The organism is Novosphingobium sp. CCH12-A3 (assembly GCF_001556015.1).
Taxonomy (GTDB): Bacteria; Pseudomonadota; Alphaproteobacteria; order Sphingomonadales; family Sphingomonadaceae; genus Novosphingobium; species Novosphingobium subterraneum.
This window is the reverse complement of sequence record NZ_LSIA01000105.1, coordinates 1-46,526: the sequence shown is the minus strand read 5'-3', so window position 1 is coordinate 46,526 and position 46,526 is coordinate 1. Positions and strand designations below refer to the sequence as shown.

Sequence of the window (46,526 nt, the reverse complement as noted above, 5' to 3'; positions counted from 1 at the left end):
TGACAGACCCGGTCTACCCGGCACCGAAACGAACTTCGCTTTGTTCACGGACGACCAGCTTGGCACCACGCTGGTGGCCGAGGGACGCAGCTTGGTCGTGGTCGGCCGGGTGCGCTGGGCCTGGGCCGGGGGCTCGTGGAACGAATGGCTGGCCATGGCCGAAAGTGGCGCGCAGTTCTGGCTGGCCGAGGCAGCTGGCATGTTCATGCTGACTGCCGAGTGGCCACAACTGCTCGACCGCGCGGACGTCCGCGCCTTTGCGGAAGGCGGCACCATAGCGCCGGGAGACGTGATCGAGGTCGATGGACGCCAGTTGTTTGCAAGTGACATCAAGCAGGTCGAATGCCTTGGCAGCGAGGGTGATCTGCCTATCCCCACGCAGATCGGCACGAAGATGACCAGCGTGGACTTCCGCTCCGCCAGCGGCGAAGTCCTTTCCCTTCAGCGCGATGAGCGCGCGACAACGGCGTGGTATGGCGATAGCTGGGACCTGATCAGCCTCAAGCCCGGAAACCTGCGTCAGATCGAGGGCTGGACTGTACCAGGAGAACTGCGGTGACTGCTGGCTCTGCAGGCGCCAAAGCGGTCACCGGCCCGGCCTGCGGCGGGACGATCGAAGTGCGGGCGGCGGGATTTACGGTCAACCTTGCCTGCCAGCATTGCGGATCGCTGCTCGATGTATCGCGGCCGGAAGTGGCGCTGATCCGCAAGTACAAGCGCGCCAATGAGAATTTTGCCTTGGAACTGGGCAAGCGCGGCACGCTGTTCGGGCAGGAATGGGAGGTCGTCGGCGCGCTGCGCCGCAAGGACCAGATCACCATCTGGCAGGAGTTCCTGCTGTTCAACCCGTACCTCGGCTATCGCTGGCTGGTGGCCTGCGATGGCGAATGGCAATTCGGCACCATGCTGGCGGATCGGCCTCAAGGCCCCCGTGACAGGGTCTACTGGCGGAGTACGCCATTCACGCGCATGGGCCGGGACCAGACGACCTCGACTACCGCGGTGGCGGGGGAATTCTACTGGCGCGTGAAGGCAGGCGATACGGCAACCGCCACGCTGTTCCAGTCGGGCCAGACCATGCTCTCGCGTGAGGTTTCGGAAGGTGAGGAGAACTGGACACAGCTTGTGCCGGTGCCCGAAGCCGATGTCGAAGCCGCCTTCGGCCTCAGGCGTCGCAGTCTGCCGAGGCGCAAGGCAGCGAGAGGGCCGATGCTGTTCCGGCCCGCGATCGGCATGGAGCAGGACGACCTTGGCAACATGTTCAAGCTCGCACTGGCTTTCTCGATCATCGCCGCGATCGCCATGGCTGTACTCGCCGGGCCGAGCACCAGGACAAGTGCGATGGTTCAGGTTCCGGTCGGCGGGCAGATCGCCCCGGTCAAGGTCGGCACGATCACTGTGCGCAGGCCATGGCAGTTCGTTACCATCGAAGCGGACACCAACCAGTTCGAAAACCGCTGGGTCGATCTCGAATACAACCTGGTCGATCGTTCAAGCGAGCAGTCGATCGATGCGTTCGGTCTGGTCGAGCACTATGCGGGCACCGATTCCGATGGTGCGTGGAGCGAAGGCAGCCATCATGGCGACACCATGTTTGGCCACGTGCCGCGCGGCACCTACGACGTCTACGTCAGCGGTTCTGCGCATGGCTGGCCGGTCGACCCTGGAATCAACGACGCCTGGGGCTCGGTCGAGACGATCAATGTCTGGGTGGAAGCAGAGACCGGCGCAATGTCGTGGGGAATGTGGTGGACATTGGTCATTGTCCTGTTCGCCTGGCCAGTCACCATCCTGTGGTGGAGGTTCCGCGACAAATGACCAGACGCCTGATCCTGTTCGCGCTGTGGAGCCTTGCGCTGCTGGCAGCGGCGCTGTTCGCCGCCTTCAACGCCTATTCGTTCTACAGCGACGAGGAAGACCGCCCCGTCGCATCGGGCCACACCGGCCCATCGCACAAATGATCACCGGATCCTGAAAGGAGCCTGCCATGCTCACCGCAAACGTCTTCCTTGCCACGATGCTCTATGCCGGACTGGGGATCGTCATCTTCATCGTCAGTTTCGTATTGGTCGACAAGCTGACCCCGGGCGAGTTGTGGCGCGAGATCATCGAGCGCAAGAACCTGGCCGTGGCCCTGCTGGCCGGAGCCGTGGCCATCGGCATATCCAATATCATCGCCGCCGCCGTGCATGGATGAAGCACCGCTTGCCGCCAGCAACGCCAGGCGGGATGCAGCGCCGGCTTCGCTTGCGGTCATCCTGCTGGTTTCGGTCCTCGTCGTTGCCACCTGCGGCCTGATCTACGAACTGCTGGCGGGCACTCTGGCAAGCTATCTGCTCGGCGACAGCGTTACCCAGTTCTCCACCGTCATCGGGACGTACCTGTTTGCCATGGGCGTCGGCAGCTGGCTTTCGCGCCATGTGCGTTCGGGCGAGATGGCGGTGTTCGTCCGGGTGGAAATCCTCATTGCAGCGCTGGGGGGATGGTCTGCGGCCGGTCTGTTCCTGCTGTTCCCGCTGGTGGGAGACTTTCGGGTTGCGCTCTACGCCCTGGTGATGACCATCGGCGTGCTGGTCGGGCTGGAAATCCCGCTGCTGATCCGCATCCTGCGCCACCGGTTCGCCTTCCGCGAACTTGTCTCAAACGTGCTGACGTACGATTATGTCGGTGCGCTGATCGCCTCGTTATTGTTCCCTCTGGTGCTGGTGCCCAAACTGGGCATGATCCGTACCGGCTTCGTTTTCGGCCTTGCCAACGTGGCCGTAGCGATCGCCTTGCTGATCGCCCTGCGCCGCCAGGAACGCATCTGGCGCGACATGATCGCGGCGGTGCTGGTCTCCGCCTCGCTGCTTGGTGGTCTTGCCTTTGCCGACCGGCTGCAGCGCTGGAGCGAAGTTGCGTTCTACAACGAGCCCGTGGTCTATGCCCGCTCCACGCCCTACCAACGCATCGTGCTTACGCGGCAGGACGGTGATCTGCGGCTCTATCTCAACGGCAATCTGCAGTTCTCCACGCGCGACGAATATCGCTATCACGAAGCATTGGTGTGGCCGGTGCTGGGCCGGGTCGCTGCGCCTCGGCAGGTGCTGATACTCGGCGGCGGCGATGGCCTTGCCGCCCGCGAGGTGCTTCGTGACGGCCGCGTTGGGCATGTTACGCTGGTCGATCTCGATCCCGAGATGACCCGCCTCTTCCGCGATACGCCGCAACTGGCGCAGCTAAATGCCGGAGCGCTTGCCTCCCCTCGGCTCACGATGGTGAATGCCGATGCCTTTCGCTGGGTGCGCGAACAACGGCGCCAGTTCGACGCGATCATCATCGATTTTCCCGATCCCACCGAATTTTCGCTGGGCAAGCTCTATACAGAAAGCTTCTACCGCGAAGTCGCTCGCCTCCTCGCCAAGGGTGGCGTGATCACGGTGCAGAGCACCTCCCCGCTCATTGCTCCGCGCTCCTATTGGACCGTCGCCAGCACGCTGGAGGCCGCCGGGCTCACCGTGCGCGGTTATCATGCCTATGTGCCGAGCTTTGGCGAATGGGGCTTCACCATGGCTGCCCACGTCTTCCCGTCCGATGCGGTGCAACTGCCGAAAGACCTCCGATTCCTTACCCCCGCCAGCGAACGCGCAATGTTCGATTTTCCGCCCGATATGGCCCGTCGCCCAGCGCCCGTGAACAGGCTCGACAACCAGGCCCTGGTGCGCAGCTTCGCCGCGGAGTGGGGCCGCTATGAAAGCTGAGCCAACCCGGCGGCAGGTGCTTGCTGGCGCAGCGGTCGGAGCGGGGGCGACGGCGCTGCTCGGGGGATGCAGCCAGCCAGCGCTGCCCGGCACCCTGTCCGGCACCGATTGGCAGCGGGGCCACCTGATCCGGGAAGGCCGGTTTCCGGCACCATCAGGCCCGGTAGAGGAAATCGACATCCTGATTGCGGGCGGCGGTGTCGCAGGCCTTGCCGCCGGCTGGCGCCTGGCCGAAGCCGGCTTTACCCGCTTTGCCCTGTTTGAACTTGAAGACGCGCCCGGCGGCAACGGGCGATCGGATCGCAACGCCATCAGCGCCTATCCGCTTGGCGCGCATTACCTGCCGGTGCCAAACCGTGAAGCCCGCGCCCTGCGGCACATGCTGAGAGGCTTCGGCATGATAACGGGCGAAGCGAACGGCGCGCCGGTCTATGATCCGCTGCAGCTTTGCGCCGACCTTGAGGAGCGATTGCTATGGCGCGGCAAATGGCAGGAAGGTCTTGTCCCTCAGACCGCGCTTTCGAATGACGATTACGCCCAGCAGGCAAGGTTCACGTCTGCGATGTCCGGGTTTCGTGAGGCCATCGGGCGGGATGGCAGGCACGCATTCGCGTCACCCATGGCGCTCTCTAGTACGGATGAGCGATACCGCTCGCTCGACCGGCAAAGCTTCGCGCAATGGCTTGATGAACATAGCTATACTTCAGCCCCATTGCGCGCCCACCTGCGTTATTGCTGCAGGGATGACTATGGCTCGGAGCCCGAGAACGTCTCGGCCTGGGCGGGCATCCACTATTTCGCCGGGCGCCGTGGCTGGGCAGCGGGCAACGACGGTGACCGCGAACTGACCTGGCCCGAAGGCAATGGCCGACTGGTCCGGGCGATGGCTGACAGGATCGCGCCACATCTGCGCCTGGCGCGGTCATTGATCCGGATCGAAACGGACAGATCAGGGGTACTCGCCCATGTCTTCGATCATCGCGCCAGCGCCACACGCATCGTTCGCGCCCGCGCCGCCGTCCTCGCGATGCCCCACTTCGTCGCCCAAAGAATAGCGCCGCAACACACGGCCAGCGGTCACTTCACCTATGCGCCGTGGGTCGTGGCGAATGTCACGGTCAGCCGCCCGCCGCGTGGCAAGGGCGCACCATTGGCGTGGGACAATGTCTCGGCAGCGAGCGAAAGCCTCGGTTATGTCGTTGCCACGCACCAGACCTCTTCGGCGGATGGCGGTCCGACCGTACTGACCTGGTATCTCCCGCTCAGCCGTGAAACGCCGAGCCAGGCCCGCAAGATTTTCATGACCCGCACGTTGCAAGCCTGGCAGCGCATGGTGCAGGATGATCTTCTGGCGATGAACCCCGATCTTTCGGGCGCGATCGAGCGGATTGATGTGTGGCGCTGGGGCCATGCCATGGTGCGGCCCGAGCCGGGCTTTCTGTCGGATCCAGCCAGGATGGCGGCGCAGCGCGGGGCACCGCCGCTGTCGTTTGCCCACTCCGACCTTTCGGGCCTTTCCCTGTTCGAGGAAGCGCACTATCGCGGCGTGATTGCCGCCGAAAGCGCCCTTGCCCATCTTGCGCATCCGTTCGAAAGTCTCGCCTGATGGTTCATCTTCCCGGCACGAGTGTCCATCTCATCGCCGATCTTGATGGATGCTGCAGGCTTGATGATGCCGTGCATGTGGAACAGGTCCTGCGCATGGCTGCTAGCGCGGCCAAGGCGCACGTCGTCGGCGTTCATCTGCACCATTTCGGTGAAGCCATGGGATTGACCGCGGTGGCCATGCTGGCGGAATCGCACATATCGATCCATACCTGGCCGGAGACCTGTTTGTCTGTGGCGAGAACGCCGATGCTGCGGCTGGCTTGGCGGTAATCGCCTCCATGCTCGGTGGCAGGATTGCGCGGCAGCATTCGCTGCAGCGTCTCGGGACTGACAAACCCTGCCACTTGCCCTAAGGGCGCGGCATGGAATCTTCGGTCACCGTCGCAGCGCTTTACCGTTTCACGCTAATCGCGGACCCTGCCGCCTTGCGCGATGCGCTGGAAAGCACCTGCAAGGCGCAAGGCATCAAGGGTACGCTGCTGGTTGCCCACGAAGGGCTGAACGGCACTATCGCCGGTAGCGCCGAGGGCATTGCCCATGTGGTGGATTTCATCCGTGCCCAGCCCGATTGCGCCGATACCGACGTCAAGTACTCCCACGCATCCGCCATGCCGTTCTACCGCATGAAAGTGCGAATCAAGCGCGAGATCGTGACGATGGGCGTCGAGGGCATCGACCCGCGCGCAAGCGTTGGCACCTACGTTTCGCCGCAGGACTGGAACGCGCTGATCGCCGATCCCGAAACCATCGTGATCGACACCCGAAACGACTACGAAGTGGCCGCTGGTACCTTCGAACGCGCCATTGATCCGAAGACGACAACTTTCCGCGAGTTCCCCGGCTGGTTCCGCCGTGAACGCGAGCGGCTGCTGGGTAAGGGAAAGACCCCCAAGGTTGCCATGTTCTGCACCGGCGGCATCCGTTGCGAGAAATCCACCGCCTTCCTCAAGGCTGAAGGCATCGAGGAGGTTTACCACCTGAAAGGTGGCATCCTGAAATATCTCGAGGAAGTGCCTGAAGATGAAAGCCTGTGGCGCGGCGAATGTTTCGTCTTCGACGAGCGCGTGACCGTGGGCCATGGCCTTGCGCTCGGCAGCCACGTCCTATGCCGTGCCTGTCGCCGACCCGTGGATGAGCAAGGGCGTGCTTCACCTCTCTATGAGGATGGGGTCTCCTGCGCAGGTTGCTACGATGAGCGGACAGACGAACAACGCGCTTCGGCCCGCGAACGTGATCGTCAGGAGAAGCTCGCGCGCGCCCGCGGCACAACTCACATCGGTGCTACACGCCCCTGATAAACGCGACCATCTCATCCGTAAGACGGCGATCGGCGGTGCCGATGTGCATGGCCATGGAATAGTGGTTATGTCCGGACAGGATCATGCCGTTCGGTAAAGCGCCGTGCCGTTCGAGACGCTCTGCCATCAGGCCAAGGAATTCGGCCTGGAAGCGTGGAGGATCGTACTGCGCACAGCAGATGAACAAGGGGATGCTGGTCGAGGCAATGGCCTGACGCGGCATTCTGGCCGCGTAGTCCTCGTTCAGGCCGTAGTACGGCTCGTCCTTGGCATCCAGCGGGGTGTAACCATACAACCCCGAAAGCAGCACCGCCCCGGCCACCGGCAGATCCGGCTGCAGCTTCAGCGCCGTGGCGATATGCACCGCCCCCGCCGAGGTGCCAACCACCACGATCCGCGCCGGGTCACCGCCATGCTCCGCGCCGTTGTCGCGAAGCCATTCCACCGCCGCCGCCACGTCCTCGCCACCCTGCGGCCAGCGCGCATCGGGCAGGAGCCGGTAGTTCATCGCCGCGCCGAGGAACCCGGCCTCCGCCATCGTCCGAGCCACCGCGGCATTTTGCCAGGAACCTTCATCACCCTTGTCGCCAAGCCGGAAACCGCCCCCGTGCACGAACAGGACGACCGGCAGGTCGCGATGGGCGGCAGTACGATAAAGGTCGAGCCGATGGCGCTCATCCGGGCCATAGACGCAATCGACGGCCAAGGTCGGCACGCGCGCGGCAAGCCCGCGCTGCTCGTCATCGAACAGCGCGCGACAAGCCTCGACCACCTGCGGGCCGAGCGCACTGCCCATCGCGGCAATCGCATCGGCAGCAGACATCACGCCTCGTCGATGACGGGGTTGGTCAGGGTCCCGACCTTGCCGATCGAGATTTCGGCCACGTCTCCGGCCTTCATGTAGAGAGGGGGGGTACGCTTGTCGCCCACGCCGCCGGGGGTGCCGGTGGCGATGACGTCGCCGGGTTCCAGCGTGGTGAAGGTCGAGCAGTATTCGATCACGAAAGCCACGTCCCAGATCTTGTCCGACACAGGCTGGTCCTGCACGAGCTGGCCGTTGATCCGGGTCTGCACGCGCTGTTCGGCCAGATCGGGCAGTTCGTCAGGCGTGACGAGCGCAGGGCCGAAGCCGCCGGTGCCGGGGAAGTTCTTGCCGGGCGTGAACTGGATGTTGTGGCGCTGCCAGTCGCGCACCGAACCATCGTTGAACACCGAATACCCGGCGACGTGCTCAAGTGCCTTTTCGCGCGGGATGCGACGGCCGCCCTTGCCGATCACCACGGCGAGCTCGCCCTCGTAATCAAAGCGGGTGGTTTCGGGCGGGCGCACCAGCGGTTCGCCATCGGCGATCAGGCTGTCGGCCCAGCGCGTGAAAATCGCCGGGTATTCCTTCTGATCCCGCCCGGTTTCAGCGACATGCGTGGCATAGTTGAGGCCGACGCAGAGGATCTTGTTCGGGTTGGGGATAACCGGGAGCAGGCGCACGTCGGCGCGGGCATAGCTCGCGGTGGCAGCTAGCACGGAAAGGTCACCTGCCACGGCGTCCTTCAACCATGCCGCAGCGCCTTGGGCGCCGAGGTCATGTACGGTCTCGCCATCGAGGCGGCCGAAGCTGGGGGTCCCGTCGGGACGGCGGAAACTGATGTAACGGGCCATGGTCTTGTCTCCCCTGAGGACGCCTTTTGCCTGCACCGCCGATCCGGTCAGTGCAAGGGCGGCTGCGCCGCCGACGAAACCTCGTCTGTCGATGCTCAAAGTGGTGCCGGTTCCCAGTCACGGCGGCAGCGGAAGCGCTCCTCGGCCACACGCAGGCCGGCAAAGTCCTTGTCCGAGATGCCCCACTGGTCGATGCGCTGCTCGGGCCAGGTCCAGTCGTCCGGCTCACCAGTGCGATAGTCTGCCGGAACCTTCTCGACTGCGGTCGAATACTCGATCACCGGGCCGAACGGGGCGATGTAATAGGCATAGACATTGTCGCCGGGGCCGTGGCGGCCGGGGCCCCATGCCGGTGCAAAGCCGTTGTCGTGCATCCAGCCAATGCCGCGCATCACCGCATCGAGATCGTCCATCTCGAACGCTACGTGATTGAGGCTGGCAAAGCCGGCGCGGGCAAAGGCGGTCGAATGATGGCTGTCGTTGCAACGCACGAAGACCATGCCCTTCGTCCGGTCAGAGACGCGGAAGCCCAGAACCTCCTCCACGGCGTGACCAAGGAGTTCGGCATCGGCAGAGTTGAACACCACGTGCGTCAGCTTGACCGGCGACACGCGCTTGCTGGCCTTGGTAAAGCCATCTATGGCCTCGACCTCGCTCGATCCGGCCAGGAACCGAAGGATCGTGCCCTCGGGCAGCTCAACAAGCAGGCCCGCACCCTCGCCGGGATCGGTAGAGGTTACCGGCCTTGCCGCCCAGCCCTTATCGGTCACGCGCGCCTTGATGGCGGCAAGTTCCTCGCCGGAACACACGAAAGTGGTCGACCGGACGTATTCCTCATCCGATTGCTCGAACGCGACGAGGTAGGGCATCGTGCCGGTGCCGCGCAGGTAATGCGTGCTGCCGCGCACATCGGCGGGATAGAGGCCCCAGACGTCGACCATCCACGCGGCGGCGCCAGCGGGATCGGGCAGGGCAATTTCGATGCTGCGCAACTTCACGCCGGTATCTCCCGATTGAAACCTGCGGCCCTGAGCCCCGCGAGCGCGCAGTCCTCGTCGCAGTCGCCGGTATCGCCGCTGATGCCCACGGCACCGATGATCGTGCCAGCCTCACGGATCAGCACGCCACCGGGCGAGAAGGCAATGTTGCCGCCCACCGCCACGCTCACGCTCTGGAAAAAGACCGGGTTGCCTTTGGCCCGCTCGGCCAGGACGCGGGTATCATCGCCCATGCCGAGCGCGCCCATCGCCTTGGCGCGAGCAATGTCATGGCGGAACAGGCTCGCCCCGTCCTCACGCGCAAAGGCAACCGGATGCCCACCGGCATCAAGCACCAACACGGCGAGCGGCTTGGCACTGCGCGACCGCGCATGGGCCAGTGCAGTGCTAATGATTGTCTGGGCTGTGGCGAGCGTCAGGCTCACGCTGCAATCTCCTGCCTCTGACGAAGCATCGCATCTCGCAACGCGAGCAGTTCGGCTGCAGAGCCTGTGCCGAACACATAATGGTCGGGACGAACCAGCACGGCCTCGACTCCGCGCGCGTCGAGCCACTGCTCGACCGCGCCGTTGTCGGGCAGCTCGCTGGCAATGATTGCGCCCTCACCACCGCCGTCTCGTACGAATAGCCGCCAGCCTTGACCGACCAGATCGTCGAGCTTGCGCCCATCGGCGAGGACCGGCTGGATGAAGCGCTGGCCCGCTGCGGGCGTGCCTTGCGCAACAAGGCCGGTAGAAATCGCCGGAATCAGGTCTGCAGCCGTTTCGCCCTGCTTCTGGGCTGATTGCGCACGGATGCTGGCATCGCGCTCCGCCGCCTTGGCCGGATCGAGTTCGCAGATATAGCGCCCTGCCGCCACCGCCGCGCCGATGACGCCGCGCACGTGCGGGTCACGCTCGGACTGGTAGGTCGTCAGGATGGCCTCGTCCGCGCCCTCATTGACGATCGCCGCCATCTTCCAGGCAAGGTTCGCCACATCGCGAAGGCCATGGCACATGCCTTGGCCGAAGAACGGCGGGGTCTGGTGCGCGGCATCGCCTGCGAGGAAAACACGGCCGACCTGCCACTGCTCCGCCACCAGCCCGTGGAAGCGATAGGTCGCGGCGCGCACGATCTTATGCGGCACTTGCCTCATCCATGCCCCGACCAGCGCCGCGACGTTCTCCTCGCGCATCATTTCGGCGTCGTCTTCGTGCGGCAGGAGCATGAACTCCCAGCGGCGATGGTTGCGACGGCCGGGAACGACCGTGGCCGGGCGAGCCGGATCGCACATCATCACCGACAGGCGCTGCAAGTCGGCCCCCTCGGGCACGCCGGTCAGGTCCGGGAAAGTCACCGGCCCCTCGACCTCGGCATCGACCACCAGCCATGGCTCTTCGAAGTCAAGGTCGTCGAGCTTCACGCGCAATGCCTTGCGCACCGGGCTGCGCGAGCCATCGGCGGCGATCACCCAGCGTGCCGTCAGGCTGCGCTGTGCGCCATCCTGCGCGAACGTCACCATCACGCCGCCCTCATCCTGGACAAGCGCGGTGAACTCGGCGCCCGGCAGCAGGCCGATCCTGCCATTGTCGGCAAAGGCCGCGCGCAGATGGGCCTCGAACTCGGGCTGGTAGAAGAAGTAGTCGTTGGCCCACCCGAACGGGCGCGGCTTGCCGACCGTGCCCATATAGCGGATCACGCCGTGGTCGGCGCCGACATGGAGGTGCCCATCGGTCGCCACCATGTCCGGCTCCACCCGGTCGATCACCCCGGCGCTCTGGAACAGCCGCATCATCTCGTGATCGAGATGGACCGCACGCGGCAGCGGATAGTGCTCGGTCTCCTTCTCGAGCACGACCACCGAAAGACCCTGCCTGCCCAGCAGGTTGGCCGCCATGGCGCCCACGGGACCGCAGCCGATCACGGCAACATCGAACATCGTCGTCATCAGGCGGCAACCTCCACGGGTGCCTTGTACAGGGAACCGCCCTTCATGATCATGGCGATGCGGTTCTTGTCCTGCAGGATCGACACGTCCTGCGTCGGATCGCCTTCGACCAGCAGCAGATCGGCCAGCCAGCCCTGCTTCACGCGGCCAACCTCAAGGTCCATCAGTTCACCGCCCAGGGCCGTTGCTGCCTTCAGCGCCTCGGCCGGCGTATAGCCGAAGTGATCGACGAAGATCTGCAGGTCGCGAGCATTGCGGCCATTGGGATTGAAGGGAAAGCCATAGTCGCCGCCGATCAGGATGCGCATGCCCCGGGCCTTGAGGGCAGGCACCAGCCTGGCTTCCAGTTCCATCCGCTCGGCCGCGCTTTTCTTCATGTGGCTCATGTCGATGTGCGGGGGTGGCGTCGCTTCCAGCGCGGCGATCGAGACACCGGGCGAAGGAGCATAGAACGTCGTGTCCTTGGCCGCGATCATTGCATCGGCGGCGGCCTCGTCGGCATAGGAGGCGTGGTAGATGATCCGTGCGCCTGCTTTCAGCGCAAGCTCGATCGCCTTGGGGTAATAGGCATGGGTCGCGATCCACAAGCCGGCCTCACGCGCCGCTTCGCCAGCCGCCTCCATCTCCTCGTCGGTATAGAGCACGTCGCCGGCCGAGCCGGGCTTCAGGGCATCCTCGCCCGAAACCACCAGCTTGAGCGAGCCGATGCCCTGCTCCTTGCAATAGGCCACGAACTTGCGGATCGCTTCGGCCCCGCGCCCGTTGAACACGTCACCGGTGTCGACGCCCTCGGCCCCTTCCGGGCTGCGTTCCAGTGTCGAAGGCACCAGACGCGGCCCCGGCGTCTCGCCCGCTTCGATGGCGCGCGCCAGTTCAACCTCGATGCCATCACCCAGCGCGCCTGCCGAATAGGCGCTGGTAAAGCCATGGTCGAGCAACACTCGCGCATTGCGCCAAGCCGCGACCTTCAGTTCGTCTTCAGGCAGGATGAACTGGTGGTAGATCTTCTCGACCGACGAGCCCCAGGTCAAATGCGCATGCGCCTCGACCATGCCCGGCATCAACGTGCGGCCAGCACCTTCAACGAGCGTTGCCGCCCCCTCCACCGCTGGCTCTTGACCCGCATCAGTCACGGTAGCGATTCTACCCTCGCGCACGATCACCGACTTTGCGCCTTCGAGCAGCTCCTCGCCGTCAAACACCCGGACGTTTCGGATCACCACGGTCTTCGGGGTTGGCATCGCATTTCTCCTGTTCTCCAGGATGACCTAGCTCCCGCATCAGGGCTGGAAAAGTATCGATAAGCAATGTTTGGATAGACAGAACCTATGGAATGCCGTTGACTCGGCCAATCACAACTCAAGCAGGCTGTCCTGTCGGACAAGGCTGACGAGTTTCAGCCCATGACTCGCCGCCTGCTCGCAGGCCAACGTGGACGCTGCCGATATTGTCGCCAGCACCGGGACCTCCGCAATCACGGCCTTCTGCACCAGCTCGAAACTGCAGCGCGCGGTGAGCAAGACGAAATGATCCGCCATTGCCAGACCCTCTCGCGCTGCTGCACCAATCAGTTTGTCGAAGGCATTATGCCGACCGACATCCTCGCGCACGAGGCGGATCTTGCCAGTCGGATCGCATAGCGCGGCCGCATGTGCTGCGCCCGTTGCGCGGCCCATCACCTGTTGGTCGCGCATCTGGGCGGCCGCGCTGAAGATTGCATCTGCCCCGATCCGGACTCGGGCGGTCACCGGCTGCAGCGGCCGCATGACCTGCTCCAGGCTCTCGATTCCGCAAAGTCCGCAGCTCCCTTCGGCAAGGCGCAAACGCGCCCTTTCGAGCAGTGGAGCCGCTCCTTCGGCACCAAGCTGCACGCGCAGCATCCACCCGCCTGCGCCCCCGCCTGCATCGACCGGCGCGGCCTGTGCCGAGACAAATTCGTGCGGTGAGGCGATCAACTGTTCCGACAGGCAGAAGCCGAGGGCATAGTCTTCGAGATCGACCGGTGTTGCCATCATCACGGCATAACCCACGCCGTTGATTTCCAGGGCAACCGGCGCCTCTTCGATGAGCGGCCTGTCCAGGGCGCGTGACACCCGGCCATCAGCGAACTCTTCGCGAAATGGGAAGGCCCTTGTGCCGTCAACCGGCATCGGAGCCATGGACCTGCGGATCGGTTGCGCGGGTCTGCGGGGCCGGAATGCGCCCGTCAGCCACCCGCGCCATGGCCTCTGCCGCCACCGGATCAAGCCCGGCAGAGCCTTGCGCGATCAGCGTATCGATCATGCGCGGCGTCCAGAACGAAACGATATGGTCCGCCACCGCGGCCACCGGCTTGTCGTCATGCACCAGGTTGCGCGCAATCTGGTTGGCCATGTACGCCAGCTTTTCGGCCGTATGCGCGCTCATTCGGCAGGCTCCATCGCGCTGTCATGGCCTACTATCCGGCGCGAGCGCGAGGCTTGCGCCTCGTAGTCTTCCTGCCAGTCGGTCGGGCCGTTGGATGGCGTGATCTGCACCGCGGTCACCTTGTATTCCGGGCAGTTCGTCGCCCAGTCGGAATAGTCGGTAGTGACCACGTTTGCTTGCGTCGCCGGGTGGTGGAAGGTGGTGTAGACCACGCCCGGTGCCACGCGATCCGTCACCAATGCTCGCAGGGTCGTCTCCCCTGACCGGCTTGCCAGCTTTACCCAGTCGCCAGACTTGAGGCCCCGGTTGTCGGCGTCAGTCGGATGAATTTCGAGAACGTCTTCCGGATGCCAGACCGTATTCGCCGTGCGCCGGGTCTGCGCGCCGACGTTGTACTGGCTAAGGATGCGCCCCGTGGTCAGCAGCAGCGGGAAGCGCGGGCCGGTGCGCTCGTCAGTGGGCACGTAGTCGGTCACTACGAACTTGCCCTTGCCCCTGACGAAGCCGTCGATGTGCATGATCGGCGAGCCATCGGGGGCCTTGTCGTTCACCGGCCACTGCAGCGATCCTTCGGCATCGAGCCGCTTGTAGTTCACGCCCGAGAACGTCGGCGTCAGCCGCGCGATCTCGTCCATGATCTCGGACGGGTGGGTGTAGTTCCAGTCCAGGCCGATCGCCCGCGCCAGTTCCTGCGTGACCTGCCAGTCCTCGTATCCGTTGAGGGGCTCCATCACCTTGCGTACCGGCTGGATGCGCCGTTCGGCGTTGGTGAAGGTGCCGTTCTTTTCGAGGAAGGTCGATCCGGGCAGGAAGACGTGCGCGTAGTTCGCAGTTTCGTTGAGAAACAGGTCGTGGACGATCACGCATTCCATCGCGGCAAGGCCGGCGGCCACGTGCTTGGTGTCGGGATCGGACTGCAGGATGTCCTCGCCCTGGATGTAGATCGCCTTGAACTGCCCATCGGTGGCGGCGTCAAGCATATTGGGGATGCGCAGGCCGGGCTCGGGATCGATCTTCACGCCCCATTCGGCCTCGAACAGGTCGCGCGTCGCCTTGTCGGAAACGTGGCGATAGCCTGAAAGCTCGTGCGGGAATGACCCCATGTCGCACGCGCCCTGCACGTTGTTCTGCCCGCGCAGGGGGTTCACGCCAACGCCGCGACGGCCAATGTTGCCGGTGGCCATGGCCAGGTTGGCGATGGCCATGACGGTGGACGAGCCCTGGCTGTGTTCTGTAACGCCTAGGCCGTAGTAGATCGCGCCGTTCCCGCCCGTGGCGAACAGGCGCGCCGCGCCGCGGATGGCTTCGGGATCGACGCCGATCACCGGCGAGAGGAACTCGGGACTGTTGCGCTCTGCCGAAACGAATTCGGCCCAGTGCTGGTACTCGTCCCAGTCGCAGCGCTCGCGGATGAACGCCTCGTCGGCGAGGCCCTCGGTCACGATTACATGGGCAATGGCCGTCAGGATCGCGACGTTGGTGCCCGGACGCAGCGGCAGGTGGAAGTCCGCCTCGATATGCGGCGAGCGAACCAGATCGGTGCGGCGCGGATCAATGACGATCAGCTTGGCACCTTCACGCAACCGGCGCTTCATGCGGCTGGCGAAAACGGGGTGCCCGTCGGTCGGGTTCGCGCCGATGACGAGGATGACGTCGCTGTCCTCGACGCTGTCGAAGTCCTGCGTGCCGGCAGACGTCCCGAACGTCGTCTTCAGGCCATAGCCGGTTGGCGAATGGCAGACTCGGGCGCAGGTATCGACGTTGTTGGTGCCGAAGCCCGCCCGGATCAGCTTCTGGACGAGAAACGTCTCCTCGTTGGTGCAGCGGCTCGAGGTGATCCCGCCCAAGGCGTTGCGGCCGTAAGTCTCACGGATGCGGTTGATCTGGCCCGCCGCATAGGTCAGCGCCTCCTCCCACGAAACCTCGCGCCAGGGCTGGTCGATGGACTCGCGGATCATCGGCGAGAGGATGCGCTCCTGATGCTGGGCATAGCCCCAGGCAAAGCGCCCCTTGACGCAGGAATGCCCGCGATTGGCCTTGCCGTCCTTCCACGGCACCATCCGCACCAATTGCTCGCCCCGCATTTCGGCGCGGAAGGTGCAGCCAACGCCGCAATAGGCGCACGTGGTGACGACTGCGCGCTCCGGCTTGCCGATTTCCTTGACCGCCTTCTCCTGCAAGGTAGCGGTCGGGCAGGCCTGCACGCAGGCACCGCACGAAACGCACTCCGAAGACAGGAAGCTGTCGGAGGTCAGGCCAGCAGAGACCTTGCTGTCGAACCCGCGCCCGTCGATGGTCAGCGCCAGCGTGCCCTGCACTTCGTCGCAAGCGCGCACGCAGCGCGAACAGACGATGCACTTCGAAGGGTCGAAATCGAAATAGGGGTTCGAGATGTCGGGCATCGCGCCGAGATGGTTCTCGCCCTCATAACCGTAGCGCACATCGCGCAGGCCCACGGCGGCGGCCTGATCCTGCAACTCGCAATCGTTGTTGGCGCTGCAGGTCAGGCAGTCGAGCGGGTGGTCCGAGATGTAGAGTTCCATCACCCCCTTGCGCAGCTTCTGCAGGCGCGGGGTCTGGGTGTGGACTTTCATGCCCTCGGCAACGGGCGTGGTGCAGGATGCAGGCGTCCCGCGCATGCCGTCAATCTCGACCAGACACAGGCGGCAGGAACCGAACTGCTTGAGGTTGTCGGTGGCGCAAAGTTTGGGGATGGAACCGCCGGTCAGCGCGGCGGCGCGCATGACGGTGGTGCCAGCGGGCACGGTAACTTCGCGACCGTCGATCTGGCAGGTCACTTGCGTGTCGCTGCGGACTTCCGGGGTGCCGAAATCGGCCTGGCGTTCATAACCCATGGGATCGCTCCTCGGCGGCCATCAGATCCGCCGGTGTATTGATATTAGCAGGATTTTCGAACAATCGCACGGCCCGCGCTCCGATGGCCTCGGCAAAGGCGCGCATCGAATGTCGTGCGTCGCTGGTCAGCAGCGCATCGAGCGTGGCCGAGGCACTGACGGGCCATAGTCCGATCACCGGCTGGCTTTCGCAATAGGCGGGCGCGGGATGCAACTGGGCGGCCAGATCGCCGGCAATGCCGATGCTGTCGACAGAGCAGGTCAGCACTTCGTCATAGCCTGCGTCTCTCGCATGGTGGAGCGCAGCGGCGATGCCACCCAATGGCCCCATGTCCGCGCGCGGCCAATCGGGCAGCGTCGGCGCCGGAGCCTCCACCCGCCCCACGACCACCACCGCATCGCACTGCGCCGACAAGGCATCCACCGCCCGCGCCAGCAGCGTGCGCCCACCCAGTTCGGCCAGCGCCTTGTCGCTGCCAAAACGGGTGGACCGGCCACCGGCGAGGACGGCGCCGAGGATCATGGTTGCACCGCTGCGCCTGCATGCTTCGACAAGCTCAGCATGAGCGGGTCGAGAGAGATACCTCCAACCAAACTCCGCTCATCCTGAGCCTGTCGAAGGATGTTCACGCAACCCATCACTCGGCCGCTTCCCGCGTCAAATCTGCCCCGAAATCCTCGGGGAAATTGCGCAGTGCCGAAAGCACCGGATAGGGCGTGAAGCCGCCGAGCGCGCAGAGGGAACCGAACTTCATCGTCTCGCACAGGTCTTCGAGCAGAACGATCTCGTCCGCCAGCGTCCGCTCGACCTTGCGGGCGTTGTGCATCTGCGGCAGCGCCTCGACCTTGTCCGGCACGCGACCGGACCTGGCACGGATGCGGTCGATCAGCTCCACTCCGCGGGTCGAGCCAATGCGGCAAGGCGTGCACTTGCCGCAGGATTCGGCCGCGCAGAATTCCATGGCGAAGCGCGCTTGTCTGCTCATGTCCGCCGTATCGTCGAACACGGTGATACCGGCATGGCCGATCAGGCCATTGGCGGCAGCGAAAGCTTCGTAATCGAACGGCAGGTGGAAATCGGCGGGCGAGTGATAGGCTCCCAATGGCCCGCCCACCTGCACTGCGCGCACCGGTCGGCCCGATGCGGTGCCGCCGCCGATGTCGCCCACCAGTTCGCCCAGCGTGATCCCGAAGCCCACTTCGAACAGTCCGCCGTGCTTCACGTTGCCCGCGATCTGGATCGGCATCGTGCCCTTGGACCGGCCGAAGCCGACCGCCGCATAGGCCGCGGCGCCATTGGCCGTGATCCATGGCACCGCAGCGAGCGTCAGCACGTTGTTGACCACCGTCGGCTTGCCGAACAGCCCCTCGAGCGCTGGCAGCGGCGGCTTGGCGCGCACTTCGCCGCGCTTGCCTTCCAGGCTGTTGAGCAGCGAGGTCTCCTCGCCGCAGACATAGGCGCCCGCGCCCACGCGCACTTCCAGTTCGAACGGCGCGATGAGGTGCGCCGACGCGCGCACTGCCGCTTCCATCTTGGCAATCGCGTGCGGATACTCGCTGCGGATGTAAATGTAGCCCTTCTGCGCGCCGACGGCATGGGCGGCAATCGCCATGCCTTCGACCAGCATGAACGGATCACCCTCCATCACCATGCGGTCGGCGAAAGTGGCGCTGTCGCCCTCGTCGGCGTTGCAGACGATGTATTTGCGGTCGGCTTGGGCCTTGGCGACAGTCGTCCATTTGATCCCCGCCGGGAAGCCTGCCCCGCCGCGACCGCGCAGGCCGGATTCCGTGACTTGCGCAATCGTTGCCTCAGGCCCGACCTCCCGCGCCTTGGCAAGACCCTGCCAACCGCCGTGCTCGGCGTAGTCTTCCAGGCTCAAGGGACGGGTCTTGCCCGCGCGGGCAAAGGTAAAGCGCTGCTGCCGGGCGATGAAGGGATGCGCTTCGATGGCGCCGATCGCCTTGGGCGAGGTCCCCGCGAGCACTGCGGACACGTCGCCCGGCTCAAGCGGGCCAAAGCCCTGACCATCGATCTCTGCCAAAGGTTCGAGCCAGTGCATCCCCCATGAAGACACGCGCTCCACAGTGCAGCCCGCCGCCACGAAAGCCTCTGCCACTTCGTCCGCGCCGCAGGCCAGCGCCAGCGCATCGTCGCTGATCCGCACCACAGTCATGCCCCCAGTCATGCCCCCAGTCACGCCAACGCCTCCACCAGCGCGCCCAGCCTTGTCGCATCGAGACGTGCGTGGACCTTGCTGCCGATCATCGCATTCGGGCCCACCGAGCACAGCCCGAGGCAATAGACCGTCTCCACCTTCACCCGGCCATTGTCGGGCAAGCCCGCCGCCAGAACATCGACGCCCCGCGCCTGGCAGGCCTCAGCCCGGCACAGCTTCAGGACCGGGCGCGCGTCAGGCTCGCCGTGGAAGTCATGGTAGAAGCTGACGACACCCTGCACCTCGGCGCGGCTCAGGTTCAGTGCCTGCGCGATCGTGCGGATGGCCTCTTCCGAAACATGGCCAAATTCGGCCTGCACATCGTGCAGGATCGGAAGCAGCGGGCCTTCCCGGCCAGCGTGGGCGGCGATGATGTGGGGCAATCGTTCCATGGCAGTCCGATCTTGTCCGAAAGACACGTCCGGTCAAATCGAAAAAGTCGAAGCCTGATAGGATTATCCTATCAAACTCCGGCAAGGCTGCGTGCCACGGCCAGCGCCGTGCTGGCCATCGGGCTCAACGGCACGCGATTGACCACCACCAGCCCGATCCGGCGCGGTTCGTCACCATCATCGAGCACGGCGCAGCGTGCCCACTGCAGGCCCGCCAGCAGGGTGGCATAAGTATCTGGCACGATTGTGCAGAACCCGCCCGAGCGGACCAGATCAAACAGCGTGACATAACTGTCGGCTACTGCGCGCGGCGTGATTGCCAAGCCGCGATCCAGCATTCGCGCATCGAGAATCCGCCGGAACTGCATGCCCTGATGCAGCAGGCAGAGCGGTTGCGCAGAAGCCTCCTCCCACCCGATCTCGGTCAAATTCCCGAGCGGACCATCAGCCCGCGTCACGAACAGGTAGCGCTCAGCGTGCAGTGGAACGGACAGGACATTGGCCGGAGTTTCGTGATCGAGATAGGTCAGGCCTGCGTCGCATTCAAAATTGTTCAGCGCCCGCTCGATCTCGCGCGATGTGGCTGAACGCACCGCAAGGCTCAGGCCTGAATGCCGCTTCAGCAGGGTCTCGCCGAACTGTCCGGCCAGCGGCAGCGCGGCGGGGATGGCCGCGAGCGCGAACTGGCCGGTAATCGCCGCAGAACTCGCGGCGACCGAGCTCGTCATGCCTGCAACGGCGCCAAGGATCTGTTCGGCCCAGGGCAGCATGGCCTCGCCGTGCGCGGTCAGCCCCACGAATCTCCGGTCACGCTCGATCAGCCGATGACCAACCTCGCGCTCCAGGGCGGAAAGCCCGGCAGACAGCGTTGGCTGCGAAACACCGCATTCCTGCGCCGCATTGGCGAAATGCCGCAGCCGGGCAATGGTCACGAAATAGCGGAGCTGGCGGGGGTGCATCATCGCAGCCTAGGTTGATAGGATGCACCTATCAAGAGTGCCCCTTCCCCAAATGGCAGGTCTCGCAACCGCCGGACGAGGCCCATATGCAGCCAATGGAACGTGCGCAGCCCCCGGAACCGAACCTGATGGTGTGGTATGATGGCGCCTGCCCGATCTGCTCGCGCGAGATCGCGGCAATGCGGCGGCTTGATCGCAAGGGCGCGATCGCTTTTGTCGACATCGCCGATCCTGCCCAGCCGTGTCCGGTCGATCGCACCGAAGCGCTGGCGCGGTTTCATGTGGCCGAGGGCGAGCGGATCCTGTCGGGCGCGGCGGCGTTTGCGGCGATGTGGCGGGCCATTCCGGCGTTGCGCTGGCTTGGCCTGCTGGCCCGCTTGCGCCCGGTGGAGCATGTCCTGGAGCGCTGCTATCGCGCGTTCCTGCTGATCCGCCCCCGATTGCAAAGGCTGTTGAAATGAGCGGATCGCGTTATCGCAAGGTGCCTTCGGCGCGGCTATCGCGCCTGGCTGCGTTTGGCCAGCTGGCAGGCGGCGTGGCGGAAGGCGCGCGCAGGCTGGCGCGCGGCGAAGCGCCGAAACTGTCGGACCTTTTGTTGACTCCCGGCAATGCCATGAGAGTTGCCGACCAGCTCTCGCGCCTGCGCGGCGCGGCGATGAAGCTGGGGCAGATGATCTCGCTCGACGCAGGAGATGTTCTGCCGCGTGAACTCACCGAAATCCTGTCCCGATTGCGGGATTCTGCGCATTACATGCCGCCCGCCCAGTTGGAACGCGTGCTGAGCGCTGAGTGGGGTGCGGGGTGGCGCTCTAAGTTTCGGCACTTCGGGGCGCAGCCGATTGCCGCCGCCTCGATCGGGCAGGTGCACAAGGCAGTCCTGCCCGATGGCCGTGTGCTGGCCATCAAGGTGCAATACCCTGGAATTGCTGCCAGTATCGATGCCGACGTGGACAATTTCGCCACGCTTCTGCGCGTCTCCGGGCTGCTGCCTCAGGGCCTCGACATCAATCTCCAACTCTCCGAGGCAAAGCGGCAACTCCACGAGGAGTCTGACTATCTCCGCGAGGCAGAGATGATGCAACGCTATGGCAAGATGCTTGCGGGCGACGATGCATTTCTGGTCCCCCAGGCATACGCCCCTCTTTCGGGCCGCAACGTCCTGGCGATGGATTTTATCGAAGCGCGTCCGGTCGAAAGCCTTCTCGCAGCGCCTCAGGAAGTGCGCAACAAGGTCATGGGGGCGCTTCTCGGCCTGACCTTGCGTGAACTGTTCGCGTTCGGGTTCATGCAGACTGATCCGAACTTCGCCAACTTCCGCTGGCAGGCTGAAACCGGCAAGCTGGTGCTGCTCGATTTCGGTGCCGCGCGCGAGGTGCCGGTGGCCACGAGCGAGGCCTACCGGCGCATGATGCTGGCGGGGCTGGCCGAGGATCGCGATGCGCTGCGCGTGACCTTGACCGAAGTAGGTTTCGTTTCCGATCAACAACTTGCTCGCCACGGCGCGGCGTTTGACCGGATGCTGGACATATTGATCGGCCATCTTGGAAAGCCCGGCCTGTTCGATTTCTCCGACCGCTCCTTTGTCGAGCGCGTCCGCGCCGAGGCCGAAAAGGTTGCGGCAGACCGCGCATCGTGGCACGTCCCGCCTGTCGATACGCTGTTCGTCCAGCGCAAGGTCAGCGGCACCGCCCTGCTGGCCATCCGCATGAAGGCGCTGCTCCCCTTGCGCGAAATGGTGGCAGAGGCAATCGGCGGCGACTGTCCTCCACAGCAAACGCTTCGTCGCGCATTGGGTTAGCAACGGAACAGGCGAGTGGAAATTCCGTTTGCCTTTCATGCAGATAGATCTCGACCAGCGAAGCACCACTGGCCCCCGGTTCCAAAGCGACACGATCCAGCAGACGCTGGCCCGCTGGAACCGCGAGCGGCTGAGTCCACAGTTTCCGTCCGACGACTGGAACCAACATTTCGAACACGAAGCGCAGATGCGCTATCTCGAAACCTCGTTTCTCGAGGAACTCCGCGCCGAGGTCCGCGAGCGCGCAGGCGAAGCGCCAACCGATGTCGACGGCTTTGTCGAATGGTTCGAAGACCTCAAGCAAACCGGTCCCGGTCAGGGCGATCCGCTGTTCCCCTGGCTCGCGGAAAACGCCGATGAAGCGCAACTGCGCTGGTTCTTCGAACAGGAAGCGGCAGGCGAAGCTGGGTTCGACGATCTTGTAGCCTATACGCAGGTCAAGCTCCCGGTCAGCGCCAAGCTCGAACTTGCTCGCAACTACTGGGACGAGATGGGCCGTGGCAACGTGCGCGGCATGCACGGACCGATGCTCAACGATTTGGCCATGACCATGGGCGTGGAACCGACCATCGAGAACACCGTGTGGGAGAGCCTTGCTCTAGCCAACGCGATGACGGGCATGGCTACCAATCGCGGTTTCGCCTGGCATTCGGTCGGCGCGCTTGGGGTGATCGAACTGACCGCTCCGGGCCGTTCGGCCATGGTGGCCAAGGGTCTGCGCCGCATCGGCCTGTCCGACCGTGAACGCCGCTACTTCGATCTTCATGCCGTGCTCGACGTGAAGCACAGCGAGGACTGGAACCGCGAGGCGTTGCGCCCGCTCGTCGAGGAAGACCCGCGCCGTGCGACGGCCATGGCCGAAGGCGCGCTGATGCGTCTGATGTGCGGTGAGCGCTGCTTCGCACGTTATCGTGCGACACTCTGGGGATAGCTTCACATCACGATGTGATTTCTGTTGACCTGTGCCATCGCGATGTGACAAACGCGACTCATGGCACAGGACATTGTGGCGCGTGCGCGCAAGCTCATCGAGGATCGGGTCATTTCGCGGGCAGCGCTTGCCCGCGCGGCAGGTCTGCACCCCAACACCTTGCGCGACGCCCTGTCGCCTGACTGGAATCCCACGGCAGATACGCTGACCAAGCTCGAACGGGCGATGGACGACAGTGACGATGAGGACTTCGCGCTGGCGACGGTCGAGGAAATAATTGCCGACGTCCGCAATGGCCGCATGGTCATCCTCGTCGATGACGAAGACCGCGAGAACGAAGGCGATCTGGTCATCCCGGCACAGATGGCAACCCCCGAATCCATCAACTTCATGGCCACCCACGGCCGCGGGCTGATCTGCCTGTGCCTCACGTCCGAACGCGCCGACAAGCTCGGCCTCGAACTGATGAGCCGCAACAACGGCACGCGCCATGGCACGGCCTTTACCGTCTCGATCGAGGCGCGCGAGGGCGTCGACACCGGCATTTCCGCAGCGGACCGCGCCCGCACCGTTGCCGTGGCGGTCGATGCCACCAAGGGTCGTGACGATATCGTGACTCCGGGCCACGTCTTTCCGCTGATCGCCCGCGACGGCGGTGTCCTCGTCCGCGCCGGCCACACCGAAGCCGCGGTCGACCTGCCGCGCCTCGCCGGCCTCAACCCCTCGGGCGTGATCTGCGAGATCATGAACGACGATGGCACGATGGCGCGCCTCAACGACCTCATCCCGTTCGCCCGCAAGCATGGCCTCAAGATCGGCACGATCCGCGACCTGATCGCCTATCGCCGCCGTCACGACCATCTTGTCGAATGCCTCGACCAGGCACCGTTCCACACCGATTACGGCGGCGAGTTCACGATAAAGACCTATCGCAACAAGGTCGACGGCTCGGTCCATCTCGTGCTGCAGAAGGGCCACATCGTGCCCGACACACCGACGCTGGTGCGCATGCACTCGATCTCGGTCCTGTCCGATGTGCTCGGCCAGCCGGGACCGCGCAAGCGCATCCTCCAGCGCGCCATGAGCGAGATTGGCGAGGCAGGCTCAGGCGTCATCGTGCTGCTGATGCCCACCGATCCCGAACAGCTGATCCGCGAGGTCGGTGGCACCGCGGGGCACGACATGGAACTGCGCAGCTACGGCATCGGCGCGCAGATCCTTGCCGACCTCGGCATTCACGACATGATCCTGCTGACCAACTCGCACCACAACCTCGTCGCGCTCGAAGGCTATGGCCTGAACATCGTTGGCGAGCGGGCGATTCCCGCAGCCTGAAGCTTCGGCACGAACGACGAACGGTTCAGGTCTTGGCGCTTGCCGCCATGACCTGACGTCCATCGGCGGCAAAGGCGGCGAGTTCGACCGCGCCCCCATCCTCGCGCATTACCAGATGCAGCGCCTCGCCGCAGATCGCTGGCGAAAGCCCCCGAAAGGCAAAGCTTTTCAGCGCGTTGTCGCCCAGCTCTGCCTGCGCCAGATCGAGCAGGAGCGTCGCCGTCAATGGCCCGTGCACGACCAGCCCGCGATAGCCTTCGACTTCCACGGCATATGTCAGGTCATAGTGGATGCGGTGGCTGTTGAAGGTCAGCGCCGAATAGCGGAACAGCAGCGGCTCGTCCGGAGTGAGCGCGCGGTGCGCGGTCCATGACCCCGGATGGAAGGTGCCCTCCCCCAACGGCGGCGGGACCAAGGGCAAGCCAGCGGCGGCGGCATCGCGATAGACCACGCTCTGCACTTCGCGCACGGCCAATTCGCCATAGCACAGCGTCTCATGAGCAACATCCACGAAGACCAGCGCTCCACTGGCACCCCGTTTTTCAGTGATCGCCGCAACCGAAGACCGCCGCTCGACCGCCGCGCCAAGCACGAGCGGCGCAAGAAACTCCACCTTGCTCGACGCCCACATCCGGCGCGGCAGCGGCACCGGCGGCAGGAAGCTGTCCTGGCTGTCATCGCGCAGCGGATGACCGTCAGCCCCCAGCGCCGATGTCGGCGCATCGGGCGTGCACAGGCACCAGTGGAAGCCTTGCGGCATGGTCCCGTCGGGGGGCGCCGCGCGATCGAGCGTTGCCAGCCAGCGCGCGGCAAGTCCGGCGTCGGCGCGGTCAACCCGCCGCTCGGTCCGGCCAATCCACGCGTCCCACCGATCCCCGGCCACGTCACCCATCAATTGCGCCCTTCCAGCAGCCCGCGCGCGATGACCTGCGCCTGTATTTCCGCCGCGCCTTCGAAGATGTTGAGGATGCGCGCATCGCACAGCACCCGGCTGATTTCATACTCAAGCGCATAGCCGTTGCCGCCATGGATCTGCAGCGAGGCATCGGCGTTGGACCATGCCGCGCGCGCCGCCAGCAGCTTGGCCATGCCGGCCTCGATATCGCAGCGCTTGCCTGAATCCTTGGCGCGGGCGGCGGCGTAGGTCAGTTCGCGCGCAAGGACCATGTCGACCAGGCTCATCGCCAGCTTGTCGGCCACCCGCGGAAACAGGACGATGGCTTTGCCGAACTGCTTGCGGTTCAGCGCGTAGTCCAGCCCCAGTTCCAGCGCGCGTCTTGCCACGCCGACTGCGCGCGCGGCGGTCTGGATGCGCGCACCCTCGAAAGTCCGCATCAGCTGCTTGAAGCCCTGCCCCTCCTCGCCGCCCAGCAAGGCATCGCCCGGCGCGCGCAGGCCATCGAACTGCAGCGCATATTCGCGCATCCCGCGATAGCCGAGAACCTCGATCTCGCTGCCGCTCATGCCTGCCACCGGGAAAGGTTCATCCTCCGTCCCGCGGGGCTTGGGCACCAGCAGCATCGACAGCCCGCCATAGCCCTTGGCATCTGGGAGCGTGCGGGCCAGCAAGGTCATCAGGTCCGACCGGGCGGCATGGGTTATCCATGTCTTCGCGCCATCGATCACCCAGCCCTCGCCCTCCCGCCGTGCGCGGGTTTGCAGTGAGCCGAGATCGGACCCGGTATCGGGTTCGGTGAACACCGCCGTCGGCAGGACCTCCCCGCTGGCGATGGCTGGAAGCCACTGTGCCTTCTGCGCCTGTGTCCCGCCCAGCACGATCAGCTCGCCCGCAATCTCGGAGCGCGTGCCGAGCGACCCGGCGCCGATCCAGCCGCGTGAAAGTTCTTCGGTGACGAGGCACATCACCAGCTTGCCAAGACCAAGGCCGCCGAACGCCTCGGGGATGCACACCCCGAACGTGCCGAGATCAGCCATTGCCCGTACCGTTTCGTCCGGAATCAGCGCATTGGCGAGGTGCCACTTGTGGGCGTGGGGCACGATCTCGGCATCGGTGAAACGGCGGAACTGGTCGCGGATCGTATCGAGATCGGCATCGCCGAGGCCTTCAGACGGCCACTGCCCCGCGGCAAGATTGCTTGCCACTTCGGCGCGCGCTTCGGCATGGTCAACTTCGAGCAGGCCGGCGCAATCCTGCGCCAGTTCGCGTGCTTCGGCAGTCAGCCCCAGATCGGCCGGGCGCAGAATCTCGTTCTGGCCCATGGGCAGGCCGCCCACCATCTGGCCCAGCGTCTCGGCGAAGGCCAGGCGGGCCACCGCTTGGTCGAGCGCAGAGCCAGACCGTTCGGCCCATTCCGCCACTGCCTCAAGCGCGGCAACGCTTGTCGCGATCCAGGCAAGGCCGTGGGCGGCACGCTGATGCTCATCGATCCGCGCGCCTTCCAGCCGCCTGGCCAGGGGCCCCTGCGCCGCTGCCTGATAGCGGCGCGCCGCGCCCAATTCCTCCTCAAGCATCCTGTTCTTTTTCCGGATTGTAGAATGTAAGCATTGCTATTATCGCCACGGCATGAAAGTCAACGTGGCCTTCTTGTCATCTGACGTCGGGCGCCTGTTCCGCAAGCGCTTTGCCGCCAGTGCCCAGCACTTCGGCGTGACCGGACCGCAGTGGCGCATGCTGGCCGCGATCCAGCGCGATCCGGGCACCAACCAGGGCGCCCTGGCGGGCTGGCTTGAAGTTGAGCCGATCACGGCCGGACGCATGATCGACCGGCTCGAGAAGATGGGGCTGGTCGAACGGCGCGATAACCCCGCCGACCGGCGCTGCTGGTGCCTCTATCTTACTGCGAAGGGCGAGGAGCTGATCCGGTCGATGACGCCGCTGGCGCAACAGGCCATCGGCGATGCGGTTTCCGGCCTGACGGATGAAGAACACGCTCAACTCCTTTCGCTGCTCGAACGTGTGCGCAGCAACCTTTCCGATGACCCCACTCCCGAAGCGAACCTGATCCATGGCCGAGGCTGATCCCTTTCCCCCCCAGAACGCACCTGCCGCGCAAGCCGCGAAGGAGCACGTTGGCGAGACCCGTTCGAGGCGCTCCCGCACGATCCTCATGGTGCTCGGGCCCGTCGTCGTCGTGGCCGGCGCGCTGTGGTACTGGTTCGGCAACCAGGGCACCGTCTCCACCGACAACGCCTATATCAAGCAGGATATCGTCGCCGTCGCCGGCGAGGTCAGCGGCCTGATCACCAAGGTCAACGTGCGCGAGAACAGCACGTCAAGGCGGGCGACGTCCTGTTCACGATCGACCCTGCCACTTTCGACGCCACGATCCGCCAGGCCGATGCGCAGATCGCCACGGCGCAGGCCAAGGTTACCGCCTTGAACGCCGACGTCGCCGCCAAGGCCGCGGCACTTGCCGCCGCCAACGACGACCTTGCCCTCGCCCAAGCCAACTTCTCGCGCGAGAAGGCGCTGATGGACAAGGGCTTCAACACCCGCGCTCGCATGGACGCGGCAGAGCATGCCGTGGCCGTGGCTCGCGACCGCATCGTCTCGATCCGCGCCGAAGTGGCGCAGGCCCGCTCGGAACTGGCCACCGGTGCGCAGGTGCCGGGCGTCAATCCCGCCATCGCCGCCGCGCAGGCCAATCGCGCCAAGGCCACTCTCGACATGGAGCGCACGGTCGTGCGCGCGCCCGCCGATGGCGTGGTCACGCAAGTCACGCGCCTGCAGGTCGGCCAGATGGTCTTTCCCGGCGTGCCGATGGTCTCGATCGTGCGCGACGGCAGCGCCCGGGTGGACGCGAACTTCAAGGAAACCGACCTGAACCACATGCGTCCCGGCCAGCCGGCCGAGATCGAGATAGACGCCTATCCCGGACTGAAGCTGAAGGGCCACGTCGAATCCATCGGAGCCGGCACGGGTTCGGAATTCTCTGTTCTCCCGGCGCAGAACGCCACCGGCAATTGGGTCAAGGTGATCCAGCGCGTGCCGGTCCGCATTGCCATCGACAGCAAGTCCGAGCGACCGCTGATCGCCGGCCTCAGTTCCGACGTCACCGTCCATGTCGGCAAGTAGCGCCGAGCAACCACCGCTGGTCTCGCGCAACCGGCCGCTGATGCTGGTCGGTTCGATGGCGGCGATGGTGATGTACACGCTCGACACCACGATCGCCAACGTCGCCCTGCCACACATGACGGCTTCGCTAAGCGCGACGCAGGATACCATCACTTGGGTCCTGACCAGCTATGTGCTGGCCTCGGCCGTGGCGCTGCCGCTGGCAGGCTGGCTGGTGGACAAGTTCGGCATCCGCAACATGATGCTGATGTCGGTGTTGCTGTTCACCGTGGCCTCGATGCTTTGCGGTGTGGCGCAGAATCTTGAACAGATGGTGTTTTTCCGGATCCTGCAGGGACTCGGCGGCGCGTTCCTCTCTCCCTTGGCCCAGACAGTCACGCTCGATTCCAGCACAGCGGCGGAACGGCCCCGGATGATGGGGCTTTATACCCAGGGCGTCATGCTGGGACCGATCACCGGGCCGATCATCGGCGGCTTCCTGACCGACAACTACAACTGGCGGTGGGTTTTCTACGTCAACCTGCCGGTGGGCCTGATCTGCTTCCTCCTGCTGTGGCTCTATCTTCCCAAGACCCCGACGCGGCAGCGGCGCGTGGACTTCACTGGCTGGCTGCTGGTGGCGCTGACAGTCTCGGCGCTTCAGCTGATCCTAGACCGGGGCCTGACGCTCGACTGGTTCGCCTCGGCCGAGATCGTGATTTACGCGGTCGTGGCCCTGGCCGGAGCCTGGCTTGCCGTGTTCCATCTTTCCGGCACGGCGCAGCCGCTGTTCCCGACGGCGCTATTCCACGATCGCAACTTCACCGTGGGCCTGGCCTTCATGTTCCTGATCGGCCTGGTGATGATGTCGGTCATGGCGCTGCTGCCGGGGTTGCTTCAGCAAATCTACGGCTACACTCCGCTGCAATCAGGCATGCTGCTGGCCCCGCGCGGCATCGGCATGCTGGCCTCGATCACCCTGTTCGGGCGGTTCATGACCAAGGTCGATGCGCGCGCCTTGCTGGCGCTGGGCCTGCTGCTGATGGGCGGCTCGATGTGGCTGATGACCGGCTGGTCGCTGGAGATGCCGCGCGGCCCGATCATCTTCGCCGGGCTGCTGCAGGGGCTGGGCCTGTCGTTCACGTTCATGCCGATGAACCTGATCTCCTTCGCCACGCTGCCGCCGCACTTGCGCACCGATGCCTCGAGCCTTGGCAACCTGATGCGCAACCTTGGTTCTTCCATCGGCATTTCGGCCGCTTCGGTGGAGCTTGCCCGCAACATCCAGGTCAATCACGCCGAGATCGGCGCGCATGTCACGCGCACCCTGGTGCCGTTCGATCTGGACCGGGTGACGGCCTATGGCGGCATGGGCGAGACAATGTTGCGCGTGATGGACGGGATGGTAAACCAGCAGGCCGCGATGATTGCCTACATCAACGACTTTTACGCAATGGCGATCGCCTGTGTTGTGGCCATTCCCCTGCTCATGCTGGTGCGTCCGGCAAAGCCAGCTCCGCCTCGCTGATCCTGTCACCGCTGAACAAAAAAATGGGGCCGACTTGCGCCAGCCCCTTTTGAAGTTTGGGAGAGGATGCCTGAAAGGCCTGTTCGCTATGCGAGTTCCTCCGGATTCAAGCAAATGAGAATAACGCCTCTAAATTTGCGTTTTATGCAACTGCAGCGCGCTTGGCAGCGAGGACCGTATTGCTGAGCAGGCAAGCGATGGTCATCGGACCGACCCCGCCCGGCACCGGAGTGACCGCCTTGGCGTGATCGAGTTCATGCGTCGCACAATCGCCGACGATTTTCGTGTTGCCATCATGATCGACGACGCGGGTGATGCCGACGTCGATCACCACCGCGCCGGGCTTCACCCAATAGCCGCGCACCAGATGCGGCGCACCGGCCGCGGCGACGATGATATCGGCCTTGCGCGCCACGTCGGGCAGGTCCTTCGTCTCGATGTGCGTTACCGTGACCGTTGCTTCGCGTTCGAGAAGGAGCATGGAGACAGGTTTGCCTACGATATTGGACTTGCCGATCACCACGACGTTCAGGCCGCGATAGTCGTCGATCACGCTATCCAGCAGGAGCATGACCCCCAGCGGAGTGCAAGGAACGAGGCCGCCCGTACCGGTGGAAAGGCGGCCGACGTTGACGGGGTGAAAGCCGTCGACATCCTTGCCGGGATCGATGCGATCAAGCACCAGAGCTGCGTCGATGTGCTTGGGCAGAGGCAACTGGACAAGGATGCCATGGACCTTGGGGTCAGCATTCAGCTCGTCGATCAGGGCCAACACCACGTCCTGCGCGGTGTCCGCAGGCAGGCGATGCTCGATCGAGCGGATGCCGGCCTTGCGGCACTGGGCAATCTTGCGACCGACATAGACCTCGCTCGCCGGATCGTTGCCGACAAGGATCACGGCAAGGCCGGGCGCATCGCCGCCCGCTGCGACGATTCCAGCCACTTCTGCGGCGGTGCGCGCCAGCACCTGCGCGGCCAGCGCCTTGCCATCGATAATCTGGGCCATTGCCTGTTCCTCAACCGATAATTTGTATGTGTTGCATACAATATTAGCGATGGGATGCGCCAAATGCAACCGCTTCGGGCACGACGTCTGCCAGCACGTGGGCCAGTGCCCGGGCATTCAGGTCGCGCGCCTTCTCCTCGGTCTCCGCCTCGCTGTAGCAGCGCAATTCCGGCGCATTGCCGGAAGGACGGAAATGGATGATCGCACCATCAGCAAAACTCATGCGATAGCCATCGGTCGTGTCGATGCCGGTGGGGAAGCCGGCAATCTCGCCGAACAGGCGGGCGATGCGGGCAAGCTGCTCGTCTTCTTCGCCGTGGCTGAGGAAGGCAATCAGCGCGGCGCTGTTTTCCTGCGGGAAATCGGCGACGCGATCGGAGAAGGTGAAGCGCGGCGGCAGTTCGGCGACGACTTCGGCCAGAGGGCGTTCCCTGGCATTCATCACCACCGCGATGATCGGTAGCAGGGCATCGCGCGTTAGCAGTGGCGCCAGATCGTCGACCGCGCTGCCGAGCAGGAACCCGCCATTGGCCTCGTAACCGCAAACCCGCGCGCTCGTGTCCGCGTCGGCCGCGTCCATCATCGCGCGGATCACGTAGGGCGAGCCGATGCGCGTGCGCACCACCTTTGGCGCCGCGCCGCTCAATTCCAGCACGGTGTTTGAGCTGACCGGCGTCACCACCACGTCCGCTGCCACCGCCCGCGCGCACAGCAGGCCGACGATGTCACCGCGCAGCCACGTCCCGTTGGCATCGGCCACCAGCGGACGGTCGGAATCGCCATCGGTGGAAATGATCGCATCGACCTTGTTCTCGGCCGCCCAGCTCGCAGCCAGTGCAATGTCTTCCTCGCGGATCGCTTCCGTATCGACCGGCACGAACACCGTCTCGCGCCCGAACGGCACGGCAGTGGCGCCCAGCGCCTCGACCGCCCTGACCAGCACATCGCGCCCCACCGCAGTGTGCTGATAGACGCCGATGGTCAGTCCGGTAAGCGCATCTGCCCCGAAATGACGGACATAGCGCGCGATGTATTCGTCCTCGACCGGCGTCACCTCGGGCAGGGGCACCGGCGCCAACAGGCTGTCATCGTTGCCGAAGCGCGAGGGATCGATCTTGACCCGCTGCCCGACGATGCCGGCCTCGTCGCTCTTCAGCACTTCACCGTGCGGACGATAGAACTTGATGCCATTGCGGTCGGCCGGAATGTGACTGCCCGTGACCATGATCGAAGGCATGCCCACGCCAGCGTTGTTCCCCATCGCATGGAACGCCAGCGCCGGCGTCGGCGTCAGCCCGCAGAACACCACCTCCCCGCCGCAATCACGCACCGCGGTGGCACAGGCGGCCAGGATGCGTGGCGTGCTGGTCCGGAGGTCACCGGCCAAGGCAACGCGATCTCCAGTGGAGAACTCTCCGATCTGGCGCAGATACTGGAGAAAGGCAGTGGCATAGGCATGGCACAGCTTGTCGGTCATGCTGGAGGCCAGCCCGCGCACGCCGCTGGTACCGAACGGGACCCCGCTCGACGCCATCAGTTCGGCCACGGTCACGCCTGCTTCAACGCCCAAGTCGTTCATTCGCCATCACTTTCCAGTTTCACCGCTTCGCACGAGACAGCCGCGCCAACGGTGCATGAGCGCGTGCGGCACGCCCTCGCTAGGTCGCGCCACACCCACCGAGGCGAACCGGAAGCCGTGGGTTCCGTTCCCGATTCACCGTTCGCACCGGCGCTTTATCCGCTCGAACGCTCCTCGTCTGCCCCCGAGCACACCTTGCAGGACAGCAAAAAAAGTTCACACAACGTTGGCACAAAGTCACCGAACCATCCCCATTTGTGCTGCAACTGCGAAGAACGGATTCTCGAGACACGATGGCAGCCCCCCAGACCGACGCGTCCGCACACGCGGAGCACCACCCTGTTCCCACCTTCCGCGACTTCTTCCGCTGGGCAGGACCGGTGCTGGGGCCGGATACGGCGTTCTTCCGTCTCGCATTGCTGTTCGGCGCGGCGATCTCGCTGCTCTCGCTGGCGACGCCGATCTCGGTGCAGTTGCTGATCAACTCGGTCGCCAACACCGCCATGCCGGCACCACTGCTCACGCTGGCCGCGATCCTGTTCGTCCTGCTGCTGATCTGGGGCGTACTCAGCGCATTCCGCGTCCATCTCCTTGCCAAGTTCGAGCGCCGCTTCTTCGCCCGCCTTGTCGCCGAGATCACGCTGCGCGCGGTTCATGCGCAGAACCCGTTCTTCGTCGATTCCCGCCGCGGGGACCTGTTCAACCGCTTCTTCGACATGGGCATCGTCCAGAAATCGCTGACCAGCCTGCTGATCGGCGGCTTCACCATCGTTCTGCAAAGCTTCGTCGGACTTGTGGTGACGAGCTTCTATCACCCGTTCCTCCTTGCCTTCAACGTGGTGCTGGTGCTGATCGTGCTGGTGATCTGGCGGATCTGGGCCAATTCCTCGATCGCCAGTGCCGTCGCGAAGAGCCATGCCAAGCACGCCACTGCGCACTGGCTTGGCACGGTCGGCGGGTCGAACGGCGTCTACAAGTCCAGCCGGCACATGGCCTATGCCATCCGGCGCTCGGAAGAGATGACGGCGGGTTATGTCGCGGCGCATCGCCACCATTTCCGCTACACCTTCGGCCAGACGATTGCCTTGCTCCTGCTCTATGCCCTGTCCAGCGCCGGCCTGCTGGCGATGGGCGGATGGCTGATCCTGCAGGGTGAGCTGTCGATCGGCCAGCTGGTCGCGGCAGAGCTGATTCTCTCCGGCGTGTTCTACGGCATCGCCCAGCTCGGCACTTACCTTGAAGTGCTCTACGAGCTTTCGGCGAGCCTGGAGGAACTGCACCTGTTCTGGGAAGTGCCGCAGGAAGCATCACCCAAGGACAACGCCGCCTGCCCGCCCGATGGCGCGATCCGCCTGCGCCAGGTCCACCACGGCGATCACTTGCTCGATTTCTCGGTGCCGAGCGGCGCGCAAGTCGGCGTGCTGGCCGCGCCCGGAGTGGAGCGAACGCTCGCCACCTTGCTCAAGCGGCTGGAAGTGCCGCGTTCGGGCATCGTCGCGGTCGGCGGGGCTGACCTCGCCACGCTCGACATGTATCGCCTGCGCTCGGACGTGATCGTGCTTGACCGGCCGACCATCGTCGAGATGTCGGTGCGCGAATACCTCGGCCTGGGAGACCCGACCCGTCCCGAGGCGCAGATCGATGCGCTCGAGATTGTCGGGCTTGCTAGGCGTGTCGGCTCGCTGCCGGGCGGTCTCGACGCTCTGCTTTCCAGCTCGGGCTATCCGCTGACGGTGGGCGAGACGATGGCGCTCAAGCTGGCAGGCGCTCTCGTCGCGCGGCCGCGCGTGCTGATGCTCTCACCACTCTACGACATGCTCCCGCCAGCCCGCCTGGAACGCGCGCTTGCCGCGCTGCGGCCCCACGGCACCACGATCCTGCAGTTCACCAATCGTCCCGAGGGTCTCAAGCGTGACTCCTGGCTGTGGCTTGGCCCTGACAGGCAGGCCGAGGGCCTGACCGTGGACGACGTGATGCATTTTGCGCACACGGCCCTTGGCGCAGGAGGGGAGGGCTGAGCCATGGCCGCCAAGACCTCTACCCACGGGCACGACCTTTCCGGCTTCGCCACGCTGTCGAGCCTGAAGGTGCCGCGCACCACCCGCACGCTCGGCCGCATGATCGCCATCGCTATCCCGCTGCTGCTGGTGCTGCTGTTCGCAGTCAAATGGGTGCAGACAGCTCCCGGCCGCGGCGATGTCATCGCGCTCAACCCCGAAGACCGCGTGCAGCAGGTAACCGCGCTCGTGCCCGGCCGCGTCGAGAAGTGGTTCGTCGTCGATGGCCAGCTGGTCAAGCAGGGCGATCCGATCGCCCGGATCATCGACAATGATCCCGACCTGCTCACCCGCCTCGCGGCAGAGCGCGAGCAGGTGGTGGCGCAGATTGAAGCCGCCCAGCAGGCGATGGCCACTGCCCGGCTCGACGTGAACCGCTCCTCGCAACTCTACGCCGAAGGGCTTGCCGCCCGGCGCGACTACGAGGCCACGCAAATCAAGGTGGCCGAACTCAACGCCAAGCTGGCCGAGGCCCGTGCCAAGCTGAGCAAGGTCGACATCGCGCTCAACCGCCAGTCGGCGCAGCTGGTCCGCGCCCCCCGCGACGGTCGCATCCTCTCGCTCAACACCGCCGCCGGGGCCACGCTGATCAGCGCCGGCGATCTCCTCGCCACGATCGCGCCAGAGCGGCAGCAGCGCGTTGTCGAGTTGCTGGTCGATGGCCGCGATGCCGCGCTGGTGCGCAAGGGGCAGGCGGTGCGGCTGAACTTCGAAGGCTGGCCAGCCATCCAGTTCAGCGGCTGGCCCTCGGTGGCGCAGGGCATGTTCGATGGCCGCGTGCTGACGATCGACCCTTCGGCCCAGCCCAACGGCCTGTTCCGCGTGCTGGTGGAACCGATGCCCGGCAAGCCCGCCTGGCCGAACGACAACTACGTCCGCCTCGGCTCCAAGGTGCGCGGCTGGGTCCAGATGGAAACGGTGACGATCGCCTACGAACTGTGGCGCCAGCTCAATGACTTCCCTCTGGAATTCCCCACCCCGGTCGATGCCGGGCCGCGCAAGGGCAATGGGCTCAAGGCCCTGTCCGACAAGGAGGAGACCAAGGGCAAGAACGACGCCAAGGGCGGAGCCTACGGCAGCGGCAGTTACGGCGAGGAAGAGGACGCGAAGTGATCGCCCGTTTCCTCGTCGCCCTGCTCGCCCTGCTCGCCTTGGGCGGCGCGGCGCGAGCGCAGGAGCTGACCCTGCGCGAGGTGCTGCAATCCTCGGCAACCCACGCGCCGCAAATCCTCGAGGCGATGGCCCGCCAGCGCCAGGCCGATGCCCGCCTGCTAACTGCCGAGGGCCAGTTCGACCTCGTCTTCAATGCCGAGGCGACGGCCCGCCCCCTGGGCTACTACAACGGATCCACCGCCGAGGTTTCGGCATACCGACCGCTGCAGAACAACGGCGGCCAGGTCTATGGCGGCTATCGCAAGTCGATCGGCGATTTCGCCTCGTACGAAGGCAAGTCCATCACCAACGAACTCGGCGAGATCAAGGCCGGCGTGCTGTTCTCGCTGCTGCGCGACCGGGTGATCGACGAACGGCGCGGCCGGCGCGAACTGGCCGGCTTCGATATCGAACTGGCCGAACTCGATCGCGATCTTGTCGCCATCGGCGTGCAGCGCCGCGCAATCGAGGCATACCAGCTGTGGGTCGCGGCGGGCCTGCGGGTGAAGATCTACCGCGAGATCTTCGAGCTCGCGCGCGAACGGCAGAGCTCGATCGAGCGCCAGATCGTCCTCGGCGCGCGGCCTTCGATCCTCGGCACCGAGAACCAGCAAAACATCGTGCGCCGCCAGGCCCTGCTCGTCCGCGCCGAACAGGACCTGCAACTGCAGGCCAACGCGCTCTCGCTGTTCCTGCGCGACGGCCTTGGCCAGCCGGTGGTCCCCTCGCCGGATCGCCTGCCCCCGCGCCAGGTTGACAACGTCACTCCCCGCCTTGTCGACCAGAGCAGCGCCATCGCCGCCCGGCCCGATCTCCAGGCGCTGCTCACCCGGATCGAGCAGACCGGCATCCGCGCCCGCCTCGCCGAGAACGAACTCAAGCCTCGGCTCGACGTCCGCGTGGAAGCATCGAAGGACTTCGGGGACGGATCGCCGGTGCGCCGTCCGACCGAGGGCATTTTTGGCCTGCGCTTCTCGGTCCCGCTCGAACAGCGCGCCGCCAAGGGACGCATTGCCGAAGTGGCGGCAGAGCAAGATGCACTGTCGCTGCGCCTGCGCCTGCTTGAAGACCAGATCGGCGTCGAGATCGCCAACTTGCGCACGCAGGTGACCGGCGCCGAAAAGCTGGCCGGGCTCGCCACCGCCGAAGCCGCCCTCGCCCGCAAGATGGCCGAGGCCGAGCGCCGCCGCTTCTCGCTGGGCGCCAGCGACTTCCTCGTCGTCAACCTTCGCGAGGAAGCGCTGGCCGATGCCACGATCCGCGAGATCGACGCCAATTACCGCCACGCCGCCTCGCAGGCGGAACTCGTCGCCGCGCTGGCCGACCGCGAGCAACTTGGACTCTAAGCAGAATTGCTGATGGCGTTCCTCCAAAGGTATAAACCACACGCGGTCTAGTTCGGGGCACCCTTCCCCGGAGCTTGCGAATGTCCGTCCTCGCCGCTGGCCTTTCTGCCGGCCTTGCTATCCTCCCCGCGCCAGCCGCCGATGTGCCCGCCGAAGCCGAATCGCAGGACGAGATCGTCGTCACCGCGCAGAAGCGGTCGGAAAAGGCGAGCGACGTGCCGATCTCGCTCTCCGTGCTCGGCGGCGAGAACCTGGAAGCCGCGCGCTTCGCCCAAGCTGACGACCTCGCCGCCCGCATCCCCAACCTGCGCTTCAGCGCGACGGTAGGCGAGAACACCCCGATCTTTGCGCTGCGGGGCGTATCGATGTCGGACTTCAGCCTCAACCAGGCCGGACCCGTCGCCGCCTATTATGACGAGGTCTACAAAGGCAACTTCGCGTTCCTCGGTCTGGCCCTCTACGATCTCTCACGCGTCGAGGTGCTGCGCGGGCCGCAGGGCACGCTCTATGGCAAGAACACCACCGGCGGCGCGATCAACTACGTTTCGGCCCGCCCGGTCTTCGCCAGCGAAGGCTACCTCAGGCTGGGCGCGGGCAACTACAATCGCCTCGAGGCGCAGGGCGCGCTGAACATGGTTCTCGGCCCGACCCTTGCTGCTCGCGTGGCCTTTACCGCCGCCAGCGCCGATGGCTGGTTCCGCAACCGGCTTGCCGGACAGCCGGACCTGTCCTCCACCCGCGAATACGGCATTCGCGGTTCGCTGCTGTGGCAACCGTCCGACAGCGCCGAGCTGATACTGCGCCTCTCGACCAGCCTGCAGCGCCCACAGAACTACGGCAACTATTCCAGGCCGCGCCCCGATGGCGTCGGCAACGGCGCTTACGAGGCCTACGGCCAGGGCAGCAGCTACTTCCGCGAAGGACTGGGAATTCGCGAGCTTGAGGCGAACTTCACCGCCCGCCGTCTCGCCCGCACCTGGTCGGCCGCCCTCACCGGCACCTTCAAGCTCAGCGATTCCATCACCCTGATCTCCGTCACCGGCTGGGACAAGGGCAGCCTCTATGTCCCCGAGGACACCGACGGCAGCCCGCGCCAAGTGCTCGAAATCCCCTACACCGATCGCGGCACCCAGTTCGGACAGGAACTGCGCCTCGCATGGGAGGGCGATGGCCCGCTGAGCGTCATCGTTGGCGCCCATCACCACCGCGAGGATCTGTTCAACGCGACCGACCTCAACTTCTGGACCGATCTTGACGTCGACGGCAACGGCCGCGTCGATGTGGACGACTGCACCGCCAATGCCAGCCTGTTCGCTTGCGTCATCTCCAATCGCTTCGATCAGGACAAGCGCAGCTGGGCCCTGTTCGGCGACGCCCGGTTGAAGCTCGGCGGCGGCACCACCCTACGCGGGGGCCTGCGCTTCACACATGACACAGGCCTGCAGGCCGGGCTGACCTCGGAAATCCGGGGCGTTGACGGTGTCCTCGTCGCCACGCCGATCGCACCGCTCGACCGCCGCTTTTCCGGCAACAACCTCTCCGGCAAGCTCGCGCTCGATCACAAGCTCGACGATGGCACGCTGCTCTTCGCCAGCTACAGCCGCGGCTACCGCGCCAGCGGGTTCAACGCCCAAGCCTTCTTCGATCCGTCCGAAGCGGGCGTCGCCAAGCCCGAAATTCTCGACGCCTTCGAAGCCGGAGCCAAGGCGCGGCTGGGCGGCATGGTCTCGGTATCGCTCACCGGCTTCTGGTACGATTACCGCAACCAGCAGTTCCTTTCGGTCAACCCGGTCGACGCGACGCAGACGCTGGTCAACCTCGATCGCTCGCGCATCTATGGCGCGGAACTTGAACTCGACGCGCGGCCCCTGCCTAACGTTTCCCTCAACGCCGGGCTCGGCCTGCTCCATGCACGGGCGACGCGCGGGGTAATCAGCGGCCTCGACGTGCGCGGCCACCGCCTGTCCAACGCCCCTGCCCTCACCGCCAATGCCGCGATCGACTGGACCGCTTGGGAAGCCGGCAACGCCCGCCTCACCCTCCGCGCCGATGCGTCTTATGTGTCCTCGCAATACTTCGAGATCGTCAACATCCCCCGCCTGCGCCAGGGCGGCTACGCCCTGCTCGGCGCCGGGATCGACTACGTTCGTGGCGACTGGACCGTGTCACTGTGGGGCCGCAACCTCACCGACAAGATCTACTTCACTTCGCGCATAGACCTCTCTGGCTTCGGCTTCGACTACAACCATGTCGGTACTCCGAGGACTTGGGGCGCGAGCGTGAAGCGAGCGTTCTGATCGTGTTGGGGGACTAGCGCGGGGCCGACAGAAGAAGTGGCGGTGCGGCTACTGCCTAACCTTTGGCCGGCACCGGAAACGCCAGCGTAAACGTCGAGCCCTTGCCTTCGGTGGTCTTTACCGAGATTCGGCCACCGTGGAGTTCCATGTAGAACCGCGCCGCGTGCAGACCAACGCCGCTGCCCTTGAAGCGGCGGGCGTTGCTCGAGCGGAAGAAGCGGTTGAAGAGCTTTGATAGCTCATCGGAGGGAATTCCGATCCCCTCGTCCGTCACCGAGACCATCACCTCGCCGTTGCGGGCAAAGCAGCGCACGCGGACCGGCTGTTCCTCAGGCGAATACTTGATGGCATTGCCGATCAGGTTGTCGAGCACGCGCAGCACCAGAACCTGGTCGAGCATCAGGTCGGGCACATCGTCCAGTTCGGCTACGAACGGGCGATGCGGATGTACCGAGCGCTGGGCGATAAGCGCGCGTTCCACCATCGGTCTGATGTTCGCCCGCTCGGGCTGGAAATCGACGCGGCCGTCCTCGATCGAGGCCCAGCCCAAGGTACGATCCACCGCCTCGGTCATGCGGCGCGCGGTGTCGCGGATCGTCTCGGCGCGTTCGGCGATCACGCTGCCGGGTTCCGCCAGACGGGCGATGCGACGGGCCGAACCGTCGATCACGCTCAGCGGCGTGCGGAAATCGTGGCTGGTCACCGACAGGAACTGGCGCTGCGTCTCGGCAATCGTGCGTTCGCGCGCCAGCGCCTTGTGCAGGCGGCGCTCAGCCCGGTAGGCCCGGGTCACGTCGGCCTGGCTGACCATGAGCGAAAGCCTGCCTGTCACCGGATCGGTCAGGCGGCGGAGCGTGACCTCGTGCATGCGGAAGGCCGATCCGGCCATGCGCAGGGTCGCTTCCGCACTGCCGCTTTCGAGCGCCCGCGCACGCAGGGCAATCGCCTCGTCGGGATGGGCGAACAGTGTCGCGAAGTTGTCCAGTCCCGGCAGGTTGGTGCCGTGCAGCCGGTTGATCAGCGCTTCGGCCGCAGGGTTGTGCATCAGCCACTGCCCGCCCTCGCTCAGCAGCGAGATCATCAGCGCCGATTGCCGCACCGCCTCGATCGCACGCGTCTCGAACGAGCTGTCCGCCACCTGCATCGGCGCATCGGCAGCATCGACCAGCAGCGCCATGCGCCCGTCCTCGAGCGCCACGCCATGCAGGCGGCAGTCACGCTGGAAGGGCTGGCCCTGCGGATAGAAGGTCCACCGCTCGCTGCGCACTTCGCCCCTCGCCAGCGCATGGCGCAGGTTCTCCAGCCGCTCGGCCGTACCCACGGCAGTGGGGTTCAGGTCCCGCGCACAGAGCGCCTTGAGGCTTTCAGCCCGCCAGAAGCGCAAGCCGGCGGGATTGGCCCAGACCATGCGCACATGATCGAAATCGTAGATCCACACCGCACGGTCGACCAGCGCGAGCAGGCGCAGCGCATCGCCGTGGCCCGGCGGCAGGTCCGCCGCCTGCGCAGAGTTGTGCCCTTCCGGCCTGTGTCTGTGCGCGCGCATATGGGATTCTGCTTAGAGCCGACAATCTAAATTTAGTATTTCCAAGGGTATCCGGCAGGTCAGCAAGGAACAACGGGTGTTCGCAGGACTCGCACGAAAAGGTCAAGGCAGGCAAACCACGCTGGCCCGATGGCTTGGCGCGTCCTATCTGCGTACCGCCGTCATACCGCTGTGCCTGATCGAACTGGGCTTTCTTTTGAGCTACTGGGCGACGGGGAACTTCACGTATCAGCAGAATGTCGCGACGGTAACGGCGGTCTCGGAGAAGTACCTGACGGACATTGCCGCGCGTGAATCGGCAAACATCACCGCCACTCTCGGTGGTGTCGAAGGCATGACGCGCCTTCTTGGCGCGGAAGCTGGCGAAGCGCTGGCTACGCCCTACGATCCGCCCCCAGAGGAAAAGGCACGGTATCACATCGGTTCGGACAGGGTATTCCACACAATACGAGGGCGCCCCGACGATGCTGCCGCATTCTACAGCGGCTATCACCCCGTCGGCGCGGACGAGATCGAAAAGGTCTGGCGCTCCACCCGGCTCGATCACACCATGCGCCACATCAAGGCTGCATCGCCGCTGGTGCGGCAGGTCTATCTCAATACCTGGGACAGCTACAATCGCATCTACCCGTACTTCGACGTGCTGAGCCAGTACGCGCCGAAAATGAACATCCCCACGTACAACTTCTACTACGAAGCGGATGCGCAGCATAACCCGAAACGCAAGGTGGTCTGGACCGATGCCTATGTCGATCCGGCAGGTTCGGGCTGGATGGTCTCGTCGATTGCGCCGGTATACAGCGAGAAGCGGCTGGAGGGCGTCGTGGGGATCGACATGACGCTGGATACCGTGGTCAGCCGCATCCTCTCGCTCAACCTGCCCTGGCAGGGCTACGCGATGCTGGTGGGGCGGGACGGAACCATACTCGCCCTGCCCCCGGCAGGCGAAAAGGATCTTGGGCTGACCGAACTCAAGGACCACAAATATGCTGATGCGATACGGTCCGATACGTTCAAGCCCGACCAGTTCAACATCACCCGCCGACCCGAGCTGAAGGCACTTGCACAGGCCGTCGGCAGTGGCTCCTCCAGGATAAGCCACGTCATGCTGGGCGGCCGCGACATGCTGGCCACGAATGCCAGGGTTGCAGGCCCTGGCTGGACGCTGGTGGTGCTGGCGCCCGCTTCGCAGATCCTGGCTGACGCCAATTCGCTGCACGATCAACTGGTCACTGTCGGCGTGATCATGCTGCTGATCCTGCTTGCCTTCTACGTGGTGTTCTTCGCCTTCCTCGTCTGGCGCGCGCGGGTGATGAGCCGGCGCCTCGCCCGGCCCTTGCGCGAAGTGGAGCAGCTCATGGACCGGATCGGTGCAGGCGAATACAACCAGAACGCGCCAAAGTTCGGCGTGAGCGAAGTCGACAACCTTTCAGGCCGTTTGGTGGAAATGGGCCAGAAGCTTGGCGAAGCGCATCAACGGATCGTGGCCCAGGAAGCCGAAGTGCGTCGTTCGTATGATACCGAACGCCGCATCACCACCGGCCAGAGGCGGTTCATCAACATCCTCAGCCACGAATTCCGCACGCCGCTCACCGTGATCGATAGCAGCGGCCAGATCCTGAAGCGGCGGGCGTCACGGCTTACGGAAGACACCGTCGTGGAACGGTCCGACATGATCCGCCGCGCCGTTTCGCGCATCCGTGACGTGATGGAAAGCGCGCTGCAACTGGTACGCATGGAAGAAGGGCAGACGACGTGCCGCCCTGCAGCGGTTGCTCTGGGTAGTATTCTGCGCGAAGCGGTTGCCTCGGCAGGCAGTGAGCGCGCCATTGAAATTCGCATTAACGACGACGTCGAGCGCACGGCCCTGTTTGTCGATCGCCAGCTGATCCACTCCGCGCTCGTCGCTATCCTCGAAAACGCCTGCCGATTCTCGCCGAGAGACGGCAAGGTGTGGATCGAAACGCAGATCGAAGAAGGGCGTTGCATCATATCGGTGCATGACCAGGGCCCCGGCATCCCGGCTGAGGAGCTCCCCCTGGTGCGCGAGCGCTTTTATCGCGGGTCGAACAGCACGGCCGTTCCCGGCGCCGGCACGGGCCTCTATCTTGCCAACAGCCTGATTGACGCCAACGGCGGGCTGCTCGACATCCAGTCGACGCCTGGACAGGGGACAGTGGTGAGTTCCAGTCTGCCACTGGCGACGGTCACGACGACCGAGTTCTGGGAGGCGGCGTGATGAGTGCATTCTCACCCAAGGACTTCCGTGTTCTCTGTGTCGAGGACGAGCCAGAGATCCTGCGCGACATTGCAGAGGAACTGGCCGACCACGGATTCCAGATCGACAAGGCGGAGAACGCCGAGGCCGCGCTTGCCCGGATGGACGAAGCATTGCCCGATCTCGTGCTTTGCGACGTGCAGATGCCTGGGATGAACGGCATCGAGCTTCTTGAAACCCTGAGGGCGCGCCGCAATGCGCAGTCGCTCGTGCCGTTCGTGTTTCTGACCGCGTTCAATGATCGCACGACAATGATTTCGGGTCGGCGTGCAGGGGCAGATGACTATTTGGTCAAGCCAGTCGATTATGACCTGTTGATCGCCACGGTCGAAAGCCACCTGCAGAATGCCGCCCAGCGCCATGCCGCAGCCCGGGAGGAACCGGACCCGGACGGACGTGCGACTTTCCTGGCCCGACTTTCCCGCGCCAGACCGGGCGAAGCGGTGGCAGTGGTGAAGATCGACAGCCAGCCCGAGTTGGCAAGCAGGTTCGAAGGACAAGGCGAAGGCCGGATCCAGACCTTGATCGACAGGATGGCGAGGCGGGCCGGTCTTGAAGTGTTCAAAGTGCACGGCCATGCCTGGGCGGTGATCGGCAACAGCCTCGCTGTTCTGGAGCAAGCCTTGCAGCCGCTGGTCGAACTCAAGGTTCGCGACAGCAAGCCTTTGACCTGGGTGCGGTCGCGTCTTTCCCTTTCGGCGGTGACAGCCGAGATCGGCATGGCAAAGTGCGGGGAACCCCTGCTTGAACGTCTGATGGAAGCCGCGCGACTTCTGCGGCGCGAGGGTGGTGGGCGACTGCTCCAGCTCGAAGGGGCGGCCATGTCCGACATGCGTCTGGCCAGTTCGATCCGTGCCGAGCTGATAACGGCGTTGCAACAGGGCCAGCTGCACGTCTGCTATCAGCCCAAGGTCTGCGCGGAGAGCGGACGTCCCTTGTCGGCCGAAGTGCTGGTCCGCTGGGAAAGCCCGTTGCTCGGGCATCTCTCTCCGGCAACATTCATACCCGTGGTCGAACGCGCGGGTCTGCTTTCGCATCTGACCGACTGGGTCCTGCGCGAAGCAGCGGTCGCGCAACTGGCTCTGGTGAAGAAGGGCCTCCCCCCTCGCCTGGCGGTCAATATTGGTGCATCCGAATTCACCCCCGATCTGCCCGCCAGGATTTCGCGGATCTTTGCCGATTATGGTGCGAGCGAGCATTTGCTTGAGGTCGAAGTGACCGAAACGTCGGTCATTACCGATACGCGACAGGCCGATTCCATCGTGAAGGCTCTGCATGCCCGCGGCATCGCCGTTGCTCTGGACGATTTCGGCACTGGTTACTCCTCGCTCGCCCACTTGCAGGCCTGCACCGTGGACACCATCAAGATCGACCGCAGCTTCGTGCAGCGCGTGGCGGAGTCTGGCCCCGACCAGAAGATCGTGCTGGGCATCATCGGTCTGGCCAAGATGCTGGGGTTGGAAACGGTGGCCGAAGGTGTCGAATTGGAGTCACAGCGGCGCTGGCTGGCAGAGAACGACTGCAATACGCTGCAGGGTTTCGTCATCTCGAAACCCCTCCGTTTCGACGAGTATTGCCAGCTGTTGCAAGCGTGGCCATCCTCCTGATGCGACGGATGCTGGCTGAAGCCGGTTGATCCGGGAAACCGCTGACCATCTCATGCAGTTCTCTTGCGAGCGCCCGGCATTCTGTCGGAGCTGCTGACGCGGAGAATTTCATGTCTGGCCAAATTGCCCTCGATCTCGACGACGCCCACACCGAGCAACCGAGCCTTGATGGCAAGCGGGTGGTCGTTACCGGTGGTACAACGGGAATTGGCCGCGCGATCGCCGTGCTTCTGGCCAGCGAAGGAGCATCCGTATTTATCTGCGGCCGTGACGAGCAGCATCTTGCCGATGCGCTCGAGCGGATCAACAACGTCGGGAAGGGCGATGGCGTTGCGGTCGATCTGGCACGGCCTGAGGACATGCGCCGGTTCTGGAGTGCTGCCGACGCAGCATTGGGCGGTGCGATCGATGTTGCAATCATCAACGCTGCAGTTCCCGCGCAGACCCCGATGGACGTCAACGAAGGGGAACTGCGCTATCAGTTGGAAACCGATCTGGTCGCCTATGTGGTTGCATCGCGGGAAGCGGCGCGGCGGATGGGGAACGGTGGCGACATCGTGTTGATCGGGTCGATGTCGGCAGTCTCTCGCGGCAAGGGCAGCTCGGTCTATGTCGCGGCAAAGTCCGGCGTCCAGGGCTTTGCCGCCGCATTCCGGGAAGAAATGGCACCCAAGGACATCAAGGTCGGCCTGATCGAACCGGGGCTGACCGGCGCCGACTTCCAGTATCCGGAGTACTCTGACGAAGATCAGCGCAAGGCCATCAATGCCCAGAAGATGCTTCGTGCAGAAGACATTGCGGTTGCCACGCACTTCATGCTGACCCAGCCTCGCCGCACAGCTGTCTCGCTAATTCAGGTGGAACCCCGCGTGGAAAGCTGAGCCGAAGATCCACAGGGAACCATCAGGCGGGGACTTCCGGAAACTTATCGTTCTGAGATTCTGGAATGCGAACGGGCGAGGCCAGATAGCCCCGCCCGCCCGTTTGCCGACTTGCCCTCATGCCAGTCGGCGAGGGAGTTTCTCCCGTCAGAACTTGACGCCGGCACGGACACCATAGGTGCGCGGATCGGCGAAAGTGACAGCACCGAACAGCCCGGTGCTTGCTCCGGTTACCACGAGGTTGTTCTCGAGGTTTTCGGCAAATGCGGCGAAGTAGAAGCGATCCTCCGGCGCTCTGTAAGTCACCGAGACGTCGGTCTTCGTCGCTGCCGGCTGGTAGAAGTAGGCAAAGTTGGCGAGGTCGGTCACTTCGTAACGGCTGCGGGCTGCAGTCTGTGCGTCGAACACGATGCGCCCTTCGCCGACCGGCAGGACATAGTTCGCGCCGGCAACCCAGCTCCACTTCGGGCTGCGATTCAGCGCACGACCGGCGAAATTCACCGAGCGGCGTACATTCGGCGTGACCGAAGTGTCATTGTAGGCAGGAGCATATTCGTCATATCGGGCATCGAGCCAGTTCAGTGCCAGCCTGACTGTCAAGCGATCCGAAGGCTGGATCTGAGCATCAAGCTCCACGCCATCAACCTTCGCCTTCGCAGCGTTGGTCGTAACCTGGCAAGGCCCACCGCAAATGTCGGACAGCTGCGAAAGCTGCAGGCCTGCATAGTCATAGTGGAAGATCGTGCCGTTGAGGCGGAATGCCGGGCTGAAGCGGAACTTGAAGCCTGCTTCATAGGCGGTGAGGGTTTCGGGATCATAGTAAAGCGCTTCTGCGGGCAATGCGCAGTTGGCACCCTTGCCGATCTCGCAGCCATCGTTGAAGCCACCAGCCTTGTAACCGGTGGAGACCGACGCGAAGATCAGGCCGAGCGACGTGTCGTAATCGACCCCCGCCCGCCAGGTCACGCGGCTGAAGGTGCGCTTGGCATCGTTGTTCTGGTTGATCTGGCGGCGGATGAAGTTGCCGATGCTATAGGATGTGCCGATGCTGTCGTAGTAGATCCTATGCAGGCCGGATCGGCTATGCCGTTGTTCCGTCAAACCCCACGGAG

42 protein-coding genes are annotated in these 46,526 nt (G+C 64.7%); 23 read left to right on the top strand and 19 right to left on the bottom strand.

Features of this window, described 5'->3' with window-relative positions:
- The 8 genes from AX703_RS07815 to AX703_RS07785 all read left to right on the top strand — a co-directional run.
- Nucleotides 1-559, top strand: a 559-nt coding sequence (locus tag AX703_RS07815) for a DUF4178 domain-containing protein (RefSeq protein WP_156451964.1), incomplete at its 5' end; no start/stop codon positions are given.
- Complete coding sequence (locus AX703_RS07810; RefSeq protein ID WP_062343524.1) at nt 556-1,818, top strand: DUF4178 domain-containing protein; 1,263 nt, start codon at nt 556-558, stop codon at nt 1,816-1,818. The genes AX703_RS07815 and AX703_RS07810, both read left to right, overlap by 4 nt.
- The gene (locus AX703_RS27835) at nt 1,815-1,961 is read left to right on the top strand and encodes a hypothetical protein (protein ID WP_169745717.1); all 147 of its coding nucleotides are present in this window, start codon (nt 1,815-1,817) and stop codon (nt 1,959-1,961) included. Before AX703_RS07810 ends, AX703_RS27835 begins: the two co-directional genes overlap by 4 nt.
- Nucleotides 1,962-1,987: 26 nt before the next feature.
- On the top strand, nt 1,988-2,197 hold the full coding sequence (locus AX703_RS07805) for a DUF350 domain-containing protein (RefSeq protein ID WP_039334627.1): 210 nt from the start codon (nt 1,988-1,990) through the stop codon (nt 2,195-2,197).
- Nucleotides 2,190-3,740, top strand: coding sequence for a polyamine aminopropyltransferase (locus tag AX703_RS07800; protein WP_062343523.1), 1,551 nt, complete (start codon nt 2,190-2,192; stop codon nt 3,738-3,740). Before AX703_RS07805 ends, AX703_RS07800 begins: the two co-directional genes overlap by 8 nt.
- Nucleotides 3,730-5,346: an FAD-dependent oxidoreductase gene (locus AX703_RS07795; RefSeq protein WP_062343522.1), complete on the top strand. Its 1,617-nt coding sequence runs from the start codon at nt 3,730-3,732 to the stop codon at nt 5,344-5,346. The genes AX703_RS07800 and AX703_RS07795 overlap by 11 nt, the downstream gene beginning before the upstream one ends.
- The gene (locus AX703_RS07790) at nt 5,346-5,618 is read left to right on the top strand and encodes an S-adenosylmethionine decarboxylase family protein (RefSeq protein ID WP_231735446.1); all 273 of its coding nucleotides are present in this window, start codon (nt 5,346-5,348) and stop codon (nt 5,616-5,618) included. The genes AX703_RS07795 and AX703_RS07790 overlap by 1 nt, the downstream gene beginning before the upstream one ends.
- Nucleotides 5,619-5,710: 92 nt before the next feature.
- Nucleotides 5,711-6,643, top strand: a complete 933-nt coding sequence (locus AX703_RS07785) for a rhodanese-related sulfurtransferase (protein ID WP_062343521.1) — start codon at nt 5,711-5,713, stop codon at nt 6,641-6,643.
- Here the strand turns inward: AX703_RS07785 and AX703_RS07780 are convergent.
- From AX703_RS07780 to AX703_RS07720, 13 genes are all read right to left on the bottom strand, one after another.
- Nucleotides 6,630-7,469: an alpha/beta hydrolase gene (locus AX703_RS07780; protein ID WP_062343520.1), complete on the bottom strand. Its 840-nt coding sequence runs from the start codon at nt 7,467-7,469 to the stop codon at nt 6,630-6,632. The two genes, AX703_RS07785 and AX703_RS07780, sit on opposite strands and share 14 nt — an antisense overlap.
- On the bottom strand, nt 7,469-8,302 hold the full coding sequence (locus AX703_RS07775; RefSeq protein ID WP_062343527.1) for a fumarylacetoacetate hydrolase family protein: 834 nt from the start codon (nt 8,300-8,302) through the stop codon (nt 7,469-7,471). Before AX703_RS07775 ends, AX703_RS07780 begins: the two co-directional genes overlap by 1 nt.
- A 95-nt stretch (nt 8,303-8,397) precedes the next feature.
- A complete protein-coding gene (locus AX703_RS07770; protein ID WP_062343519.1) occupies nt 8,398-9,300 on the bottom strand; it encodes a VOC family protein in 903 nt (300 codons plus the stop codon).
- On the bottom strand, nt 9,297-9,725 hold the full coding sequence (locus tag AX703_RS07765; protein ID WP_062343518.1) for a heme-binding protein: 429 nt from the start codon (nt 9,723-9,725) through the stop codon (nt 9,297-9,299). Before AX703_RS07765 ends, AX703_RS07770 begins: the two co-directional genes overlap by 4 nt.
- The gene (locus tag AX703_RS07760; protein WP_062343526.1) at nt 9,722-11,218 is read right to left on the bottom strand and encodes a bifunctional 3-(3-hydroxy-phenyl)propionate/3-hydroxycinnamic acid hydroxylase; all 1,497 of its coding nucleotides are present in this window, start codon (nt 11,216-11,218) and stop codon (nt 9,722-9,724) included. The genes AX703_RS07765 and AX703_RS07760 overlap by 4 nt, the downstream gene beginning before the upstream one ends.
- An 8-nt stretch (nt 11,219-11,226) precedes the next feature.
- Nucleotides 11,227-12,468 (bottom strand): amidohydrolase family protein, encoded by a 1,242-nt coding sequence (locus tag AX703_RS07755; protein ID WP_062343517.1) that lies wholly within the window; start codon nt 12,466-12,468, stop codon nt 11,227-11,229.
- Nucleotides 12,469-12,579: 111 nt separating this feature from the next.
- Nucleotides 12,580-13,386, bottom strand: coding sequence for a formate dehydrogenase accessory sulfurtransferase FdhD (fdhD, locus tag AX703_RS07750; protein ID WP_039334723.1), 807 nt, complete (start codon nt 13,384-13,386; stop codon nt 12,580-12,582).
- Complete coding sequence (locus AX703_RS07745; RefSeq protein WP_082734476.1) at nt 13,367-13,633, bottom strand: formate dehydrogenase subunit delta; 267 nt, start codon at nt 13,631-13,633, stop codon at nt 13,367-13,369. Before AX703_RS07745 ends, fdhD begins: the two co-directional genes overlap by 20 nt.
- Complete coding sequence (gene fdhF, locus AX703_RS07740; RefSeq protein WP_062343516.1) at nt 13,630-16,488, bottom strand: formate dehydrogenase subunit alpha; 2,859 nt, start codon at nt 16,486-16,488, stop codon at nt 13,630-13,632. The genes AX703_RS07745 and fdhF overlap by 4 nt, the downstream gene beginning before the upstream one ends.
- A complete protein-coding gene (locus tag AX703_RS07735; RefSeq protein ID WP_062343515.1) occupies nt 16,478-17,011 on the bottom strand; it encodes a molybdenum cofactor guanylyltransferase in 534 nt (177 codons plus the stop codon). The genes fdhF and AX703_RS07735 overlap by 11 nt, the downstream gene beginning before the upstream one ends.
- Before the next feature lie 115 nt (nt 17,012-17,126).
- Complete coding sequence (locus AX703_RS07730) at nt 17,127-18,665, bottom strand: NADH-ubiquinone oxidoreductase-F iron-sulfur binding region domain-containing protein (protein WP_062343514.1); 1,539 nt, start codon at nt 18,663-18,665, stop codon at nt 17,127-17,129.
- 20 nt (nt 18,666-18,685) lie between these two features.
- Entirely contained in the window at nt 18,686-19,099 is a 414-nt protein-coding gene (locus AX703_RS07725) for an NAD(P)H-dependent oxidoreductase subunit E (RefSeq protein ID WP_062343513.1), read from the bottom strand.
- 71 nt (nt 19,100-19,170) lie between these two features.
- Complete coding sequence (locus AX703_RS07720) at nt 19,171-20,058, bottom strand: LysR family transcriptional regulator (protein WP_039334720.1); 888 nt, start codon at nt 20,056-20,058, stop codon at nt 19,171-19,173.
- Between the two features lie 95 nt (nt 20,059-20,153).
- On the opposite strand from AX703_RS07720, the gene AX703_RS07715 reads away from it, so the two are divergent.
- From AX703_RS07715 to ribB, 4 genes are read left to right on the top strand one after another with little or no spacing between them, the layout of a single operon-like run.
- The gene (locus AX703_RS07715; RefSeq protein WP_039334603.1) at nt 20,154-20,519 is read left to right on the top strand and encodes a DUF393 domain-containing protein; all 366 of its coding nucleotides are present in this window, start codon (nt 20,154-20,156) and stop codon (nt 20,517-20,519) included.
- Nucleotides 20,516-21,856 carry an AarF/ABC1/UbiB kinase family protein gene (locus AX703_RS07710; RefSeq protein ID WP_062343512.1) on the top strand — a complete coding sequence of 447 codons (1,341 nt, stop codon included), beginning with the start codon at nt 20,516-20,518 and terminating at the stop codon, nt 21,854-21,856. Before AX703_RS07715 ends, AX703_RS07710 begins: the two co-directional genes overlap by 4 nt.
- Nucleotides 21,857-21,893: 37 nt before the next feature.
- A complete protein-coding gene (locus tag AX703_RS07705) occupies nt 21,894-22,787 on the top strand; it encodes an iron-containing redox enzyme family protein (protein ID WP_052242390.1) in 894 nt (297 codons plus the stop codon).
- Between the two features lie 60 nt (nt 22,788-22,847).
- Nucleotides 22,848-24,122 (top strand): 3,4-dihydroxy-2-butanone-4-phosphate synthase, encoded by a 1,275-nt coding sequence (gene ribB / locus AX703_RS07700; protein ID WP_062343511.1) that lies wholly within the window; start codon nt 22,848-22,850, stop codon nt 24,120-24,122.
- Nucleotides 24,123-24,147: 25 nt separating this feature from the next.
- Here the strand turns inward: ribB and AX703_RS07695 are convergent, their stop codons facing one another.
- Both AX703_RS07695 and AX703_RS07690 read right to left on the bottom strand, forming a co-directional pair.
- Nucleotides 24,148-25,014 (bottom strand): MaoC family dehydratase N-terminal domain-containing protein, encoded by an 867-nt coding sequence (locus tag AX703_RS07695; protein ID WP_062343510.1) that lies wholly within the window; start codon nt 25,012-25,014, stop codon nt 24,148-24,150.
- Nucleotides 25,014-26,594: an acyl-CoA dehydrogenase family protein gene (locus tag AX703_RS07690; RefSeq protein ID WP_062343509.1), complete on the bottom strand. Its 1,581-nt coding sequence runs from the start codon at nt 26,592-26,594 to the stop codon at nt 25,014-25,016. Before AX703_RS07690 ends, AX703_RS07695 begins: the two co-directional genes overlap by 1 nt.
- A gap of 52 nt (nt 26,595-26,646) precedes the next feature.
- On the opposite strand from AX703_RS07690, the gene AX703_RS07685 reads away from it, so the two are divergent.
- From AX703_RS07685 to AX703_RS07675, 4 genes are read left to right on the top strand one after another with little or no spacing between them, the layout of a single operon-like run.
- A complete protein-coding gene (locus AX703_RS07685) occupies nt 26,647-27,102 on the top strand; it encodes a MarR family winged helix-turn-helix transcriptional regulator (RefSeq protein WP_062343508.1) in 456 nt (151 codons plus the stop codon).
- Nucleotides 27,089-27,463, top strand: coding sequence for a hypothetical protein (locus tag AX703_RS28265; RefSeq protein WP_231735444.1), 375 nt, complete (start codon nt 27,089-27,091; stop codon nt 27,461-27,463). The genes AX703_RS07685 and AX703_RS28265 overlap by 14 nt, the downstream gene beginning before the upstream one ends.
- Nucleotides 27,373-28,158 carry an HlyD family secretion protein gene (locus AX703_RS07680; RefSeq protein ID WP_369820999.1) on the top strand — a complete coding sequence of 262 codons (786 nt, stop codon included), beginning with the start codon at nt 27,373-27,375 and terminating at the stop codon, nt 28,156-28,158. Before AX703_RS28265 ends, AX703_RS07680 begins: the two co-directional genes overlap by 91 nt.
- On the top strand, nt 28,145-29,665 hold the full coding sequence (locus AX703_RS07675) for a DHA2 family efflux MFS transporter permease subunit (protein WP_062343507.1): 1,521 nt from the start codon (nt 28,145-28,147) through the stop codon (nt 29,663-29,665). The genes AX703_RS07680 and AX703_RS07675 overlap by 14 nt, the downstream gene beginning before the upstream one ends.
- A gap of 142 nt (nt 29,666-29,807) precedes the next feature.
- Here AX703_RS07675 and AX703_RS07670 read toward each other — a convergent pair whose 3' ends face one another.
- Both AX703_RS07670 and AX703_RS07665 read right to left on the bottom strand, forming a co-directional pair.
- Complete coding sequence (locus AX703_RS07670) at nt 29,808-30,671, bottom strand: bifunctional 5,10-methylenetetrahydrofolate dehydrogenase/5,10-methenyltetrahydrofolate cyclohydrolase (protein WP_062343506.1); 864 nt, start codon at nt 30,669-30,671, stop codon at nt 29,808-29,810.
- A gap of 43 nt (nt 30,672-30,714) precedes the next feature.
- Nucleotides 30,715-32,250, bottom strand: coding sequence for a phosphomannomutase (locus tag AX703_RS07665; RefSeq protein WP_062343505.1), 1,536 nt, complete (start codon nt 32,248-32,250; stop codon nt 30,715-30,717).
- Between the two features lie 293 nt (nt 32,251-32,543).
- On the opposite strand from AX703_RS07665, the gene AX703_RS07660 reads away from it, so the two are divergent.
- The 4 genes from AX703_RS07660 to AX703_RS07645 all read left to right on the top strand — a co-directional run bounded on the left by AX703_RS07660 (nt 32,544) and on the right by AX703_RS07645 (nt 39,102).
- Nucleotides 32,544-34,268, top strand: coding sequence for an ABC transporter transmembrane domain-containing protein (locus AX703_RS07660; protein ID WP_062343504.1), 1,725 nt, complete (start codon nt 32,544-32,546; stop codon nt 34,266-34,268).
- 3 nt (nt 34,269-34,271) lie between these two features.
- Entirely contained in the window at nt 34,272-35,420 is a 1,149-nt protein-coding gene (locus AX703_RS07655; protein ID WP_062343503.1) for an efflux RND transporter periplasmic adaptor subunit, read from the top strand.
- The gene (locus AX703_RS07650; protein WP_062343502.1) at nt 35,417-36,805 is read left to right on the top strand and encodes a TolC family protein; all 1,389 of its coding nucleotides are present in this window, start codon (nt 35,417-35,419) and stop codon (nt 36,803-36,805) included. The genes AX703_RS07655 and AX703_RS07650 overlap by 4 nt, the downstream gene beginning before the upstream one ends.
- Nucleotides 36,806-36,885: 80 nt before the next feature.
- Nucleotides 36,886-39,102 (top strand): TonB-dependent receptor, encoded by a 2,217-nt coding sequence (locus AX703_RS07645; protein WP_062343501.1) that lies wholly within the window; start codon nt 36,886-36,888, stop codon nt 39,100-39,102.
- A 55-nt stretch (nt 39,103-39,157) separates the two neighbouring features.
- Here the strand turns inward: AX703_RS07645 and AX703_RS07640 are convergent, their stop codons facing one another.
- On the bottom strand, nt 39,158-40,648 hold the full coding sequence (locus AX703_RS07640; RefSeq protein ID WP_062343500.1) for an ATP-binding protein: 1,491 nt from the start codon (nt 40,646-40,648) through the stop codon (nt 39,158-39,160).
- A 76-nt stretch (nt 40,649-40,724) separates the two neighbouring features.
- Between AX703_RS07640 and AX703_RS07635 the strand changes: the two genes are divergently transcribed.
- From AX703_RS07635 to AX703_RS07625, 3 genes are all read left to right on the top strand, one after another.
- On the top strand, nt 40,725-42,887 hold the full coding sequence (locus tag AX703_RS07635) for a sensor histidine kinase (RefSeq protein ID WP_062343499.1): 2,163 nt from the start codon (nt 40,725-40,727) through the stop codon (nt 42,885-42,887).
- Nucleotides 42,887-44,533 carry an EAL domain-containing response regulator gene (locus tag AX703_RS07630; protein ID WP_039334579.1) on the top strand — a complete coding sequence of 549 codons (1,647 nt, stop codon included), beginning with the start codon at nt 42,887-42,889 and terminating at the stop codon, nt 44,531-44,533. The genes AX703_RS07635 and AX703_RS07630 overlap by 1 nt, the downstream gene beginning before the upstream one ends.
- 110 nt (nt 44,534-44,643) lie before the next feature.
- Nucleotides 44,644-45,414 (top strand): SDR family oxidoreductase, encoded by a 771-nt coding sequence (locus AX703_RS07625; protein WP_062343498.1) that lies wholly within the window; start codon nt 44,644-44,646, stop codon nt 45,412-45,414.
- A gap of 147 nt (nt 45,415-45,561) precedes the next feature.
- Here the strand turns inward: AX703_RS07625 and AX703_RS07620 are convergent.
- Nucleotides 45,562-46,526 (bottom strand): TonB-dependent receptor domain-containing protein (locus AX703_RS07620; protein ID WP_156451963.1); only part of this gene is annotated, 965 nt, incomplete at its 5' end.

Bases quoted from the DNA above. Each gene is read 5' to 3' on its own strand.
- AX703_RS07755 (WP_062343517.1), bottom strand. From the start codon at position 12,468: ATGCCAACCCCGAAGACCGTGGTGATCCGAAACGTCCGGGTGTTTGAC.
- AX703_RS07720 (WP_039334720.1), bottom strand. From the start codon at position 20,058: ATGCACCCCCGCCAGCTCCGCTATTTCGTGACCATTGCCCGGCTGCGG.
- AX703_RS07655 (WP_062343503.1), top strand. From the start codon at position 34,272: ATGGCCGCCAAGACCTCTACCCACGGGCACGACCTTTCCGGCTTCGCC.
- AX703_RS07685 (WP_062343508.1), top strand. From the start codon at position 26,647: ATGAAAGTCAACGTGGCCTTCTTGTCATCTGACGTCGGGCGCCTGTTC.
- AX703_RS07695 (WP_062343510.1), bottom strand. From the start codon at position 25,014: ATGGGTGACGTGGCCGGGGATCGGTGGGACGCGTGGATTGGCCGGACC.
- AX703_RS07735 (WP_062343515.1), bottom strand. From the start codon at position 17,011: ATGATCCTCGGCGCCGTCCTCGCCGGTGGCCGGTCCACCCGTTTTGGC.
- AX703_RS07630 (WP_039334579.1), top strand. From the start codon at position 42,887: ATGAGTGCATTCTCACCCAAGGACTTCCGTGTTCTCTGTGTCGAGGAC.
- AX703_RS07785 (WP_062343521.1), top strand. From the start codon at position 5,711: ATGGAATCTTCGGTCACCGTCGCAGCGCTTTACCGTTTCACGCTAATC.
- AX703_RS07640 (WP_062343500.1), bottom strand. From the start codon at position 40,648: ATGCGCGCGCACAGACACAGGCCGGAAGGGCACAACTCTGCGCAGGCG.
- AX703_RS07645 (WP_062343501.1), top strand. From the start codon at position 36,886: ATGTCCGTCCTCGCCGCTGGCCTTTCTGCCGGCCTTGCTATCCTCCCC.
- AX703_RS07760 (WP_062343526.1), bottom strand. From the start codon at position 11,218: ATGTTCGATGTTGCCGTGATCGGCTGCGGTCCCGTGGGCGCCATGGCG.
- AX703_RS07690 (WP_062343509.1), bottom strand. From the start codon at position 26,594: ATGCTTGAGGAGGAATTGGGCGCGGCGCGCCGCTATCAGGCAGCGGCG.
- AX703_RS07730 (WP_062343514.1), bottom strand. From the start codon at position 18,665: ATGACTGTGGTGCGGATCAGCGACGATGCGCTGGCGCTGGCCTGCGGC.
- AX703_RS07705 (WP_052242390.1), top strand. From the start codon at position 21,894: ATGCAGATAGATCTCGACCAGCGAAGCACCACTGGCCCCCGGTTCCAA.
- AX703_RS07715 (WP_039334603.1), top strand. From the start codon at position 20,154: ATGGAACGTGCGCAGCCCCCGGAACCGAACCTGATGGTGTGGTATGAT.
- AX703_RS07670 (WP_062343506.1), bottom strand. From the start codon at position 30,671: ATGGCCCAGATTATCGATGGCAAGGCGCTGGCCGCGCAGGTGCTGGCG.
- AX703_RS07665 (WP_062343505.1), bottom strand. From the start codon at position 32,250: ATGAACGACTTGGGCGTTGAAGCAGGCGTGACCGTGGCCGAACTGATG.
- AX703_RS28265 (WP_231735444.1), top strand. From the start codon at position 27,089: ATGGCCGAGGCTGATCCCTTTCCCCCCCAGAACGCACCTGCCGCGCAA.
- AX703_RS07725 (WP_062343513.1), bottom strand. From the start codon at position 19,099: ATGGAACGATTGCCCCACATCATCGCCGCCCACGCTGGCCGGGAAGGC.
- AX703_RS07625 (WP_062343498.1), top strand. From the start codon at position 44,644: ATGTCTGGCCAAATTGCCCTCGATCTCGACGACGCCCACACCGAGCAA.
- fdhF (WP_062343516.1), bottom strand. From the start codon at position 16,488: ATGGGTTATGAACGCCAGGCCGATTTCGGCACCCCGGAAGTCCGCAGC.
- AX703_RS07745 (WP_082734476.1), bottom strand. From the start codon at position 13,633: ATGAGCGCGCATACGGCCGAAAAGCTGGCGTACATGGCCAACCAGATT.
- AX703_RS07805 (WP_039334627.1), top strand. From the start codon at position 1,988: ATGCTCACCGCAAACGTCTTCCTTGCCACGATGCTCTATGCCGGACTG.
- ribB (WP_062343511.1), top strand. From the start codon at position 22,848: ATGGCACAGGACATTGTGGCGCGTGCGCGCAAGCTCATCGAGGATCGG.
- AX703_RS27835 (WP_169745717.1), top strand. From the start codon at position 1,815: ATGACCAGACGCCTGATCCTGTTCGCGCTGTGGAGCCTTGCGCTGCTG.
- AX703_RS07790 (WP_231735446.1), top strand. From the start codon at position 5,346: ATGGTTCATCTTCCCGGCACGAGTGTCCATCTCATCGCCGATCTTGAT.
- AX703_RS07795 (WP_062343522.1), top strand. From the start codon at position 3,730: ATGAAAGCTGAGCCAACCCGGCGGCAGGTGCTTGCTGGCGCAGCGGTC.
- AX703_RS07660 (WP_062343504.1), top strand. From the start codon at position 32,544: ATGGCAGCCCCCCAGACCGACGCGTCCGCACACGCGGAGCACCACCCT.
- AX703_RS07675 (WP_062343507.1), top strand. From the start codon at position 28,145: ATGTCGGCAAGTAGCGCCGAGCAACCACCGCTGGTCTCGCGCAACCGG.
- AX703_RS07775 (WP_062343527.1), bottom strand. From the start codon at position 8,302: ATGGCCCGTTACATCAGTTTCCGCCGTCCCGACGGGACCCCCAGCTTC.
- AX703_RS07780 (WP_062343520.1), bottom strand. From the start codon at position 7,469: ATGTCTGCTGCCGATGCGATTGCCGCGATGGGCAGTGCGCTCGGCCCG.
- AX703_RS07800 (WP_062343523.1), top strand. From the start codon at position 2,190: ATGGATGAAGCACCGCTTGCCGCCAGCAACGCCAGGCGGGATGCAGCG.
- AX703_RS07710 (WP_062343512.1), top strand. From the start codon at position 20,516: ATGAGCGGATCGCGTTATCGCAAGGTGCCTTCGGCGCGGCTATCGCGC.
- fdhD (WP_039334723.1), bottom strand. From the start codon at position 13,386: ATGGCTCCGATGCCGGTTGACGGCACAAGGGCCTTCCCATTTCGCGAA.